Consider the following 55646-nt stretch of genomic DNA (forward strand, 5'->3'; position numbering starts at 1 on the left):
CTCCATCAACGGCCCCAGCTACCGGCTCAAGAACCGGCTCAGGAACATCGAAAAAACCACTGAGGTCGCCTGAGCTGGTGCACATATCTCCGTACTTCATGGAGCACTCAAAGGAGTACGCGGACACCGCCGCCCAATCGTCGAGGAATGGCCGGATGCATCCGAAGTAGACATAGATGCTGGATGCGGACCGGGGCCGTGACCTGGTGTCGCCGTTGAGGAGGACCAGCAGCCACTGCCGGACGGGATTGATGAAGCCGGGTGCGAGATGGCTTGTGACGCGGTCGATCCAGGATCTGATCGCTGGAGCGGAGTCGTCGTGGAGCAGGTCCAGATCGGTGAGTACTTCGATGAGGCGAGGCCGCGACACCCAGCGCTGCGGCCGGGCTCGGACCTCGCTAAGCGGGACGCGCTCACCTGCAGGGAGGCTGGTCAGCACCGTGACGAGCCCATCCAGCACGCATCTGGTGGTCGAGGGGTTCCAGCCACCGACTTGGCCGAGTTCCTGAGCGTGACGTGCCGCTGCCCGCAGCACCGGATCGTCTGCCGTCAGCGCCGAGTGCCGCCAGCGAGGCGGGACCGGCTGGCCGTCCTTGCGCCGACGCTCTGATGCTCGCGCCGAGCATGCGTTGCTGCAGTAGACCTGGTCGCGGCGCCGCTTCTCGGGCAACGGGGTGCCGCAGTGTGCGCAGTTCATCGAGGCGGTAGCGACCGCCCGCCCCCAGTGCGCGGGGCGACCGGCCGATCTTGGCCGACCGCCGTGTTCTGGTCATCGTCGTGGTGCCGCGGCTGGGCGACAGCCTCGGGTTCGGGGATCAGCAGTTCGTCGACGCCGCAGCCCAGCACGGTGCAGATGACGTCGAGCTCGTCGAGCTTGACCACGTTGGGGCTTCCCGACCACAGTCCCGACATCTTGCCAGCACTGATGACCAGGCCACGTTCGGCGAGCATCCGCTGGAACTCGCTGGCCTTCCAGATGCCGCGGTTCGCGGCCGCCAGGCGCAGGTTCCATTTCATCGGGTGAGTCCTTTCCATCGGTCGGCGACGCGGCGCTGTCCGGTGACCCAAGCGTCTTCGACATGGGTGGCATGGACGTGGATGTATCTGGCCGTGGTGCCGGTCCAGGCGTGGCCGAGCAGCTCTTGGATCGCGAACAGGTTCATCCCGGCCAGGTAGAGCTGGGAGGCGCAAAAGTGCCGCAGCACATGCGGCGTTAGCCGCCCCGACCAGGTCGGCAGATACCGGTCGACAGCATCAATCAAGGAGCGGCGAAACACGTCCGCCGTGGCGCGGGTGCATGTGCCCTCAGCGTTCTTCCGCTCGGAGGGGAACAAGGGCGTGCGGTGACTGGACAGGTCGAGCTCAAAGAGCCCGAGGACGTCTTCGATGAACCAGCGCAGGCTGCGATCGGCGCCGTTGATTAGGGGCACCAGCCGTGGCTTGGGCCCTTTGCGGCGAGACCCCTTCCCATGGCGGACGTTCAGCTTGCCGAACCGGCCCAGCTCCCAGCGCACGTCATCCAGGTCGAGCATCCGGGCCTCGTTGATCCGTAACCCGACGTCGGCGACCAGCCGGGCCACGGCGTAGTTGCGGGCCGCCGGGGCGAACTTGCGGCAGCTCAGCAGCTCTTCGCGCCACCCGGCGAACAGTTGCTCGATCTCCTCGACGGTCGGTGGGACCCGCAGCTGCGGATCCACGGACAACCGCGGCCGGTTGACCTCATCGAGAGGGCACTCGACGACGCGGCCAGTGAGGTTGTGCAGCTCAACCCTGTGCCGAAGCTCCAAAAACCGGAAGAACACCGTCAGAGCAGCCGCTCGCCCGGTGCGAGTGGAGGGCTTGGCGTCTCGCAACACCTTGCCGAAGTAGACGTCGCCGTCTTCGGGTTGCATCTCCCACAGCAGCCGGCCGAACCAGTCCCGGATCAGCTCCAGATGATTGGCGTCGTTGCGGATGGTGCTGTCGGTCAGCCCTGCCGACGCGCGAGCCAGCACGAACCCCGCCAGCACGTCGGTCTCGAAGGCGGCAAGATCTTCTTCGCTGCCAGCGGCTCGATACTCGCGTAGATCTCGTACGACTCCCAGCGCCAACCCGCGCCTCCCGACTTCACCAGCGCCGCCATCTCATCACTTCTGTGACAGAAGCTTCACGGAGAGTGAAGCTACTTCAGGGCGTGCTGATCGATCTGGCAAACGGGAGAAGACGCAGTTCGCAGGCAGTGAGCGTGCAGGGTGAGGAGGATTCGGCGCCCTCAACTCAAGAACTGTTGCTTACCCATAGAGGTCGCCCTCATCGCCAGCCACGACGATGGACAAAGTCGCAAGGTCGGTCCGATCGTCGGACTGAGTTCGAAGCCCTCCGAGTAGAAGACACCGATCCGGTCCTCGAACTCCTTGAGTAGGTTCAATTCCGGAATGGGTGAGTACGCCTCACTCCTGTGACCTCCTTGCCAGGCGGAAACGCCGGAATTGTTGCATGGGCTGCCGAGTTTGAGTTTGTGCGTTACCTTCCGGATCGTCGTGGTTCTGGCGAAGGTGCAGCCGCGTCTGACAGCTTGCCGACGTCGTAGGGTGATTAATGCGCGGGCACAGCACCCTCGGCTCTGCCGGTTGGGCTGACGGCGGCTCGTTCGAGAACGCGGTAGACCGTGGCGCGGCCGACCGAGAACACTTCCATCAGCTCGGCGATGGTGTAGTCGCCGGTGGCATGCATGCGGACCAGTTCGGCCTGCTGCCGGGCGGTCAGCTTGGGCGCTCGGCCTTTGAGTCGACCGCGTGAGCGGGCAATCGCCATGCCCTCGCGGGTGATGAACATGTCATTCAGGATGGGGACGGGCAGGCGTTGAAAGACCCCGACAGGGCGAAGCTGTCGGGGTCTTGGTGTGGAGACTGACGGCCTGATGTGCATCATGCCCGTCAGGGTTCGGTTTTTTCATCGGCCTTGGGGGGCGCGTCTAGAAGACGTTCTTAAACCTGGAATGGCCTTGAGGGGTGAGCTGGATCAGACCGGGTCTTGGGGCGCGTTGCGTCAGTTCCCGTACTGCTTGGTGTCCGGGTGCTCGATGAGCAGGACATGAGCGGTCTTGTCGGCAACGGGACGGTGCCTCATTCCCCTGGGAACGACAAACAGTTCGCCCGCCTTCAGCACCACCGGGTCTTGCCCCTCCAATTGGATCTCAAAGCTGCCGTCCCAGCACAAGAACAACTCGTCCTCATCGTGGTAATGCCAGGGGAACTCGCCCTCCAATCGAGCCAGGCGAACGACGGTGGTGTCGTTCACCATCGCCAGATTGTGCTGTTGGAAGGGCCCTGGGAGCGCGGCGATGGCCTCAGGCACCGAGACCGCAGCAAGATGACGCGAATCTTCGTGTTGTGTGGTCATGCCACGATCCTTGTCCTCATAGTGGCCTGGCGACAGAGCCAATACATGACAATTGGTCCCCTTCATGGACCAATTACTTGGGCATCATGCTCATGTGATCCGAAGCGGGGATATTGGACGATCCTCTTCGGGGCGGCACGGCGTCACTCTGTGGCGATGACTTCATTGACGGCAGCTCGGGTGGCCGATTCGTCGACGATGGTCTTGTCAGCGATGAAGGTCGCCAGTAGAGCCTGGATGGCCAGGTTGTTGATCGCGCAGGGGTAGCCGCGGCCGGCGGTGTGGATCAGCGCGGCCGCGTCGTCGGTGAACAGGGGGTCGGTCCGGCCGGCCAGGGCGAGGTGGTGACGTAGGTAGTCGATGGTCTCTTGGCGACTCCAGCTGGTCGTGGCCCAGCAGATGGGCCTCGTCCAGGATGAGGACGGGGGTGCGGCCGCGTTCAGCGAGCTCGACGAAGCACCTCTACACCACGACCTGCAACTGACCTCGGCCTTCGCCGCCGACGTCGCGACAGCCGGAAATCCTCGCCCGGGTTTCCGGCCGTCGTCACTCCGGCCTCCGGGCGCTTGCGGTCGCGCGGGCAAGCCCCGCGAAACACATCTGCCGGTCCGCAGCTCGCCCACAGGGGACCTTCCGGAGGTGTCCTGCCGCTGGTCCGTCGGATGAAGGCCCAGAGCTCACAGTCCAGGGCTGTCCGCCGCTCATCGAGCCACGGTCTGCCTGCCGTCGGACGAGTGGCTATGAAGACGGGACGTCCCCCCGTCCTGCCGGACAGGGGGACAATGGACCGCCGCGCCTCACACCGGGCGCTTGCCAACCGATTCGCCGTCGACCAGCACCATGGTCCCTTGCGGCGGTGATGGTTGTTGCGGCTTGCGGATCACGGTATCCGCATGCGCTGGAGTGATGCCCAGCGCCAGCACGGCGGCCAGGCCGGCGGCCGAAGCGGCGGCACGGCGAGTCCAGGTACGGGTCTTCATACGACTCTCCCAGTCGGCCGATGATCATGACAGCACTGTCACCAGCATCAGTGCTACATCCCCGCCCGTCCACCCCAGAATGGCCGAGTGGCCACATGCGGACAGGCCCTCGCACCCGCAGACGTTCACGACGGCTCCGGGCTCGCGTCGGTCTCGGGCCAAGAGATCAAGACCGGTATCCGATGTGGCGCAACGGTGCTCCGGCGTGGTGATGCGCGCCCACCACCAGCGGATCCTTGAGACCCCGGAATGCGCAGGGGCTTCTGCTGTCGCGCATGTTGATCATTCTGCCGGGGTGGGCGTCACCCAGTCGATCGCGATCGTGCGGCGGACGCCGGCGTCCAGCTGGGCCTGGCTCTTGTGCTGGCCGTTGATGTAGGCGGTGCGCCGATGCCCGGCCAGGACGGTGAGCTGGACTCCGTCGCCTGGGCAGATGAGGGTGTGCAGAGCGTCCAGTTCCCAGCCGTGGAGGCCTTCGGCCTGAGCTGCGTTGCGATCGGGTCAACACCCTGCGGACCTACATGGTGCCGGTTCCCCGCGACGACGCCGGTCCCCGTGTCGACCCGTCGATCCTGACCATCCTGACCGCGCTCTGCCGCGACCGGGAACGACTCCGGTTCGACGACCACGACCATGCCGGTGCGACCACTGTGCGCACCGGCGAGCCGTACCGGCTGGTCAACTGGGGTCGCCGCTGGTACCTGCTGGCCTGGGACGTCGAGCGGGGCGACTGGCGTACCTTCCGCGTCGACCGGATACGACCCCGCACCCCGACCGGCCCTCGCTTCACACCGCGCGACCTGCCCGGCGACGACGTCGCCGGGCAGGTGTCACGGCGGGTGTCCGCCGCCGCCTGGCGCTACCGGGCGCAGGTCACCGTGCACGCGCCGGCCGACGTCGTCGCCGATCGGATCAGCCCGGCGGTCGGAACAGTCGAACGCGTCGACGAACGCACCTGTGTCCTGCACACCGGCGCGGACACGGTCGAGACCCTCGGCGTCTACCTGGGCCTGCTCGGCGAGGACTGCGACGTCACCGGGCCGCCGGAACTCCGCACGCACCTGCGCCGTCTCGCCGACCGGTACACACTCGCGACCAGCTGATCTTCAGCAGGTGATCCGACGTGGTCTGCGCCCGCTGCCCGCATCACCACAACACCGTCGGCCTCATGCCGGTGGCGAGACACGATCCCGTCGCCACGCAGGCACGCGCCTAACGGAGGTGCTCGCTGGAGGACTCCACCGTCTGCTTGAAGATGCTCAAGCCATGGTCCATTGCGGCGCCCATCGGGATGACGAGGTCGTCCGGTTGCACGTCGTGAATCCATACGAACCGGCTGCGGCCGTCTCCGTGGGAGACGACTTGCATCGACGCGTTGTCGTGTGTCGGCTGCATGGTGTCACCGATGACAGAGTAAACAAGCCGACGCGTCTCCTCGTCGAGCGCGATGAGCCGCTCACGCGCCACGGTTCCGTCGGCGAACGCGACGACCCTGACGTCCGCCTCGGCCAGCCGGCTGTCGGTTACCAAGCCCGGCGCCATCTGAACGGGCCCGTTGGCGAAGTCGCCGATGATCGCCCACACGTCGGCGGGGTCAGCATCGATAGTGATCTCTTTCTGCACGGTGGCCATGTCTTGTCTCTCCTGTAGTGGTGGGAAACCGACGTTGCGCGTCCGGGAGCGTGTGTATGCGGCGACGACGCAGAACTGGGTTGCCCTCGCCCACCAAGCCGATGCCGACGCCCAACAGCGAGCCTCTCTGATCTAACCGGCATAGCCGTTACGCCGGTTATGTAACCTACCATCGCCGATAGTTGGTTAGGCTGTGCCGCATGGCGAATGAGCGTGCTGCCGAGCCTGTGCCGGACAACCTCGCGGCCGGGACGGCGCCGATGCCGCTGCGGGTGATCGAGGAGTTCATCAACACTCGCCGCCGGGACGGCGACGAGATCGAAACTCCACAACAGCTCGCAGAGTGGTTGCACGCCCGCGACCTGATACCTGGCGACGCGGTCGTGAACACCGAGCAGCGCGACCGTGCGGAACGGATACGCGAGGGACTGCGCGCGCTGATCGCCGAGAACAACGCCGAGCCGGTCTCGAGCCCGCGCCCGGACGGCCTCAACCCCGCTGCCCGCGCCGAACTCGCCGAACTCGCTCGCGACTTCCCGCTGATGCTCGACGTGACTACTTTTCCGCCCCGGCTGGTGGCCCGCTCCCGGGTGCCGGCGGATGCCGCGCTGGCCAGACTGCTGGCCGTCGTCGCCGAGGCCGTGGCGGCCGGCACGTGGACCCGGCTCAAGGCCTGCCGGGAGCCGAGCTGCCGGTGGGCCTACTACGACCACTCCCGCAATCGGCGCCGGACCTGGTGCTCAATGGACATTTGCGGGAACCGTGCCAAAGCCCGCGCCTCTCACCATCGCAAGTCCACCGCGCGCCCTTGATCGCGGACCGGCCTCACGCGAGGATCAGCGTAGGCGCGGTGGCATTCCGGCGGCTGTCACACGCACGCCGGCGCGAGCGGCGCCGTGCTGGCCCACACGATGTCTGATGCCATCGTCGATGTCCGCGGCCGCCGGACTCTCCGCCGACGGCCAGCGGCACGCCTACGCCCGCGACGGGCCCTCCTGGTCAAGTCGCCCGGGATGGCCTGACCGGCCGCCGATGAGTTCGGGGGGCGGGAGTGGTCTTACTCGAAACGACTGGAAGGAGCGGCTCCGGTGGACTTGCACAGTGTCGTGTGCGTGCGTGACCTGGCGACATCGCAGAAGTGGTTCGAGGTGTTCTTCGGGCGGCCGGCGGACGAGATCATCGGCGAGGAGCTTCTGTGGCAGGTTGGTGAGAACGCGTGGGTCGTCATCGACGACCGGCAGGTGCGGGCCGCGCGGGTGGGCGGCACCATGATCACGTTCGGCGTGACCGACCTCGACGACATCCTGGCCCGGCTGGCCGCGCACGGCATCGAGCACGAGCCCGTGGAGACCTACGGCAACGGGGTGCGCCACGTGGAAGTCCTCGACCCGGACGGCAACAGCCTGTCGCTCGCGGAGGCACCCGCCCAGTAGCCGGTCTGCCTGTGCCGCGGTCGCCCGTACCGCGGCGCTCGATCCAGGCCTGCGGCTGTCGGCCGGGAAATCGCCGCTTCCGGGTGTCGAGAATGTGGCGCCGGCTCCGTCCCAGGGACACCAGCGGCCACGACGGGCCGCGCGACGAAGGAGAGCCACCATGATCGTACGCATGGACCAGGTGGGCTTCGCCGTCGAAGACATCGACGCCGTCGTCGCCGGCCTGCGAGCCCGCGGCGCGGAACTCGTGGCCGGCCTGCGACCAACCAGAGCCATGAGTCTCCTTCCCGCCATCAGTCACCACCGTTGAGCGCGCAAGCCGATGGGCCCGCTGGGCGGACCAGGAAAACGACATGAGAGGGATGACCGTGGAACCGAACGAGATCATCGAGGTTCTGAACCGACCGATCAGCCAGGAACTGCTGGCCCGCGACCTGACCCGCCTGGCCTACGTCGCCAAGGACGGCACACCCCGCAATGTCCCGATCGGGTTCACCTGGAACGGGTCGGAGATCGTCATGTGCACCACGAAGAACGCCCCGAAGCTCCCGGCCCTGCGCGAGAACCCGATGGTTGCCCTCACGATCGACACCGAGGTGCACCCGCCCAAGATCTTGCTCATCCGCGGCCGAGCCGAACTGGACTTCGTCGATGGCATCCCGGACGAGTATCTCAAGGCGACCAGCACCTACGAGATGACGCCCGAGCAACGGGTCGAGTGGGAGGCGGAGGTGCGTTCGCTCTACTACGACGGCATGGTCCGGATCGTCGTGACCCCGACGTGGGCGAAACTGATCGACTTCGAGACCACTCTGCCGAGCGCGGTCGAGGAACTCGTCCGGCAGCGGGAGGAGCGTCAGCGCGCCTGAGCACCGCGCGGCCGCCCGCGCTGAGGTGAATCGCCCACGCCTCAGACCCCATCCAGCTGTGGCGCCTTCGTCCCCGGAGTGAACACGGCCACAATGGGCCGTACCGCATCAAGGAGAACATGATGGCCAAGTACCTACTGCTCAAGCACTACCGTGGCGCGCCGGCAGCGGTCAACGACGTGCCGATGGACCAGTGGACGCCGGAGGAGGTTTCGGCCCACATCCAGTACATGGATGACTTCGCCGCTCGGCTCGAGGCCACCGGCGAGTTCGTCGACGCTCAGGCGCTCTCCCCGGAGGGCACGTTCGTCCGCTACGACGGCGAGGGGCGGCCGCCGGTCACCGACGGCCCGTTCGCGGAGACCAAGGACCTGATCGCCGGCTGGATGGTGATCGACGTCGAGACCTACGAGCGGGCGCTGGAGCTGGCCGGCGAGCTGTCCGCGGCTCCGGGTGCGGGCGGGAAGCCGAGCCACGAGTGGCTCGAGGTACGCCCGTTCCTGGCCGCGCCGCCCACGGTGACCGAGTGAACGAGTCGCTGCTGCGGGAGCTGGTGCCCGCGGTGATCGGTGCCCTCGTCCGTCGCGGAGCCGACTTCGCGGCGGCCGAGGACGCCGTGCAGGACGCCCTGGTCGAGGCCGTGCGCGTGTGGCCGGACGACGCGCCGCGGGACCCCAAGGGCTGGCTGGTCACCGTGGCCTGGCGTAAGTTCCTCGACGCCGCCCGCGCCGACACCTCCCGACGGCACCGCGAGGTACGCGTCGAGGGCGAGCCCGTGCCCGGCCCGGCCGAGGCGGCGGACGACACGCTCCAGCTGTACTTCCTGTGCGCGCACCCGTCCTTGACACCGGCTTCGGCCGTCGCGCTCACGCTGCGCGCGGTCGGCGGCCTGACCACGCGTCAGATCGCGCAGGCCTACCTGGTGCCGGAGGCGACCATGGCCCAGCGCATCAGCCGGGCCAAGCGAACCGTCTCATCCGTCCGGTTCAACCAGCCCGGTGACGTCGCCACGGTGCTGCGCGTGCTCTACCTCGTCTTCAACGAGGGCTACTCCGGCGACGTCGACCTCGCCGCCGAGGCGATCCGGCTCACTCGCCAGCTGGCGGCCAGGACCAAGCATGAGGAGGTGGCGGGCCTGCTCGCGCTCATGCTGCTCCACCACGCACGGCGCCCGGCACGGACCGCCCCCGACGGCAGGCTCGTGCCTCTCGCCGAGCAGGACCGCAGCCTGTGGGACACCCGCCTGATCGCCGAGGGCGTCGACGTGCTCCAGGCAGCCCTCGCCCGCGACCGGCTGGGGGAGTTCCAGGCCCAGGCCGCCATCGCCGCGCTCCACGCCGACGCCCGCACGGCCGAGGAGACCGACTGGGTGCAGATCGTCGAGTGGTACGACGAACTGGTGCGCCTCACCGACAACCCGGTGGCCCGCCTCAACCGGGCCGTCGCGGTCGGCGAGGCCGACGGCCCGCGGGCCGGCCTGGCCGCCCTGGCGCAGCTCGACCCCTCCCTGCCCCGCCACACCGCCGCCGCGGCGTACCTGCACGAGCGTGACGGTGACCTGGTGACCGCAGCACGGCTCTACGCCGAAGCCGCCCGATCAGCGCCCAACCTCCCCGAACGCGACCACCTCACGCGACAGGCCGCACGGCTCAACACGCAGCTGCGCAGTTGAGCGGCGGGCGGCGCCGTCGAGGTCTTCGGCACGCAGCGGCCGGGGATGCCGCGGCGCCACTACCCGATCGCGTGCGCCGCGGGGCTGTCGGACGGTCGCTCGGTCACCACGCACCCGGCTCGCGCCGAGCAGTTGCGACGCGAGCTCGTCCGGGTCGCGTGGAGCCGACCGGCTTTACCTGGATCACGGCGACGTCGCCAGCTGCGCCAGCAGGCCCGGCCAGCGCTCGCCGCTCCGAAGAGAGAGCACCGCTCTTGACATCAACGCCGCCTCACGAGAGCATTGCTCTCGCAACAGAGCGTTGCCCTCTTAAAGGAGCATCGATGGCCCCCAGACTCACCTCCGCAGCCTTCGCCGCCGGCGGGATCCTCTTCCTCGTCTATCCCGCGATCCGCCCCTCCGGCGACGACGCCGCGGCCATGGCCGCCACCGCGTGGGTCGCCGGGCACGCCGCCGCCATGCTCGGGTTCGTGCTGCTCGGCCTGGCCGTGCTCGGCCTGCACCAGGTGCTCGGCGACCGCCTCTCCCTGCGCGCCGCGGCGGTGACCTGGGTGGGCGCGGGCCTGACCCTGCCGTACTACGGCGCCGAGGACTTCGGCCTGAACGTGATCGCCCGGCGCTCGCTCCGTGACCAGGCGCCGGCGCTGATGGAGCTGGCCCAGGAGTTCAGGTACGGGCCCGTCGCGGTCACCATGTTCGCCGCCGGGCTGGTGCTGCTCGCCGCCGGCACGGTCATGGCCGCGATCTCCGTCTGGCGGTCCGGCACGCTGCCCAAGTGGAGCGGGATGGCGCTGGCGTTGGGGTTCGTGCTGTTCATCCCGCAGTTCTTCGGCCCGTACCCGCTGCGCATCGCGCACGGCGCCCTGATCATGTTTGGCGGGCTCTGGCTGGCCGCGGCCCTGGTGAGGGCCGGAACGCGGGGCCAATCGGCGAAGGTCTGAAGAACCGACGCCCCAAGCGCGATTGGATCACCCCGCGGGTGGGAATCCCATCACGGTACCAAGCGTTAGACACCGTGGGAGACAGACCCCCCACGCAAGGGGGCCCTGTAGGAGGCATTTAGACATGGGCGAGCGCGCGCTTCGTGGCACCCGGCTCGGGGCAACCAGCTACGAGAACGACCGTAACACGGATCTGGCCCCGCGCCAGGAGGTGTCCTACACCTGTCCTAAGGGCCATCGCTTCGAGGTTCCGCTTGCAGCCGAGGCTGAGATCCCAGCGACCTGGGAGTGCCGCATGTGCGGCGCGACCGCGGTACGCGTGGACGGCGAGCAGCCGGAGTCCAAGAAGGTCAAGGCCCCGCGGACACACTGGGACATGCTCCTGGAGCGGCGGTCCATCGAAGATCTGGAGGAGGTGCTCAACGAGCGGCTCGCGGTGCTGCGGGCGCAGCGTCGTAAGAGCGCCTGACCTTCTCTCACGGTGAAACCCCCGGGCTTGCCGCCCGGGGGTTCTTCATGCCCGCATGCTCACGACACCAGGGCCTGGGGAGCCGACTCCTTCAGCGCTATCTAGCGTGATGCGCCTACGCCCGGGAGGAATCGCTTCCCGGACCTTGGGTGTGGTGCGCGCGGACCTCAGTCCGGGCGTTTTGGTTTCGACGCACTCCTTCGTGATCGACAGGGGTGTCCACCACAGGAGGCGGCGAAGGAGGACGGGAGCCAGAATTGCCCGCCCCGCAGGTACTGGCGGGCATGGCCGGAGAACTCCTTGCTCCTTCCACGCGTCGATCGCCCCTCGGGACCGCTCCACTTCGCCAGCGGGGCACCGTCCTTGTCCCCGCACGTCGAGCCGGTGCGCGAGGTCCAGGTAGATGTCCGGGTCGGGGCGGGCCTCGCCTCCGCGTGCGGCATGCGTCCTCCCGCGAGTCGTCCGGTCCCGGACGCATGCCCCGCGTTCAAGGAGTCAGTCGCGATCCTCGCGGATGACCTCGCCGTGCACCACCCGTCCGCCGCGCGGCGCTGCGGCGTCCTGGACGGGCGGGAAGAGATGCGAGTACGGGGAGCTCGCGGCCAGCTTCTTGACCCGGCGGTCGAAGAACCAGACGCCCAGGCGGCGCATCAGGGGCCGGGTGAACGGCAGCACGCACAGGAACCCGAACACGTCGGTGAAGAACCCCGGCGTCAGCAGCAGCGCGCCGCCCACCAGGACCAGGCCGGCGTCGGCCAGCTCACGGTCGGGCATCCGGCCGGAGCGCAGCGCCTCCTGCAGCGCTTGCCAGGCCCTGCGCCCCTCACGGCGCACCAGCCACGCGCCGAGCAGGCTGTCGGCGATGAGCAGGGCCACGGTCGCGGGGCCGCCGATGACCGAGCCGACCTGGATGAGCAGCCAGATCTCCAGGACGGGGACGACCAGGAAGGCCAGGAAGAGCAGGAGCCGCATCGTTTCCTCGATTCCGCACACGCGCGCTACAGCAGGAACAACGCCCGGCGGGCGGAAAGCGTTCCGCCCCGCCTGAGACCTCGCTCAGCTACGGCCACCGCCGCGCAGCCGCTTGGGCAGGCCGGTGACGCCCCACATGCCGATGCGCCACAACGCCTCCGACATGACCTTGCCGCTCATCTTGCTCTTACCGACCGTGCGCTCCACGAACGTGATCGGCACCTCCACCACCCGCAGCCCGTGCTTGGAGGTGCGCAGCGTCAGGTCGACCTGGAAGCAGTAGCCCTGCGACTCGACGCCCGACAGGCCCACCTTCTCCAGGGTGGCGGCGCGGTAGGCGCGGAACCCGGCGGTCGCGTCGCGTACGGGCAGGCCGAGCATGACCCGGGTGTAGAGGTTGGCGCTCTTGGACAGCAGCTCACGCCGGTGGGGCCAGTTGACCACCTTGCCGCCGGGCACGTAACGCGAGCCGATCGCCAGGTCGGCGCCGTCGGCCAGCGCCTCCAGCAGCTTGGGCAGCTCCTCGGGCTGGTGCGAGCCGTCGGCGTCCATCTCGACCAGGACGTCGTAGCCCTCCCTCAGCCCCCAGCGGAACCCCGCGATGTAGGCGGCGCCGAGGCCCTGCTTGGCCTCCCTGTGCAGGACGTGCACATGATCGTCGGCGGCGGCCAGCCCGTCGGCGACCTCGCCGGTGCCGTCGGGGCTGTTGTCGTCGGCCACGAGCACGTGGGCGTCCGGCACCGCGGCCCGGACCCGCTCGACGATCATGGGCAGATTGTCGCGCTCGTTGTAGGTGGGCACGACGACGAGCACCCGGCCGAGAGTCTCCATCATCAGTCGTTCCTCATCCGATCGCCTCGCCGCCTGCCACGCCACGCGGCGACTCCTGCCGCCGCCGCTCCCATCACCATCAATGCCCACTCAGGAGCCGCGCCCACTCTCGTGGCGATCGTTTCCTGGGTGCGTACGGGCACCTTGACCACGTTCATGTCCGCGACCAGTTCGCGGGTCCGCCAGGAGACCTTACCGTCAGGTCTGATGTAGGCGGAGATCCCCGTGGTGGCGGCGGCCACCACGGCCCTGTTGTGCTCGACGGCGCGCAGCTTGTACATGGCCAGCTGCTGCGGCGGCAGGTTGGACAGGGCGTAGGTGGCGTTGTTGGCCTGCATCACCAGAGGGGTGCCGCCGGCGCGTACGGTGCCGCGCACCGTCTCGTCGTAGGCGACCTCGTAGCAGTTGACCGCGCCGATCGTGACCGGCCCCATCTTCAGGTCGCCCGGCTTGTCCCCCGCGACCGACTGCCTGCCGACCAGGTTCGCCCGCTGCCACAGGGCCAGCACGATGTCCTTGAACGGCGTGTACTCCCCGAACGGGACCAGGTGCTGCTTGTCGTAGTAGGCGCCGGGCCCGTTCTTCGGTTCCCACACGAGGCTGCGGGTGGCGCGGTTCTCCTCGCCGATCGCGACCACGGCGCCGATCAGCGTGGGCACGCCGACGTCCTGGACGGAGTCCTGGATGATCTGGCGGGCGTACGGATCGCGGTAGGGGTCGATGTCGGTGGAGTTCTCGGGGAGGGCGACCAGGTCGGGCTTGGGGAGCTTTCCCTCGCGTACGGCCTGGGCCAGGCGTTTCGTCTCGTTGGCATGATTTCTCAGGACAACGGCGGGTTCGTCACCCAGGAAACCCATGCCCCTTCCCGGGACGTTGCCCTGGACGATGCCGATGTTGACGGTGCGTCCCTCATCGCCGGGTCTGGGGATCGCCAGGGTCAGCACCGGCACGGCCAGCGCCAGCGCCACGGGCACGGCCCTGCGCCACTCTGCCCTGGACCTTGGGCCGGCTTCGGGCCTGGCCTCGGCTTCGGGTCTGACCAGGGCGGCGTGGGCCAGCAGGGCGCCGCACAGGGCGACGGCGAACGACACCAGCGGCGCGCCGCCCAGCGCGGCGTACTCGGTGAACAGCGACTCGCTCTGGGTGAAGGCCACCCGCGCCCAGGGGAACCCGCCGATGGGCACCAGGCCGCGCGCCCACTCCATGGCCACCCACAGCCCGCCGAACCACAACGGCCAGGCCCGCAGCCTGAACACCAGCGCGGCCAGCGCGGCCATGGCGGCGTAGAACACGCTCTCCGTGCCGACTAGCATGACCCAGACGTCGTCGCCGATGGCCCGTACCCAGGCGAGGGTGGGCAACAGGAACACCACGGCCGTCAGATAACCGAGCCAGGCGACCCTCCTGGGCCTGGCGCCGTAGAGGGACGCGACGATCAGGGCGATGCCGAGTGGGGCGCACAGCCACCAGTCGAGCGGGGGGAAGGCGGTGTAGAGCGCCAACCCACCGGCCACGCCGGCTGCCACGCGTGCGAGCAGCACCCACCGCCCCTCACTGCGCCCGCCCCGCGCGGACGCGGTGGTCGGCGCGGACGCGGCCGTTGACGCGGATGTCGGCACAGAGGCGGACGTTGGCGCGGACGTGGCCTCGGGCGCAAGCGCCGATGCGGCGCCGGACGGTGGCTCGGGCTCCGAAATCACGACGCCCACAGCCCCCTCAGCCCCGTCCACGGCGCGCCCGCCCTGCTCGCCCACGGGCGCGGCATCGGACGCGGCGGATGCGGATGCGGCGGATGCGGATGTGGCCTCGGGCGCGAGGACGGCATCCGTCGCGGGCACAGCGTCAGCCGCGGCTGCTGCGGAGGATGCGGGTGCGGGTGCTGGTGCGGCGTCAGTGAGCGGCGCGACATCGGACGTGACAACCGCGGGCGTGACGTCGGACGTGACAGACGCGGGCGTGGCGTCAGCAGGGAGCGCCGCCTCAGGCGTGGACGGTCCCTTGCCACCGGTCGAAGGCGGGCCGTCGGGGAGCGCTCCGTCCGGAGGCGCCTGCGGCGCAGCGGCGGCGGGCGGAGGTGGCGCGTCGGCATGCGGCGAGTCGCGCCCGGGAATGGGCGGTAGGTTCGTTCTTTCCTGAACCACTCCGGGGTCTCCTCCGCCGAATCGCATGCCTGCTTGCGAAAACGCTACCGCCCCGCGGGCGCGCTCAGGCCAGCACGGCACGAGAAGATCGAAAGAATCGGCGTTTCATGGAAACGCGGCAGGGTGATCCCGCGGCCGACGGGACCACCCGGCGCACATGTCGGTCCTGCGCACGAGAGCGGGAAGAGGGCCCGGAAACCCTTCGGACCGGACCCGTCTCGTCGGCGGCGAGCTCGGAATTCCGTTGTCTACTGGGCTCCCGGACCCGTCCCGGGTCCAACCCCCCGCCCGGTTGGGGTGCCCCGACTCGACGGACCGACGGCCCTGCACCTGGCTGTGTGGACGAAGCCACGCTCCGTCACGGACGCAGGATCCGGCGATGTCAGAGACGGCCAACCGGCCAAGTCCCGTGCTGGACTGCGCAGCAAACTACCGACTCCACCTCAGATGTCAACCGTGTCCCGATCAGCAGAAACATCAAGTTTTCGCAGGTAGGACATGGCACGGAAGCCGATCAAAGCTCATTTGCGTGCTGGTGAGCGGCTTGGCAGGCCGCTCAGGGCCTGCGACAGGGGCTGCCCGTGCACCACTCCGAGCCGTTGCGTGGCACGGGTGAGAGCAACATACAGGTCGCTCGGCCCTCGTGGCGACTGGGCGGCGATGCGGTCGGGTTCGGCCACGATCACCGAGTCGAACTCCAGCCCCTTCGCGTCGGCCACCGCCAGCACGGCCACCGGCGCGTCGAGAGCCGCCGCCGCCCCGGTCCGCCCCGAGCCCGAGGAGTTGCCCGAGCCGGGCGTCACCACCACGGCGCCTTCCACCGTGGCGGCCACCTCGGCGCCCAGCGACTCCAGCAGCGCGTCCGGCACCACCACGGCGACCTTGCCGCCCTCCCCCACCTCCGCCTTGGCCAGCTCCGGCAGCGCCGGCAGCGGCGCCGACCACGGCTCCACGCCCGCTTCACGCACAGAGGTCGGAGCCTGCAGCAAGGGGTCGATGGTGGCCAGGACGCGGGCGGCCACCGCCATCAGCTCCACCGGCGTGCGGTAGTTGACGGTGAGCCGCTCCTGGCGCCACCGCCCGGCCACGTACGGGTCGAGGACCTGCTCCCACGACCGCGCCCCGGCGGCCGACCCGGTCTGCGCGATGTCCCCGACGATGGTCATCGACCGCGTCGGGCACCGCCGCATGACCGCCCGCCACGCCATCGGCGACAGCTCCTGCGCCTCGTCCACGATCACGTGCCCGTAGGCCCATGTCCGGTCGGCCGCGGCGCGTTCGGCGGTGGTGAGGTAGGGGCCCGCGTCACGCTGGCGCTCGGCCAGGCGCTCGGCCTCCATGATGTCGGACAACCCGGTCAGCTCCAGGACCTCGCGGGCGTAAGCGAGTTCGGCCTCGCGCTCGTGCTCCTCGGCCTGCCTGGCGGCGGCCAGCTCCTCCTCGGCCTGCATCGCGGTGGCGCGCAGCACCTGCTCGTCGATGTCGCCGAGCAGATCGGCGGCCTCGTCCAGCAGCGGCACGTCCGACTCGGTCCACTCCCCGCCGTCGCGCCGCAGCAGCGCGCGCTCCTCCGGGCTCAGCGCCGAGGCCGCGTACCCGAGCCGTTCCGGGGAGCCGTACAGGCCGAGCAGGAGCCGCTGCGGCGTCAGGTACGGCCACAGCCGGTTGAGCGCGGACTTGACCGCCGGCTCGGTACGCAGCTCCTCGCGCAGGTCGGCCAGCTCCTCCTCGTCGATGAGCCCCTTGCCGATCTTGCGGGCCTGCTGCCTGGCCAGGGCGTTCAGCAGCGAGCGCACGAACACGGCCCGCGCCTGGTTGTGCGGGCGGCGGGAACGCGTGGCCTTGTTCCTGGCGGCGTCGAGCATGGACCGGTCGATGGTGAGCGTGATGCGCCCGATGGTGAGCTCGACCGGTTTGCGCGGCACCCGCTGCCGGTCGCGCACGGCCTTCGCGATCACCTCGGCCATGCGTATGTCGCCCTTGATCGCGGCCACCTCGGGCCGTTCCCTGGCGGTGGCGGTCACGCCCGGATAGAGCTCCCCGACGGTGGACAGCAGCACGTCGGTCTCGCCCAGCGAGGGCAGGACCTGCTCGATGTAGCGCAGGAAGGTCAGGTTGGGCCCGAGGATGAGCACGCCGCGGCGCTCGAGGCGTTCGCGGTGGGTGTAGAGCAGGTACGCGGCGCGGTGCAGGGCCACGACGGTCTTGCCGGTGCCGGGGCCGCCCTGCACGACCAGCACGCCGTTCAGGTCGCTGCGGATGACGCGGTCCTGCTCGGCCTGGATGGTGGCGACGATGTCGCGCATGCGGCCCGTGCGCCGCTCGTCGAGCGCGGCCAGCAGCGCGGCCTCGCCGTTGAGCGTGGCGCGGTCGTCGTCGGTCAGCGAGTCGAGGTCGAGCAGGTCGTCGTCGACGCCGACCACGGTGCGACCCTTGGTCTGCAGGTGGCGGCGCCTGGTCACGCCCATCGGGGCGGCCGGTGTGGCGCGGTAGAACGGCTGCGCGACCGGCGCCCGCCAGTCGATGAGCAGCCGCAGCTGCTCGTCGTCGGTCATGCCGATCTTGCCGATGTACAGCCGGCCCTCGTCAACGTGATCAAGACGACCGAAAACCAGGCCGCGCTCGACCGCCCACAGCCGCGCGAGCCTGGAGGCGTACATGTCGGCGAACGTGTCGCGTTCTGACCTGTTCTGCATCGTGCCGACGGCCCCCGCGGCCAGCACCTCTTTGAGCTGCCGCTGGGTACGCTCGCGCAGCTCGTCGAGGCGGTCGTAGAGTCGGGTGACGTAAGCCTGCTCCCTGGCGAGCTCTGTTTGACGAGTTGCCGCCTGACCATTATTGTGGTTAATGGGACACTCCGGGCCATTCTGCTTGTTGTTACGACAAACGACGACATTAGCATGCCTGTTGAGGCACTCCCATCGCTTTCCTCTTCATCCCCTCCTGTTACGTCTTGGTGTCACCCCTTGACCGTTACAAGCCGACTCCTTATGTTCCGAGTTAGGAAACTTTCCTAACTCGCGAGCAAGGAGATCCGACGGTGAGCGGTCCGGTCCCGGGGACACCTAGTCTGCTACGCGCCATCAATGATCGCGCCGCCCTGCAGGCCCTCCTCGAACGCGGCCCGCTGACCCGCCCCGAGATCGGCACCCTCACCGGACTGTCCAAGCCGACAGCATCTCAACTGCTCTCCCGGCTGCAGGAGGCGGGGCTGGTGGTGCTCGACGGCATCAGGGAGGGCCTGCCCGGGCGCACGGCCGAGGTCTACCGCATCAACCCGGCGGCGGCGTACGTGGCCGCGCTCGACGTCACGCCGGACCGGATCGAGGCCAAGGTGGCCGACATCACCGGCGCGATCGTCGGCGAGCACACGCTGCCGACCCCGCGCCGGCCCCACGGTGAGCTCGTGGACCGCCTCGACGCCGCCCTGCGGGGCGCGAACCCGCCGGACAAGCTGCGCAGGGTCGTGATCGGCGTGCAGGCCGCGATCGACCCGTCCACCGGCAGGCTCGGGTACGCCGCCGCCAAGGACGTGCCCGGCTGGCAGATCCCCGACCTGGTGCCCACCCTCAGCGCGGGCCTGGGCGTGCCGGTGGACGTGGAGAACAACGTCAACCTCGTCGCGCAGGCCGAGCAGGCGCACGGCGCCGCCCAGGACCATCAGGACTTCGTGCTGCTCTGGGCCGACGAGGGCATCGGCGCGGCCATCGTGCTGGGCGGGCGCATGCACAGGGGCGCCACGGGCGGCGCGGGCGAGGTGGGCTACATGCCGACCCCGGGCGCGCCCACGGCCTGCGAGGCGGGCCGCTACGCCAACCACGGCTACCAGGCGCTCACCGGCGGCCCGGCCGTGCTGAAGCTGCTGCGCTCGTACGGCGTGCGCGGCGCCGACTTCCGGCACGCCGTCGCCAACGCGGTCAAGGCGGCCGGGGGCAAGGGGCAGAAGGCCGACGACGCCAGGGCCGGGCTGCGCGACATCGCCGCCCGCCTGGCCGTGGGCCTGGCCGCCGTCACCTCCGTGGTCGATCCCGGGCTGATCGTGCTGACCGGCGGCATCGTGCTGTCGGGCGGCGAGCCCCTGCGCGAGCTGGTCGAGCACGAGCTGCACGCGCTCACCATCCCGCAACCCCGAGTCCGCCTGTCGAGCGTGGAAGGCAACCCGGTCCTGGCCGGCGCCCTGCACCTCGCCCTCGGCACCGTACGCGACGAGGTCTTCAGCTCAACTGTTCCGACATGATCCACGGCAGGAGGCACCCCCGTGCGCTTCGTCCCTCTGGCGGTCGCCGCGGCTCTCGCTCTAACCGCGTGCACTCCACAGCGTGCAGTGGAACCTCACCATGGCCGCCACGCCGCCGGTGACCGCACCGGGTGATCACCGTGTTCTTCTTCGCCCAGCGAGTGTTCATCGAGGGCGTGACTTTGACGGGAGTGAAGGGTTCGGAGCTGTTGGTGTTTGAGTGTGCATGAAGGTGCATGATGTGACTCTGGTCACGTCATCGCCGGAGTGTGGACTCGATGGCATGTGGCGCGCAGCGGTTGCTCCTCCTCTCGCGTGGCGCTGTCGCGCCGGTGAACGCTCTGCACGGATTCCGCCTCAGCCCGTGGGGCTGCGTTGCGCATTTGCCGAGACTTGTCGCGCGTATGTTCTATCCGACAGGGTCAACTCTTGGTATCGTTACGGCCACGCAACGTGAAACTCGGGAAGGGTGAGTGCCAGTCATGCCCGCGTGCCCGTTCGACCGCGATCCACAGGCACCGACCGCGTGGTGCCCTCGCCGGTCGGCCATGGACCGCGCTGGCATCGTGGCGGAGGTCGGTGAGCATGGCTGAGTTGCGTACGATCGCCCCTGCCTTCGTGGTGTCCGGTCCGTCCGGTGTCGCTGTCCGCGACCGGCTCAAGCACCTCACCGCCGCAGATGACGAGGTGTTGCGCCTGGTCGGTGCGCATCTGGGCGCGCTGGCCTCGGCCGACCTGAAAACCAGGTGCGCTGACGGGCTGGGTCACTCCGCCGACGCCTGGGCAGCGCGTAAGCGTGAGTTGACCCCGTTGTCGTCGGCGCGCTGGGCCGGGGCCATCACCAAAGCGTCCCACGATCAGTGGGCGCTGGCCCGCCGCTGCCAGGCCGACCACATCCGCGACCTCCAGTCCGCCATCGCCACGATCACCCGTCGGCTGTCGCTGCCTATCGGGAAGAAGGGAACCGGCAAGGAGCCGGGCGGCTACCGCTCAGAGCAGGAATGGTTCGCCAAATCCCGCCGCCTGCACCTCCTGCACGACCGGCTGAAGCGGCTGCAGGCTGACCAGCGGGCCGGGCGGGTCCGTGTGGTGCGGGGCGGCAAACGGCTCGCCCGTACCCGCCATCACCTGGACGCTGCGGGGCTCACCGAGGCCGGATGGCGGCAGCGGTGGGAGGCCGCACGCTGGTTCCTGGCCGCCGACGGCGAGTCCGGCAAACGCTACGGCAACGAGACCATCCGCATCACCCCCGACGGGCAGGTGTCGATCAAGCTACCGGTGCCGCTGGCGCATCTGGCGAACGCGCCGCACGGCCGCTACGTGCTCGCCGCCCGGGTGCGTTTCGCCCACCGGGGCAGCGAATGGGCCGATCGGATCGAGGCCAACCGGGCCGTGGCCTACCGCATCCACCTGGACACGGCGCGCGGGCGCTGGTACATCACCGCCTCCTGGCAGATCCCACCGGCCCCGACCGTACCCCTCTCGGCTGCGCTTGCCGCAGGAGTGATCGGTGTGGACACCAACGCCGACCACCTGGCCGCCTGGCATCTGGACGTGCACGGCAACCCGATCGGCAACCTCCGCCGCTTCTCCTACGACCTGTCCGGCAACGCCGAGCACCGTGACGCCCAGGTCCGCCACGCCCTGACCCGGCTGCTGCACTGGGCAAGGGCCTGCGGCGTGAAGGCCATCGCCATCGAAGACCTCGACTTTCAGACCGAGAAGACCCGGGAGAAGCACGGACGCCGCAAACGCTTCCGAAAGCTTATCTCCGGCATGCCCACCAGCAAGCTACGCGCCCGGCTCACCTCGATGGCCGACGCCACCGGGATCGCGATCATCGCCGCCGACCCGGCCTACACCTCCAAGTGGGGCGCCCAGCACTGGCAAAAGCCCCTCACCACCACGAAACGCACGACCACCCGCCACGACGCAGCCGCCGTGGCGATCGGCAGACGCGCCCAAGGGCACCCGATCCGGCGTCGGACGGCACCGCCCCCTGCCCACCGGAGCGATGAGCAGAGGCATCGGACCATCCAGGCCGGAACGAACGCCCGCGGGCGTGAGGGACCCCGCCCCCGCATCCCCGGACCACGGACACGATCCGTGCCGCCCGGACGCGACACGAACGCGGGCGACCAGAACGCTCAACACCGTTCGGAGCATTCGGCTGAGCATGTACAACTCATGCTCAGTCCTTAGGAACGGTCCACCCTTAGCCCGGCTGAAAGCCGATCGCCATGTTGCACAGCCCGATCGCCCGGTGCCCGGCGTCGAGGAGGGCGCGGGTGACGATGCCGACGGGTTCGTGAAGTCCACGATCCACGCCTGCGGCGCGAGCTCGCGTACCACCGAGGCGATCTCCAGCACGACCGGCACCGTGCGCAGCGCCTTGGCCAGCCCGCCCGCGCCCGTCATCCCCTGCCCCACGCAGCCGCAGCGCAGCGGCAGCGTCTCGTCCACCTCCCGGGCCGCCTGCCCGCCCACCCTGAGCTGGAAGAGCACTGCCCGGGCCCCCGCGACCCTCTCCTCGACCGAGGACGTGGCCAGCACCCGCGCCGGGTGGCCCGCGTGCGCCGCGACACGCCCGCCACCAGCTCCAGGCGCGCCGCGTCGGGATCTTTCAGGGCGATGCGGAGGAGGCGTTGTGGTACGCGGCCCGCGCCGAGGACGGCCGGGGCGCGCCGACCGCGCTGACCGGCCTGATCACCTCCCACTTCGGCACGGCGACGGTCGGGGAGCTCGTGCTGGAGGTGCACTTCGGCCGCCTGGCCGAGGAACGCCTGCACGAGCTCTCGCCGGGCGTGCTCGCCGTGGCCGCGGACGGGGACGCCGTGGCCAGGTCGCTGGTGGAGCGGCAGGCGGAGGAGGTGACGGTGCTGGCCGAGGTGTGCCTCCGCCGCCTCGGCCTGCTGGAGACTCCGGCGGAGGTGGTGCTGGGCGGTGGCATGCTGACGGCCCGGGATCCGCTGCTGATGTCGCTGCTGGACGCGGCGTTCGCGGTACGGGCCCCGCGGGCCAAGCTGGTGCTGGCCGACGTGCCCCCGGTCGTGGGTGCGGCGCTGCTCGGCCTGGAGCACCTCGGGGCCGCGGAGGCCGCCAGGACGCGCCTGCGCGCCCACTACTCGCCGACCGGGGGCTGAGCCCTTTTCTCCGGGGCCTCAACCGGTGGCGGTGGTCCGGAGCAGCAGCTGGACCAGGGCGGCGATCGAGAATCCGAAAGGCCCCGTCCGTGTCTTGACCTCGAATAGCCCGGACCTGTGTCTGACTACCGTGACGTCTGCCGATCGGCGCACTTCACTCCACGACCGTTGATTATGCGAGTGATTATGCGAGGTCGCCAGTCTCGCCGGGGCGCGAGGTGCTGGTGCGCAGCGCGCGTTTGCCGGCCACCGTGCGATGGTGCTGGAAGACGTCGGGGGGCTGCCAGTGCACGTTGGTGGCCCAGTTCAGGCGTTCGAACAGGCTGATGAGTGCGGCTGAGGGGTCGATCTGGCGAGGGCCGCGGCCGTGCCGGGCGCAGTTGGGCTGGCTGTGGTGGCCGTTGTGCCAGCTTTCCCCGAAGGACAGCAGGGCCAGCGGCCACAGGTCGGTGGAGCGGTCGTGGCGGCGGGTTGTGTGCGGCCGCTCACCGATCACGTGGCACAGGGAGTTGACGCTCCAGGTCACGTGCTGCAGCAGGGCGACGCGGACCAGGCCGGCCCAGATGAACGCGGTCAGCCCACCGTACAGACCGCCGCTGATCGCCCAGCCCGCCGCGAACGGCAGGAGCAGAGAGGCGGCGCACAAGGCGGGGAAGGCGCGCGAGATCCGCAGCATGACCGGATCGTTGCGCAGCAGGTCGGGGGCATACCGTGCGGCCGAGGTGGGCTCGCTGGAAAACAGCCAGCCCACGTGGGCGTGGGCCAGGCCGCGCAGCTGCCCGCCAAGACCGGTGCCGTAGCGGTAGGGGGAGTGCGGGTCGCCCGGCTGGTCGGTGAAGGCGTGGTGGCGGCGGTGGACGGCCACCCAGTCGATCAGGTTGCCCTGGAAGCTCATCGACCCGGCCACGGCCAGGACGACGCGTAGCCACGGGCGGGCGGTGAAGGAGCGGTGGGTCAGCAGCCGGTGGAAGCCGACCGTCACCCCCAGCCCGGTCACGATGTAGAAGACGGCGGCCAGCAGCAGGTCGGTGAGGGTGATCCCGCTTCCCCACGCCAGCCAGATTCCGGCGCCCAGCGCGATGAACGGCACGAGCACGATCGTGGCCGTCAGTGCCTCCTGCCCGGCATGGACACTGAGGCGCTGCTGGGCGTGCGGGAACGGAGATCGCCCGTCGTATGCCGGTGCCGGGGCCTGGGCGCGCACCCCGGTCACGCCACCATCGGCAGGCTGCGGTCCAGGCCGGTGATGTGCAGCAGCCGGGTCATGAACGGGCGGGGCGCGGTCAGGGCCAAGGTGATGCCCATCGGCCGGGCGCGGTGCTGGATGCCGACCAGGACGGCCAGGCCGCCGGCGTCGCAGAACGACACCTGCGACAGGTCGAGGATGAGCAGGCTCGTGCTGTAGTGCAGCGTGCTCATCAGCTGCTGGCGAAGCGCTGCGCTGGTGAAGATGTCGATCTCGCCGGACAGATGAACGGTGGTCGGACTTGATGGGCTGGCCACGCCGAGTGGCGCGGTGTCGATGACGGTCATGGAATGTCTCCTTTGTGGAGAAGCTGAAATGGATGAGATCCCTGCCGACCGGAAACCCGTTCGCCGACAGAACGGGCGGCCCTGGAACCGTTCGATCCGGTCGGCGGACGGCACGCGGGTCACGCCGGCGCTGATAGCCGTCTGGTGGAGGAGGGCGCCTCCTGGTCGGTGACCGACCCACCCTCGTCCTCCCAGCAGGCCAAGCTGTCGGCGGCCGTCCCGCGCAGAGGCGGAGCGGGGTCGGGCGGCAAGCGCGCGACGGTGAGAATGTCGTCGAGGCTCAAGCCTGCGGTGTCCTGAGCGGTGAGCTTGAGCATGGCCTCAGCAGGACCGGCCGCGGTGCCAGGCGGGATGACCAGTAGGACGACCGGCTCGCCGGCCGCGAAGATGAGAGTGATCAGGCGCGGGTCGGTGTGGCGGAACCATCCGATGCGGACCTGACGCCCGCGTGCCGGGATGCGGTGCGGGATGCTCTGCCACGCGTCGCGATGCAGGCCGATGCGGAGTGTGACTCGATCAAGCAGCCGGTCGACGGCGGCGATGAGGCCGGGCAGTTCGGCGGCCGCGTCGCGGGAGTAGGGCCACCAGGCCCCGTCCACCACGGCTCGCCGGTCCAGCACCGGGTGGAGGCTGAGCCGTAGCGCAGAATCGACCCGAGGGATCGCGGACGAGGTGGAGCTGAGCGGTGTGCGTTGAGAAAGAAGCGTCGGCGTCATGGTCGCCTGACCTGTCCGGGCCCCCGAATGGGGCCGGTGGTGGTTCGCCGGGGGCGACGCAGACCTGAATGCCAACGCTCGAAAAGTCCTCGGTGTCTTCACTCTATCTCGTACTTCCGGAATTCCCTAATTCCGGAAGTAGAATGTGTGGGTGACTTCCGGAAACACGCCCGCAGAGATCACAGAACCGGCCGGAGCAGCTTCCAGAAACACACGCCGGTCGCGCGCCGCCCCGCTCCCCGCCCTCCACGCCGCCGTCCTGGCCGACTACACCACCGCGCTCGAGCACGCCCCGCTGGCCGACTCCACCAAGATCAAGTACGTCTCCCGGTTGCGCGGTTACCTGGCCTGGCTGGCCGACCAAGCCGACACCGGCGCCCTGGACGCCGACCCGCTCAGCGACCCGGTCGCGGCCACCGGCGCGGTAGACGACTTCCGCCGCCATCTGAAAAACGGCCGCCGCGCCCCCAACACCATCGACACCTACCTGTCGGCCATCGACGACTTCTACACCCGCCGCGGCCTCGGCAAACCCCACGCCCGCCGCGAACGCGACACCCGCCGCACCGCACCCCGCGCCCTGGACGCCAGGCGCACCCGCCGCTACATCCGCCACGTCCAGCTCACCGCATCCCCGCGCGACAAGGCCATCGCCCTGCTGCCCTACTACGCGGGCCTGCGCATCTCCGAAGTCGTCGGCCTCGACCTTGCCGACGTACGCCTGTCGGCCCGCAAAGGCGAACTCCGCATCCGCGGAAAAGGCCGCGACGGCGGCAAGATCCGCCTACTGCCCGTCCACCCCGACCTGCGCCAGGCCCTGACCGACTGGCTGGAGGTGCGCTCGGCCTGGAAAGGCGCCGCCACCCACACCGCGGTGTTCCTCAACCACCGCGGCGGCCGACTGAGCGACCGCGCCGCCCGCGACATCATCACCGGTCTCGGTGACGCCATCGGCCTGGGCGACGACCCCACCGAGTCCTTCAGCCCGCACGTCCTGCGCCACACCTTCGCCACCCAGCTCCTCCGCGACGGGAAAGACCCCATCCTGGTCGCCGAACTCCTCGGCCACGGCTCATTGGACACCACCCGCCGCTACGCCCTGCCGACCGAAGCCGACAAGGAAGCCGCTTTGAACGCCCTCATCACCGACCACTGACCAGAGCAACAAACCAGGTCGGGAGCGGGTGACGCGATTGTCACTCCCGTAGCCCAGCCCGACTGGAGGGCGCCGCGTCCGCGCCGCAGGAGGCGAATGTGGCGGGCAGCCGCCTACAGCGTTCGCCGCTGGGCAGGGGCCCCTTACGGATTCTGGCGAAAGGAGACGGCCGTGCCGGAGAATGTCGCACTGATCATTCGATTCCACCTGATGGGCGGCGAAGACGTCTCCGTGATCAGCGGGGACTTCGACGGAGAGCCAGAGGCGGTGGCGGCGATCGCTCGTGCTGTGGACGAGCGGCGCAGCCTGGTGTTGATACGGGCGAGATATGATCGCGAGGCCGACGTGAACGGCATTGTCATCAACCTCGCCAACGTGGTGTCGGCGCGTGTGTCGAAGACAGACAGCGCCGAGGCGGGACAGTACCTGTAGCGGCGGGCTGCCCCGACGCGCCCTGACATTGGCCAGCCGGACGGTGTCCTCGGCGAACCTCTCACCGGTGCCCGAGCGTCGTCCGGCTGCGGTCCGCTGGCCAGCCCTTCTTCCAGGCGGGGCGGGCACCGCCCCGTTCAGGCGTACTTGGTCTGCCACCCTCGAAGGTCTCGCCTCCGCGCGAGCTCGCGGGGGGTCGGTGGCCGACCGCGAGCGCTAGACACCGATGGAATCGAGATGGCCCGAGCGCTGTACGAGATGAAGGGCCAAGACGGCAAGCGAACGTACACCGTCCAGCAGATCACGGACCGACTCGGCGTCGGCCGCGCCACCATTTACCGGAACCTCGACGCCGACGACACGCAAGGGCCCGGCAGCGCCGAACCGGCAAGCCTCGCTCGACCTGGGAGTTCAGAGCTGAGCACGATTGTGGTACCCGGCCTTGGGGAACATCTGTAGAGCGGTTATCGGCAGGATTGATCTTGAACGGTGGAGCACGCCGGTGAGGACGTAACCGCCGAGCTCCTTCGCTGTTCTGGCGACCGGTCAGTGGCCGGAAGCGCCAACGGGTGAACATGCACTGGTCGTCGCCTGCACCGAGGCTGAAGGGCAGGACGACGCGGTCGAGGGGAAGCTCTGATCGGGGCGTGGACAGCGTGGGACGGCATGCTGCGCATGGCGTCATGGGCCGCTCCGGCGGCTTTCCGGGTGACGTTGCGCGGAGGCGGTGATCGGCGTCGGTGCAGGAAGAGGGAGAGGTGAAACCGGCCATGGGCGAGGAGATCGTGGACCGATCGGAGGGTTTCGGCGAGCGCCTGCTCGGCCTGCTGCTGGACAGGGCGCGGTTGATGCCGCCGCAGCTGATCGCCCCGCTGGTCGCGGAGGAAGTGGCCAGGATCGGTGGCCGTGACGTCTCCATGCTGCTCCAGGACTATGCGCAGGAGCTGCTGGTGCCGCTTCCGGGCAGGAAGCTGCACGTGGGCCAGCCCGAGCCGATCGTCGGCTCCCCCGCCGGCCAGGCCTTCCTCCGCGCCGATGTCGTCGAGGTGCCGCAGGCCCGCGGCGTACGGATGTACCTGCCCCTGCTGGACGGAAGCGATCAGGTGGGGGTGATGGCCCTGACCCTGGATGCCGTCACCGACGACGACCGGCGCCTGCTACGCCGGCTCGCCGGCCTGGTCGCCGACATGCTGGTCACCAAGAACTCCTACACCGACCAGTTCTTCCTGACCCGGCGTCGGGAGCCGATGAGCGTGTCGGCGGAGATCCAATGGAGCCTGCTGCCGCCGCTGTCGATGTCCGTTCCGCAGATCGAGGTGGCCGGCATCCTGGAGCCCGCCTACCGCGTCGCAGGCGACAGCTTCGACTACGCCCTGAACGACAACATCCTGCACGTGGCCGTGATCGACGCGATGGGCCACGGCCTGGACGCCGCCTCGATGGCGACCATCGCCATCGGCGCCTACCGGCATGCCCGGCGCGTGTTCATCAGCCTGGCCGAGACGTACGCGTTCATGGACGATGCCATCTCCCGGCAGTTCGGGCCCGAGCACTTCGTCACGACGCAGCTGATGCAGGTGAACATCACCACCGGCGAGCTGGAGCTGGTCAACGCCGGTCACCCCGCGCCGCTGCTGATCCGCGATGGCCGGGTCGCGCAGCAACTGGAGAGCGCGACGACGCTGCCCGTCGGCTTCGGCGGTGAGGAGCCCCGGATCGCAGAGCACCTGTTGCAGCGGGGCGACAGGGTGCTGTGCTATACCGACGGCATCATCGAGGAGCACGTCGCCGGCGGGGAGCCCTTCGGTCAGGAACGCCTCATCCGCTGCGTCAACCGACTGGGAGAAGAGCCGCCGGAGGGGGTGCGGGCGGATCTGCGTCGGCTCTCCCACACGCTGAAGAGGGCACGGGGCGGGCACACCAGCGACGACGCCACCCTGTTCCTGATCGAGTGGCATGGGGGCGCCGCCGACCACCTCGCGGTTGTTGACTGAGCGCCTCGACGTCAACCGAGTCCGCACCGGCCGGCGCCGCCCACGCGGACGACAGCCCGCTTGCCATGAGAGCCGCGCTCGACGCCGTGCGCATCCACGGCGGTTACGGCTACTCCACCGAGTTCGACGTCGAACGCTACTTCCGTGACGCGCCGCTGATGATCGTGGGCGAAGGCACCAACGAGATCCAGCGCAACGTCATCGCCGCCCAGCTGGTCAAGCGCGGCGGCCTGGAGTGAACCGGTCAGGCGTCCGGGCCGGAGGGGGGCTCGGCGGCCACCTCGGGGGCGCGGTGCTCGTACGGGGTGCTCAGCACGACCGTCGTGCGGGTCGAGACGTTGGCCGAGGCGCGGATCTGCTGCAGCAGGTCCTCCAGCGCCGTCGGTGAGGCCACGCGGACCTTGAGGATGTAGCTCTCGTCGCCCGCCACGCTGTGGCACGCCTCGATGGCCGTCAGGTGGGCCAGCCGTTCGGGGGCGTCGTCGGGCGCGGCCGGGTCGATCGGTTTGATCGACACGAACGCGGTCAGCGGCAGCCCCACCGCGTCGTGGTCGATGATCGCGGCGTAGCCGCGCACGACCCCGCGCTTTTCCAGGCGGCGTACGCGCTGGTGCACCGCTGAGACCGAGAGCCCGGTCTCCCTGGCCAGGTCGGTGAAGCTCATGCGGCCGTCGCGGGCCAGCAGCGTGACGATCCGGCGGTCGATCTCCTCCATCGCCAAAAGGTTAGCCGGTCATGGTCACGACATGGTCCCGACGGGCGAGGCGCCCATGCGCATCGCATGCTCCATCAGCGTGACGAGCACCTCTCTGCCCGAATCGCACCTGCGGGCGTCGCAGTGGACGATGGGGATCTCCGGCTCCAGGCCGATCGCCGAACGCACCTCGCCCACGGTGAACTGCCGCGTGCCGTCGAAGCGGTTGAGCGCCACGATGAACGGCTGCTCACGCTTCTCGAAATAGTCGACGGCCGGGAAGCAGTCGTCGAGGCGGCGGGTGTCGGCCAGCACGACGGCGCCCAGCGCGCCCATGGCCAGCTCGTCCCACACGAACCAGAACCGTTCCTGCCCGGGTGTGCCGAACAGGTAGAGCATGTAGTCGTTCGCGATGGTGATGCGGCCGAAGTCCATGGCCACGGTGGTGGTGAGCTTCCGTTCGATCCCCGACAGGTCGTCGACGTGGGTCCCTAACTGGGTGAGTGCCTCTTCCGTGCGCAGCGGGCGGGTCTCGGAGACGGCGCCGACCATGGTGGTCTTGCCCGCACCGAAACCGCCGGCGATCAAGATCTTGATCGCCGTCGGCAGCCGCCAATGGTCAGAGTGACCGAATTCCATCCAGCACCGCCTGTACATCTCCCGCGCATGCACAACCCACCCCTGAGGTGCCGTGGTCAGTGGTACCTGTCAAGGAGTTGTCGAGAAGGTCGCTCCACATGCCTGGCATCGAAACACCCTAGCAACGCCACATTTTCCACTCAAGCCGCAATCATTTACAAGAAACTAAATGTCACGGTTTGTCGCTTAGCACACCCTTATTCGCCTGACTCACCGGCAATCTGTCAAGTGAGTCTGTCATGGAATCCGACACGCCCTTTAGCGTGCCGGGCCGTAGCCCGAAATGCCGATGAAACCGGCGTTGAATCCGATCTGTCTTCGCAGGTAGACGGCCGTGCGGGGGCTGCGTGCCCGTACCGGCTCGATGAGGACGGCCGTCTCACGCGCCAGCTCGGCCATCGCCTCGCTCACTTCGGCGCGGCTGACGCCGAGCGCCAGCACGTTCAGGTCGCCCCAGCTCATGTCCCTGCGGTACGAGGCCACGTCGCCGAGCAGGTGCAGGTAGCGCTGGACGCGGCGGCTGACCGCCCGCAGCTCCTCCAGATTGGCCTTGGCCCAGTCGTCGGCCGTGTAGATCCAGTGCGACACGTCCACGAAGCATGAGCCGCGGCTGTCGGCGTTGTCGAGGTAGCCGCCCAGCGTGGGGACGGCGCGCGTGTCGCGCCACACCCACGCCCTGGCCATGCCCGCCAGCATCCTGGCGAGCTGGTCGCGCCAGAGCCACCGCAGGTCGTCGAACTCCTTGACGGTGGCCAGCTCGTCGCGCAGGTCGGCCAGGAACCGGGTGACCGCCGACCGGGGCACGGCGCCGTCGGCGACGGACAGGCATTCGCTGGTCAGGCGGCTCACCTGCGCACGGGTGGTCGCGGTGTGGTCCACGAGCCGGTCGACGGCCAGGACCCACAGGGCGGCCCGGTTGGCGACCTTGAGGCGCGCGGCGCTGGCCCAGGGGGCGCTGAAGGCCATGGAGAGGGTCAGTGTGCTGTAGTCGTCGGCGCTGAAGGCCGCCGCGGGGAACAGCCCGCTGTACATCTGGGCGCAGCGCCGCAGGTCTCTGCCGCACTCAGCGGCCAGCGCGCACGTCCTGCCGAGCTCGAACGCCTCGTCCAGCTCATGGTCGGGCATCCTAGGGCCGCTCGATGAGCTCGCGGATCATGGGCGACCGTCCCCCAATACCCCGGATATATACACCTGTTAGCGAATTGTTTCATGATCACGCGCTTCCGATCAAGGTATCAGCAGCGTGGCCGATCAGCCCGCTCCGATGGCTATGAACGACACGTCGTCGCCTCTGGCCCGGCACAGCGCCTCGGCGAGGCCGAGCCCGCGGCGCAGGCCGTCGTGCAGGCCGGCCATGACGGGCACGGCGGTCTCGTCGTTCACGGGGACGACGCTGGCGACGATCGCGGCGGTGCCGAGGCGGAGCAGGGCGGTGGCCAGGCCCAGCAGCTCGTCGGCGCCGACCGCCGCCATCTGGCCGATCTGCACCGGCTCGCGTGGCGGATCCGGCACCGGCTCGCCTGACTGACCGCGGGCGCCGGCTCGCCGGGCCGCGGACGCTAACTCGCCGGGCCGTAGGAGGCGAGCTTGGCGGCCAGCGCCACCCTGGAGCAGACCCCGAGCTTGGTGTAGATCTTGCCGATGTGGTACTCGACGGTCTTGACGCTGATCAGCAGCTCCCTGGCGATCTGCCGGTTCGTCAGGCCGCCGGCCACCAGCGTGGCGGTGCTGAGCTCCTGGGGCGTGAGCCCGAGCCGTACCGTGGCCGGTGGTTCCAGCCCGCATGCCTCCAACTCGTGCACGCAGCGGTCCGCGAGCGGGCGCGCACCCAGCCGTTCGAAGATGGCGCGGGCGGCGCCCAGCCGTTCCGCCGCCGCCCTGCGCCGGCCCGTGCGGCGCAGCAGCCTGCCGAGGTCGAGCAGCACGCGTGCCTCTTCCCGCCTCACCCGTACGGCCTTGCCCGTTCCCGGCCGCGCCACCGGTCCGGCGCGGCGGCTTTGCGGGAGCACCGCTCGTCCGGCGCTGTCGTGCGTCCGAGGGGAACGTGTCGCCCGCGCCCGAAGGGGTGGGCTCGGCGCCGAGGAGGGCCAGGGCCAGGTCCGCCTGCCGCTCGCCCATCGCGTGGCGCAGGCGGCGGGCCGTGGCGCGGGCGGCGACGGCGTGCGCGAGTGCCCGCTCGTGCTCGCCGCGAGCCGCCAGCGGCGCCACGCACGTCACCTCCAGGCACGGCAGCAGCCACCGCTGTCCGAGCGCCGCCGCCTCGGCGAGCGCCTGCTCCGCCCGGGCGGCGGCGGCGTCCCAGCGCGCCGTCTCGTGCTCGGCGACGGCGAGCAGCCCAGAGGCGAGCAGCCGGTGGTGCGGCAGTCCCGCCGTCGCGGTCCCGCTCACGACCTTCCTGAGCACCGTGCACGCCTCATCGGGGACGCCTTGCGCCAGGAGCCGGACGGCCGCCGCGAGGCCGTCGGGCGGAGCGCCGGGGCCGGATTGCGCGCCGGCACCGGGGCCGTACGACGTGCCGGCGCCGGGTGCCCCTCCCAGCGCCAGCACGTCGTACGGCCTGGCGACCGTGCCCTCTATGGGCTGCTCGATCGCCAGGCGGGCCCAGCTCGCCGCCGCGTCTCGGTCCCCCGTGACCAGGTGCAACCACGCGAGCTGCTCGGCCACGTCGGCGGCGAACCCGGGCTCCCTGTGCCGCCACGCCTCGGCCAGCAGCTCGGCCGCCTCTTCGAAGCGTCCCGAGGCCAGCGCGAGTCGCCCCAGCACGTACTGGCGCGCCGGGCGGGGATCGGCGTTGCGCGTGGTGGCGAGCTCGGCGGCGCGGAGCACATCGCCCCCGATGAGGACGTGTTCCAGCGCTGCCGTAAGCAGCTCGTCCCGGCGCGCGGCCGACTCCGTGAGCCGGCGGCCAGGTCGAGGTGGGCGGCGGCCTCGTGCCACTGCCCGTGTTGCGCGGCTTTGGCGGCGAAACTGGCCAGTTCCTCGGCCAGGGCTTCGTCGGGTCCGGCGGCCGCCGCCGCCCGGTGGCGCAGGGCCGTACCGATGTCGTCGACCACGCGGGCGGCCGCCAGGTGCAGCCGCGCTCTGACGCCCGCGCCGAGCCCGTCGTAGGCGGCCGCCCGCGCCAGCGGCTCGGGGAAGCCGACCAGACGGCCGGGCAGCTCCCGCAGCAGCCCGGCGTTCACCGCCTCTTCCAGCGCCTCCAGCGGCTCGTCCAGCCCGCCTGCGACAGCGGCCGCCACGTGCAGCGGGCAGCTCCCGTCCAGCACGGCGCACGCGGCGACGAGCCGGCCCGCGGCGGGGGTACAGGCATGGAGGCGGCGGGCGAAGGGCAGCGCGTACGTGCCCGGCGCGGGCAGCCGGACCTCGCGGTCGGCCAGTACCCGGACGGGTACGGTGGCCAGCAGGGCACGGGCGTGCAGCGGGTTGCCCAGAGTGTGGTCGCGCAACCGCGCAGCCGCCGGCTCGGTGAGGCCCCGCGCCCCGGGAGCCCCCGGCAGCACGTCGGATGCGGCGGTGTCGACGGTGTCGCGTGCTCCCGGCCTCGGGCCGGGAGCGGCGCCTGGGCCGCCCGGTGCCCGGTCACAGGCGTGTTCGGGCAGGTGGGCCGACAGCTCGGCCAGGTCGGCGGCGTTCAGCCCGGACAGCGTGATGCGCAGCGTCTCGTCGCCGGTCAGCAGCCGCCGCACCCCCTCGGGCAGCCACGGACCGGCCAGATCGCGGCAGGCGACCAGCGCGAGCACGCGTCCGGCCCGCACCGCCGCAACACGTAACCGAGGGCCCGCAGCGAGGCGGCGTCCGCCCACTGCGCGTCGTCGACCAGCACCACCAGCGGCCCCCGCGCCTGGAGTGCCTCGACGACGTCGCAGACCACCTGCCCGGCGGCGCACGGATCCTCCCCCGCCACCGCCGGCTCCCTCCCGGCCGCCGCAGGCTCCAGCCCCACCCGCAGGCCCAGTACGGCCGCCTCGTCCGTGAGCTGGCGCAGGACGCCGAGCCTGAGCCGCCGTTCGCTCTCCTCGCCGCTGGCGGCCAGCACCCGCACACCCGTGTCTCCCCGCAGCGCGCGGTGGATGAGCGCCGTCTTGCCGATGCCCTCCGGCCCCTCGACCACGACCCTCCTGGCGGGCCCTTCGCACGCCGCACGCAGCTCGGCGCGCAGCAGGGCGAGCTCCGCCGTCCTGCCGACGAACATGAGCACTCCCTCCGCCGCCCTCGCCATCCCAGAGCGAGGGCGGCGCAGTCTGATACACCGCTGCGCGAACGACTGATACCCGCCGGTCGGGCCCCGGCTCCATCAGCCCCGGCATCCCCATGAGCACCCGTCCCCGGCCCGCCGGATGGCCACCGTCAGCTGCTCGCCGTGACCGGCACGCCGCCGAACCTCTCCATGCCCAGCAGCGGCAGTCGGCATCTTCCTCAACGGCGGCTGGGAACTGACCGTCAACCAACTGGGCTCACCCGTGGTCTCGATCTACTCCCCGGGCGCGGCCGAGGTCGCCCACTTGGTGCGCGGCGACCCGCAGCCATCCCCAGGGGCGTGCTGGACAGGAAAGTCCGGGAAATGACCGGTGCGAGTCCTGGTGACGGCGACCGCGCTCTGTGAGGCTGACTGCAATCGCTCTGCGAACTCACAGGGAGACTCGATGCAGACAGCACAGCCCCGACAATTACGGCCCATGGCCCGAGTCCTGGCGACGGCAACCGCGCTGGCAGCAGCTCTGGCGATCATCTCACCGGCATCGGCCACCACGGGTGCCACCCCGGCGGCTGCTCAGCTCGCGCGGCCGGCCGGTGTCAGTGTCTGCCTGGGACTATGGGCCTCGTCCAACGCCATCCTGCTCAGACACCTGGGGAATTGCAGCCCACGCGGCACCTACCACATCCACGTCTGGGGCGGCGGCCGTGACATCAATTATCCCGCTTACACCTATAACGGCAGCCTCAGGGAATTCTCCTATGTATGGCCGGTGCGCCCAGGGACCAACATCTGCGCGGAACTCTGGTACCACAAACCCGGCGGCGGATATGAGAGCTGGGGCCTTCCCTGCGAAGAGATGTGACTGCCCGCCAGGGCAAGACCTCCAGCCGGAAGCGCGCCGTCATCGCCACCGGGTCAGCATCGATGTACCCGGCAGTCGAGCACGTCGTAGTGGCAGGTGACCGCGACGAGCTGCCGCCCCTAGTCCTGGCGGACGCGCCCCCAGGCGGCGGTGGCGTCGTCATGCCGCTTGTCCCGTAGCGGTCCCCGGGACCGCTCGAGTTCCCGTACCGCCCGGATCACCGCCTCCGGTCCCTGCCCCTCCAGCACTGCCACGACGTCACGCCAGCTCCACCCGTACCACTCGACGAGCCGCGACACCCCGTCGGTGAGCACTCCCACGCCGCGCACGTCCGCCACAGCGCCGCACACCCCTTGCCGGGCCGCCTCGGGGCGGCTGCCCGCCACCCAGAACCCGCCGGGCGCGTTGCGCATCCGCCGCACCAGCTCCACCGTGTACGGCCGGCCGCCCGGCAGCCCCTCCAGCCGGTCGTCACTCGCCACCCGGACCCCGCCGTCCGCCAGTGCGAAGACGACCGGCGAGTCCCCCAGCACGAGGTACTCCACACGTCCTCGGACGCTGCGCACCATGGCCACCGTCGTGGACGGCGAGTCGGGATTGCCGAGGTCGCAGGTGCCGGAGTGCGCCGCCACGGTCGCCTCGATGGCCGCCTCCAGAATGCCGGCCAGCGGCGTCCTCGACTGCGACAGCCCAGCCGCCAGCGCGCCCCCGAGCCTCGCCACCAACCACGGCACATCGTGCACGCACCCGCTGTCCACCTCGGCCGCCGCCGTGGCCCCGTCGAGCACGACGATCCACGACGGCCCGGCGATCACCAGGTCCTCGTTGGGGCGGCCGGATCCGGGCCGGCTGGCATGGGTGACCTCCGCGAACATGACAGCGACTGTGCCACACCGGCACCAGCCGCCGCGGCACCCCGTCCCCGTGCGTCCGGTCCCCGAGACCTGGCCGCGTGCCCGCCACATGGGCGCCGGCTCCGCATCAACGGCACTTGTAGTTGTCCAGGGCTTCGAAGGCGGGATCGACATGCTCGCCGTACAGAGGATTGAGGATGTCGCGGACCTTCGCACCCGGCTTCAACCTGCTCGCCGCCGTCCGGACGGCCTTACGGACCACACGGAGCTCCTCGGCGATGTCCGGCGGAGCACTGGGCTGCATCGCCTTGCCGGTTGAGGCGATGTAGGCGGCCCTCTCCCGTAGGTCTTTGATGTCCAGCGGCCTGCCCCTGACCGCATCCACCACGCCACCACGGAAGACAACCACGATGACCCGGAACGGCGTCAGCTCACGACAGAACACCGAGGCCGCCGCCGCGGTGGTGGGCGGGGTGGTCGAAGGAGGAGCCGGGGCCGATGTCAGTGGCGCGCCGCCCGTGGTCGAACAGCCCGCCGTCATCAGCCCGGCAGCCACCGCGAAGAGCCACTTCCGTGCAGCCATCATGGAGAGAGCATAGGAACGGCGGCCCGGGAGGGGTCCCTGGCATGCCTGGCCGCCTGAGTCGCCACTGGCTGGCCCACCGCCGAACCGGTCAAGGGTGGGCCGCCTGTGGCCGCTTACACGATGACGAGGTCGCGGGGTGTGTTGTTGAGGCGTTCGGCGCCCCCGTCCGTGCACACCACGATGTCCTCGATCCGGGCCCCGTGCCGGCCGGGCAGGTAGATCCCCGGCTCCACCGAGAACGCGAAGCCCGCCTCCATCGGCGCCCCGTTGCCGGAGACGATGTACGGCTCCTCGTGCGTCTCGATCCCGATCCCGTGCCCGGTCCGGTGGATGAAGTAGTCGCCGTACCCCGCCTCCGCGATGATGTCGCGGGCGGCCGTGTCGATCGACTCGCACGAAACCCCCGGCCGCACCGCCGCGCACGCCGCGTCCTGCGCCCGGCGCAGCACCTCGTAGTACGCGGTGAACTCCGCGGGCGGCTCCCCCACGCTGTACGTGCGCGTCGAGTCGGAGCAGTAGCCGTTCGGCAACTGGCCGCCGATGTCGACCACGACCGGCTCGCCCGCCTGGATCACCCGGTCCGACACGTCGTGATGCGGGCTGGCGCCGTTAGGACCCGAGGCGACGATGACGAAGTCGACCGTGGCGTGGCCCGCGGCCAGGATCGCCTCCGCGATGTCCCGGCCCACCTCGCGCTCCGTGCGCCCGGCCCGCAGCAGCTCCGGCACGCGCCGGTGCACCGCGTCGATCGCCGCACCGGCCTCGCGCAGCGCCGCCACCTCGGCGGGCGACTTGCGCATGCGCAGCTCCCGCAGCACGGTCCCGGCCAGCACCTGCTCGGCCTCCGGCAGCACCTCGCGGAAGCGCAGCGACGACATGGCCCACATGCGGTCGGCCAGCCCCACCTTGCCGGCCTTCCCGAGCCGGCCGGCCACGACGGCGTACGGGTCATCGGTCTCGTCCCACGCCACGAACTCCAGCCCCAGCCGCGAGGCGGGCGACGCCTCCGCGGCCGGCAGCTCCAGGCGGGGCACCATCATGTACGGGTCGCCGGCGGCGGGCACCACGAGGCACGTCAGCCGCTCCAGCGGCTTTGCTTCATAACCGCTCACATAACGCAGATCCGGCCCCGGCGTCAGCAGCAGGGCGTCGACGCCGGCCTTGGCGGTGGCCTCCTGAACGGCGGCGAGACGGGACACGGGATACAAGTCTGAGGACGTCACAGCCCATAATCTACTCGGACCCCGGCCTCTAAAATCCGCGAAAAGCTCTCACAACACAGCAGCCCATCGCTACACTCCGTGCAGAGTTGATCACGTAATGTGGGGTCAATTGTCCAGTTCGACTGCACTTGAGAGTGAGACCATGGTCGACGTCATAGGCGCGGCCGAGCTGCTCAGCCACGACAACCACGACAGCCGCGACAGCGACGCCGACAAGCTCGCCGTCCGGCTGGCGCACGCCCAGCGGCTCGGCAACATGGGCTGGGCGGAGTGGCACATGCACACCGGCGAGACGATCTGGTCCGACCAGGTGTACCTGATCTTCGGCCGCGACCCGGCCGACGGCCCGATCGCCCTGCCCGAGCTGGCCAAACACGTCGAACACGACGACGTGGGCACGCTCAGCCGGCTCCTGTGGTCGGCCGTGGATGGCGTGGAGCCGGTCCAGGCGGAGTTCCGCATCCGGCGCGGAGGCGAGCTGCGCGACCTGCGCGTCGTGCTCGAGCCGCTCATGGCCCCCGGCGGCCCCGTGGGCCTGCACGGCGTCATCCAGGACATCACCGGCCGCCGCCGCGCCGAGCGCATGATGTCGGAGTCGCGCCGCCAGCTCCTGGAGGCCCGCGAGCAGGCCGCCGTGGAACGCCACGTCATGCTCGCCCTGCGCGACGCCATCCTGCCCGACTCCGCCGGACGCCTCGACCTGCCGCACGGCAACGTCGCGGTCCGCTACGTGCCCGCCGAGAAGACCGCGAACCTGGGCGGCGACTGGTTCGAGGCCGCCCCCGCTCCCGACGGGCGGCTGCTGCTGGCCATCGGCGACGTCTCCGGCCACGGCCTGCCCGCCATCGCCCACATGGCCCAGCTCCGCCACGCCCTGGTCGGCCTGGCCATGACCGGCCAGCCCGCGCACCGGCTCCTGGCCTGGCTGAACGACCTCGTGCTGCACCAGCTCAAGGAGACCACCGCCACCGCGATCATCGGCCACCTGGACCCGGAGACGCGCGTGCTCGCCTGGGGCCAGGCCGGCAACCTGGCGCCCATCCTCGTGCGCGACGGGGTCGCCAGCCAGCTCGCCCAGCCCCGCGGCGTGCTGCTCGGCGCCGCGGCAGAACGCCCGTACGAGCTGGCGACCACCCGGCTGCTGCCCGGGGACCTGCTGCTGATGTTCACCGACGGGCTGGTCGAGCGGCGCACCCGCGACATCGACGTCGGCCTCGGCCTGGTCCTGGCAGCCGCCCGCGACGTGCCCGCCCGCGACCTGGATGCCGGGCTCGACCGCCTCGTCGCCGACATCGGCGGCCCGAACCCCGAGGACGACGCCTGCCTCCTGGCGGTGGCCATACCCGGATAAAGCGAGAAAGGGCTTGTCAGAGGTGCGACGATAGACGCGTGCTGATGCTTCTCGACACCCCGTCGCTCTACTTCCGCGCCTTCTACGGCGTGCCGGAGTCGATCAAGGCCCCGGACGGCTCCCCCGTCAACGCCGTACGCGGCCTCATCGACATGATCGCCACGCTCGTCCGCCAGCACTCCCCCGCCGCGCTCGCGGCCACCATGGACGCCGACTGGCGGCCGGCCTTCCGCGTCCAGGCGATCCCGACGTACAAGGCGCACCGCGTGGCCCAGGGCGACGCGGAGGAGGTGCCCGAGGCGCTCGTCCCGCAGATCGCGGTCATCCAGGACGTGCTCGACGCCGTCGGCATCGCCCGCCTGGAGTCGCCCGGCTACGAGGCCGACGACGTGATCGGCACCCTCACCCACCAGGCCACCGGCGCCGTCGACATCGTGACCGGCGACCGCGACCTGTTCCAGCTCGTCGACGACGCCCGCCCCGTACGCGTCCTCTACACCGCCCGCGGCATCCGCAACCTGCAGATCGTGGACGAGGCGTTCGTCACCGCCAAATACGGCATCCCCGGGCGCGCCTACGCCGACTTCGCCACCCTGCGCGGCGACCCCAGCGACGGCCTGCCCGGCGTCGCCGGCGTCGGCGAGAAGACCGCCGCCGCCCTCATCACCCGCTTCGGCACGCTCGACGCCCTGCTCGAAGCCCTCGACGCGGGCGCCGTCGACGGCTTCCCCGCGGGCAGCCGCACCCGGCTCAGCGCCGCCCGCGACTACCTGCGCGCCGCCCCCGCCGTCGTCGAGGTGGCCTCCGACGCGCCGCTGCCGCCCGCCGACCTCACCCTGCCCGCCAAGCCGCGCGACCCGCAGGCGCTGGTGCAGCTCGCCGACCGCTACGGCCTGGACAGCCCGCTCAACCGCCTCCTCGACGCGCTCAGCGCCTGACCCGGTCCCGCACCTCCTGAAGGACGGGAGGCGGCGGGGCCGCCGATCAGGGCTGGCCGTGGAGGAAGGAGCGGAGGGCCTCCTGCGCGGCCTCGCGCAGGCGGGCGTGCACGAGCACGTTCTCCTCGCGGTCGGTGCGCACCTCCACCACGCGCGGCCCCTCCCCGCGCAGCGCCTTGGGCAGGTCGCTGATGTCCCCCACCAGCGTGTACGGCGTGCGCGTCGCGGCCGCCACATACCCCAGGTCCACCCCGTGCGGCGTGCCGAACACCCGCTCGAACGGGTCGCGCACCGCCGCCTGCGGCAGCAGCGAGAAGATGCCGCCGCCGTCATTGTTGACGACCACGAAGCACAGGTCAGGGCGGGGCTCGCGCGGCCCCAGGATCAGCCCGTTCTGGTCGTGCAGGAACGACAGGTCGCCGATCAGCGCGTACGAGGGCCCGTTGTGCGCCAGCGCCGCACCCATCGCCGCGGACACCACCCCGTCGATGCCGGAGGCGCCCCTGCCGGCCATCAGCCTGATGCCGCGCCGCGGCCGCATCGCCTGATCCAGGTCGCGGATCGGCATCGAGGAGCCGCAGAACAGCAGCGCACCGTTCGGCAGGAAGTCGACCAGGTCCCTCGCCAGGCGCGGCTCGCTCGTGCCGGACGCGTCCAGCACCGCGTCCGTCGCCGACCTGACCGCCAGGTCGGCCTGCCGCCAGGCGTGCAGCCAGGAGTCGTCGCCGGCGGCCACCGGGATCTCCACGGCCTGCGCCACCTGCGTGGCCGACCGGGTCGGATCGGGCCAGCGGCCCAGGTCGGGCGCCACCACGATGTGCTCCCCCGCCCGCTTCAGCCACGACAGCAGCGGCCTGGACAGCCCCGGCCGCCCGAGCGTCACGACCACGTCGGGCCGGTGCGCGTCGGCGAACTCCGGGGCGCCCAGCAGGTAGTGGTAGGTCGAGATGGCGTGGTCGCCGTAACGGCCGCCGCCGTTCGGCTCTGACAGCACCGGCCAGCCCGCCATGCCCGCCGCCGCCACGTACCGGCGCACGTTCACCGCGCCGTCGCCGACCACCAGCACGCCGCGCCTGGTCGGCGGGATGTGCAGGGCGACGGGCGGGGGCGCGACCCTGGCCCGCACCCAGGGGCCGTTCGCGCCGCCGTCGAGCGGCTCGCACCACGAGGTGTCGCCGTCGGGGATCAGCGGCTCCCTGAACGCCAGGTTCAGGTGCACGGGCCCCGGGTCGGCCGGGCCCATGGCGCGCTGGTAGGCGCGGCAGGCCAGCGAACGCCAGTAGGCCACCTGCCCGGGACGGTCCTCGGGCACGCCCACCTCGGCGAACCACCGGGCCGCGGTGCCGAACAGCTTGATCTGGTCGATCGTCTGGTTGGCGCCGGTGCCGCGCAGCTCGGGCGGCCGGTCGGCGGTCAGCACCAGCAGCGGCACGCCGGACTCGCCGGACTCGATCACGGCCGGGTGGAAGTTCGCCACCGCCGTGCCGGACGAGCAGATCAGCGCCACGGGCCGCTCGGAGCGCTTGGCCAGCCCCAGCGCCAGGAACGACGCCGAGCGCTCGTCGATGCGCACGTGCAGGCGCACCCGCGACTCGGCGTGCAGGGCCAGCGCCAGGGGGGCGGAGCGCGAGCCGGGCGCCAGCACCACGTCGGTCAGGCCGCAGCGCACCAGCTCGTCGACCAGCACCGTGGCCAGCGCGGTAGCGGGGTTCAAAGTGACGCCTCCTGCATCCGGCGAAGCCACTGGGGAGATTCAATCTCAAATGCCGACAAATGCTGAAAATTTACTGAGGGGCACCGAACCGTCAGACAGCCGTCCACGGGCGCCAGCGAATCGTCCACGACGTCGCCCGTCAGCAACGCCATCGTGCCGAGCCCGCACGCGTACGGCAACGACGGCAGCGCCGCCGCCAGCGCCAGCCCCGCCGCCAGCCCCACGGACGTCTCCACGGCGCTGGAGACCACGGCGGGCAGCCCGCACGCCTCCACCACCCGCAGCGCGTTGCGCACGCCGCCGAGCGGCTGCACCTTGACCACCGCGATGTCGGCCGCCTCCGCCGCCCGCACCCGCAGCGGGTCCTCGGCCCTGCGGATCGACTCGTCGGCCGCGATCGGCACGTCGCACGCCCGCCGCACCGCCGCCAGCTCCTCCAGCGTGGCGCACGGCTGCTCGGCGTATTCCAGGTCGAACCGGTCGAGCCGCTTCAGCCGCCGCACCGCCTCGCCGACGTCCCACGCGCCGTTGGCGTCGATCCGCAGCCGGCCGCCCGGCCCGAGCGCGTCGCGCACGGCCTCCACCCTGGCCACGTCGTCCTCGAACGTCTGACCGCGCTCGGCCACCTTCACCTTGGCCGTGCCGCACCCCGACCGCCGGACGATCTCGTGCGCCTGCTCGGGCCCCACGGCGGGCACGGTCGCGTTGACGGGGACGCTGTCGCGCACCGGCTCGGGCCACCCCTCGAACGCCGCCTCGCGGGCGCAGGCCAGCCAACGGGCGCACTCGCGCGGGCCGTACTCCGGGAACGGGGAGAACTCCCCCCACCCCGCGGGACCGTGCAGCAGCACGCCTTCCCTGACGGTCTGCCCACGGAATCGAGTGCGCATGGGGATGCGGAAGACCACGGGAGAACGCGTCACGACCCTCCCTGCGCCTCGATCCGACCTGTCGCCACTAACCTTACGAGCATGTGGAGGAACCCGTCGCATCCGGACCGTCCGCTGCATGCCATTGTGCAGCCTCCCGGCCCCGCCCTGTTCAGGGCCGTCCGCGACGCGTTGTCGGGCGCGGGCCCGGCCGTGCTCCCCCTGACTCCCGGCCAGTCCGAGTCCGCCGTCGCCGCGCTGCGGCCCACCCACGTCAACGGCGTGCCCCAGAGCGACGGCACGGGCGTCCCCGCCGACGTGGCGGTCGTGATCGCCACCAGCGGCAGCACCGGCGCGCCCAAGGGCGTGCTGCTCTCGGCCACCGCGCTGCGCGCCTCCGCCGCGGCCTCCCTGCGCCGCCTGGAGGCCGCCAAGGGCGAGCGCTGGTTGTGCTGCCTGCCCGTCGCCCACGTCTCCGGCCTCCAGGTCCTGGTACGCGCCCTGCTGTCGGACAGCGAGCCGATCGTCCACGCCGGGTTCGACCCGCACGAGGTCCTCCGCTCGGGGGCCGACCACGTCTCCCTCGTCCCCACCCAGCTCCACCGGCTGGTCGAGCTGGGGGCGGACCTGTCGGTGTTCCGCACGATCCTGCTCGGCGGCGCGGCTCCCCGCCCCGGCCTGCTGGAGCAGGCTCGCGACCTCGGCGCCCGGGTCGTGACGACGTACGGGATGAGCGAGACGTGCGGCGGCTGCGTGTACGACGGCCAGCCCCTTTACAATGTAGATCTCAAGATCGGCGAGGACGGCCTGATCAGGATCGCCGGGCCCGTGCTGTTCTCCGGCTACCGCTTCGGCGAGCCGGATGATGACACAGGCCCGTTCGACGGCGGCTGGTTCCGCACCTCCGACCTGGGCGAGCTGACCGGCGGCCGGCTCCGCGTGCTGGGCAGGGCCGATGACGTGATCAACACCGGCGGCGAGAAGGTCGTGGCCGCCGCGGTGGTCGCGGTGCTCGCCACCCACCACGAGGTGGCCGACGTGGCCGTGGTCGGCACACCCGACCCGGAGTGGGGCGAGCTGGTCACCGCCGTCGTCGTTCCCGCCAACCCCGACACGCCCCCTGCGCTTTCCCAATTGCGGGCATACTGCCGCGATAGGCTTCCCCCTCACGCCGCCCCACGCGATCTCCGCCTGGTGCCCCAGCTCCCGCTGCTACCGAACGGCAAGACCGATTTGGTACGGCTTCGGGCAGGAACCTGATGAGTTGCGGGTGCGTCAAATTGGCGAGAAGGAGGGAGCCTTCATGGACCAGACCCGCAAGATGTGGGCATCCGCGGCCGTCGTCGGCGTGATCGTCGCCGGTGGCGCCTCAATCGCGGCGGCCGCCTCGGCGGGCAAGCTCGACCAGGTCGCCAAGGAGACCAGAGCCGTGGTGGAGAAGGCGTCACCGTCCCCGACGACCAGCGATGACGACGTCGTGGTCTCGCACGATGTCAACCCCGACCCGAGCACCGTCATCGACTACTGGACGGACCAGCGCATGCAGGACGCCCAGCCGATGCCCATGCCCGAGGTCACGGCGGGAGAGATCGAGGTCAGGGACTAAGACTCAGGGCGAGGGGCGGCTCAGTCCTCTGGGCGATCCGCCCCTTTTTCATCCCCCCGGGAACAAATGACGGCGATTGGCGTTATTGATACTGGTGCGCCGTGCGGACAGAAGCCGCCCCACCACAACCTGCCTGATCGCTTCGACTCCGTACGGAGGAGGTGTCCTCATGCCCAGAACTGCCGTAGCGACCCCACCTGCGACTCTCGACCAACTCATTGAACGAGGGCGAGCCCAGGGTCACCTTTCTCTGGCGGAGCTGCGTGACGCGTTCGCGGAGGCCGGTATCAGCCCCTCTGAAGGCCGCACGATCCTGCGCGAGCTTTCAGAGAGCGGCGTGAGCCTGGCCGCCGAGAACGAGCCGTCTCTCAGCAAGACCGCCCCGAAGAAAACCTCCAGGAAGCCTGCGCGTGCAAAGACTACCGGCCGCAAGGCGACCGGGGCAAAAAACGCGACAGAAGCCGCCGCCAGGGCGGTGACCCGGCCCGAGCCCAAGCCGGAGCACGAGGAGGACGTCCCTGAGGACCTCGCGCTGAGCGCCGAGGAAGCCGAGCTGGAGAGCGAGCAGATCGACCTGGACGACACGCAGTCGGCCATGGGCGACTCCGTGCACACCTACCTGAAGTCCATCGGCCGCCGCACCCTGCTCACGGCCGCGCAAGAGGTGGAGCTGGCCCGGCGGATCGAGGCGGGCCTGTACGCCGAGTACAAGCTGGAGACGGACCCCGACCTGTCCCCCGCCTTCCGGGAGAACCTGCTTCTGGTGGTCGAGGACGGCAAGCAGGCCAAGGACCACATGCTGGAGGCCAACCTCCGGCTCGTGGTGTCGGTCGCCAAGAAGTACACCGACCGCGGCATGTCGCTCCTGGACGTGGTCCAGGAGGGCAACCTGGGGCTGATCAGGGCCGTGGAGAAGTTCGACTACACCAAGGGGTTCAAGTTCTCCACGTACGCCATGTGGTGGATCAGGCAGGCCATCCAGCGCGGCTTCGCCGACTCGGCCCGGACGATCCGGCTGCCCGTGCACGTTCTGGAGATGCTGTCCAAGCTGTCGCGCGTCGAGCGTGACATGCACCAGCGCCTGGGGCGCGAACCCACGCCCGAGGAGCTGGCCGTCGAGCTCGACAAGACGCCGGACCAGATCGAGGAGTTGCTGCGGACGAGCCGCCAGCCGATCTCGCTCAACGCGACGATCGGCGAGGACGGGGAGACCACGATCGGCGACCTCATCGAGGACGTGGACTCGCCGGAGGCCTCGGAGATCGTCGACCGCCAGCTGCTGGGCGACCAGCTGCGCGGCGTGCTCGACAACCTCTCGCCCCGGGAGTCGAAGATCATGGCCCTGCGCTTCGGCCTGGTGGACGGCAAGCCGCACACGCTGGACGAGATCGGCAAGCACCTGGGGCTGACGCGGGAGCGGATCCGCCAGTTGGAGAAGGAGTCACTCTCCAAGCTCCGCCACCCGAGCAACACCCGCCCGCTGCTCGACTGGGCCAGCTGACACACCCGGCAAGCCCCGGCACGACGAGGGAGGATGTGCCGGGGCTTCGCTGTGCCACGATCCTGCGCCGCGCCCGCCGGTCGCCCCAGTCGCGCCGGGCCCGCACGACAAGCGCGAAGAACCCCGCCGCCGCCAGGCCGCGGGGTTCGCGTGAAACTCAGGGTCAGAGGGTCGCGGGCACCGGACGGGGCACGCGGGGGATCCCCCACATCCGGTTGTCCTCGCGCAGCGTGCGCAGCCGGTCGACCTCGGCGGTCCACATGGACCCCGCAGGCGTCGCCTTGGCCTTGCGGCGCGCGATCCGGTTGTCGTACGCCTTCACCCCGAACGTGGCCCGCTGCCCCGCCTCGGCGGCCCGCAGCGCGTCCGTCAGCGCACGGTCGAACTCCCGGCCGGCCGCCAGCAGCTCGATCTCGTCGGCCGCGGCCGCCCGCAGCTCACGCAGCGTCTCCTCGGCCAGGCGGGCCTTGTCGAGCAACTCGGGGAAGCTCTTGGAGATCTCCTGGTCCGCGTGGTAGCGAACCTCGGCCTCACGGCTCACCCGCGGACGGAAAAACGCCATCGACCCTGCCCCTTCACACAACCGGTACTCGTTCAACCGCCAAGGGTACGCGGTCGCGCGACACAGCGGGAAATCGGCCCGGCGCAGCGGGCTTTACGAAGTAAGATGATCTCCATGCCCGCCAAGAGACCGCCCGTCCCGCTCTCCCGCGAGCGCATCATCGAGGCCGCACTCCACATCGCCGACAGCCAGGGCCTGCGCAGGCTCACCATGCGCCGGCTGGGCGACGCGCTGCAGGTGGAGGCCATGGCCATCTACCACCACCTGCCCAGGGGCAAGGAGGCGCTGATGGACGCCCTGGCAGAGCACGTGACCACGGTCCACGTCGAGCAGGGGCCGACCTGGCAGGAGACGGCCAAGGCCTGGTGCAGGGCGGAGCGCGAGCTCCTGCGGGAGCACCCTGGCGTACTCGCGCTGGCCCTGACAAAGCCCCCCAAAGGCGCCACAGCCCTCGCCATCAGCGAGCAGACAGAGCAACTCGCCGACGGCGGCCTGCCCGACGCGGCGGAGGCCGTACGCGCCCTGCGGGCCTTCGTCTTCGGGAGCGTGGCGGTCGAGGTTCAGCAGTCAGGCTGGGCCGATCCCGAGGTTGACGAGTGGGTCAGGCGTGACGAAAGAGCCGATGTGGATTTCGAGCGCGGACTCGACGCTCTGCTCAAGGGATTGCAAACGTAGTGCGCGTGTCGCGCTTGGCCCGTTATTCTGCATAAGGCACGCTGTGTCGAAGGTCACATGACCGGGCAAATCTCCCGTAACGGGTCGCAACGGGCTATGCCCGAGAATGTGACATACGTCGCACACTTGCCAGAACAACTTGCCCGAGCCGGCTCCCGACCCCCCAAACGGGAGCATCCCACGAGATATCGGAGGCACGCCGATGTGCCCGCACCACCCGGCCTGTCCGGACGCCGAGGCGCCTGACCGCGAGAAGGCACGCACTCTCGCCTGCCACCCCGAGCAGGGGTGGAGCCTGCTTTGCAACGGCGTTGTCCTGTTCGAGGACACCGGGGAGCTTCTTCCCAGCGGCGCCGCCATCGAACCGCACCGGCCCGTCGTCGGCGCCGCGTGAACTACGCGTAGTGGACGATCCACTCCGCCACGACCTCGCCCACCCGGGCGGGGTCCTTTTTCAGGTCATGCCCCTCCCCCGGCAGCACCACCAGGCGTGCGGCGTCCTCGGCGTCCGGCACCCCGAACGGATCCCGGTCCCCGTTGACCACCAGCACGTCCACCCCGGCGCCGCGTAGCTCGTCGGCCCTGGAGCGTTCCGGCTTCCCCGGTGGGTGCAGCGGGAAAGCCAGCGCCACCACCGCGGCCGCGCCGACCGCCCTGGCCGTACGGCAGGCCACCCGCGCCCCGTTGCTCCGCCCGCCCTGCACGACAGGCAGCCCGGGCCAGCGCGTACGCAACTCCTTGAGGACGATCTCCCACGCCTCGTCCTGCCTGGCCGCCGAGCCCGGCGCGCGCGCCCCCGCCACCCTGAACGCCTGCGTCACCCTGGCGACCGCGGCCCCGGCCTTGAGCGCGGCATCACGTACGGCCAGCAGGTCGGGAGCGTCCACTCCCCCGGACGACCCGTGGGTCAGCACCAGCAGCAGCCGCGGGTCCGTGGCCTCGTCCATTTGGACGAGCGCCGGCCCTCGCGGGGTCATGACCTCCATGCCAGCACCGTACCTGGGGAGGATCGCACGTTAGCTCTCAGGTCGGATGACGGCGTGCCGTCCGCGGTGAATGATTGCTCGCATGCCAGACATGCGCCCTATCCGGGATGATCTGCGGGCCACGCTGGACGCGCGCCGCGACCTCGGTCCCGAGTACGAAGCAGCGCTCGTCGAGTCGTTCGTGGAGCGCCTCGACGCCACGATCTCCGCCCGCGTGCGGGCCGAGCTGGACCACCACGGCGGCACGCCGCACAAGAAGAGCACTCCGGGCGGCGCGATGATTCCGATCGCGCTCGGCTCGATGGGAATCGGCATCCCGCTGACGGCCATCGCGGCGGGCTACGCGGGGCTGGTGGGGCTGACGATCGCCTGGATCGCGATCGTGATCATCAACGTGGCCGCGGCCGGGGCCATCATGCGCCGCAACTGACCCCCTGCGGGCACTCGGCGAAGACGACGGGGCGTCCGCCGGGCAGCCCGGCCGCGTACCTTGGGCCAGGACGTGTCTCCGCGCCTCCGGAGCGGCAGCGGGGTCCCGGGCCGGGTAGGTCAGGCGTCGCGGTGGTAGCGGAGGCGGACCTCGGCGGCCAGGGTCTCGTCCTCGTGTTCAAGCCCGTACGACCACACCCGCCCCGCGTCGTCGCCGCGCCCCCGCAGCGGCAGGGTCCGGGCCAGGAGCTCGATGGCCAGGGCGCTGGTCTGCGGATCCGCGCCGTGCTCGACGCTCTCCGCGAACTCCGCGCACGCCAGGTCCAGATGCGCGATGCCGAGCTGGACCCGCAGCCTCGGCACCTCCTCGGCCGGCGCGACCTCGAGGGCGTCCATGAGCAGGTCGGCCGCCGCCCCGGGCTCCCCCTGCTCCAGCAGCAGGTCGGCCAGCTGCTGGGCGGCGTGCGCGCCGACGTGCGGGTCGCCGGCCTCCATGGCGGCGTGCAGCTCCTTCTCGGCCTCGGCCGGGTCGTCCGAGCTCACGGCCAGCCGGGCCAGCGCGAGGTGGGCCAGCGGCACATACGCGGGCGTACCGACCCCCAGGACGGCCTGCCAGGCGGCCCTGGCCTGGTCGTCCCGGCCCTCCCGTTCGAACCCCTGAGCCAGGTGGCAGGCGGCCTGCGCGGCGTATTCGGGGTGTCCGGTGGCCAGCGCGGTCCTGGCGGCGGCCCTGGCGGCCGCCACGTCGCCGCGCTCCTCCAGCACCACGGCGAGCCCGACGGCCGCCTGCGCCCTGTCGGGCTCGTCGGGATCGGCGACCAGCTCGGCGAGTATGGCGGCGGCGCCGTCGAGATCGCCGCTCTCGGCCAGGCGGCGGGCGGTGTCGAGGGGCGGGGTCTCCAGCTCTGAGGACGTCAAGAGAGCTCCTTCTGGCGACGGTCGCACCGAGCCTAACGACTTCTGACGATCATGTCTGCTCAGTTGACGCGGAAGGACTGCCCGGCGGGCCTCCTGGTCCTCGTACGCGAAGCGACGAGGACCCCCGCCGCCTGGCTCCTAGTCCTCGTACGCCTCCAGCGGCGGGCACGAGCACACCAGGTTCCGGTCCCCGTACGCCTGGTCGATCCGCCGCACCGGCACCCAGTACTTCCCGTCCCGCAGCGACGGCACCGGATAGGCGGCCTCGGTCCGCGAGTAGGGGTGCGGCCACTCGTCCGCGGTGACCGACTCGGCCGTGTGCGGCGCGTTGCGCAGCGGGTTGTCCGTCCTGTCGTACTCCCCGGACGCCACCTTGGAGATCTCACCCCGGATGGCGATCATGGCGTCCACGAACCGGTCCAGCTCGCCGAGGTCCTCGCTCTCGGTCGGCTCGATCATCAGCGTCCCGGCGACAGGGAAGGACATGGTGGGCGCGTGGAAGCCGTAGTCGATGAGCCGCTTGGCCACGTCGTCCACGGTGACCCCGGTCTCCTTGGTGATCTGCCGCAGGTCGACGATGCACTCGTGGGCCACCAGCCCGCCGCGCCCCGTGTAGAGCACGGGGTAGTGCGGGGCGAGCCGCCTGGCCAGGTAGTTCGCCGACAGGATGGCCTGCTCGGTGGCCGCCGTGAGCCCCTCAGAGCCCATCATCCTGATGTACGCCCAGGAGATCGGCAGGATCCCCGCCGACCCGTACGGCGCCGCCGAGACGGGGCCCACCGGCGAGCCGTCGCGCAGCGGGTGGCCGGGCAGGTAGGGCGCCAGGTGGCCGCGTACCGCGACGGGCCCGACGCCGGGACCGCCGCCCCCGTGCGGGATGCAGAACGTCTTGTGCAGGTTGAGGTGGGACACGTCCGCCCCGAACTCGCCCGGCTTGGCCAGCCCGACGAGCGCGTTCAGGTTGGCGCCGTCCACGTAGACCTGGCCGCCGGCGTCGTGCACCTTGGCGCAGACCTCAGTGATCGTCTCCTCGTACACGCCGTGCGTCGAGGGGTACGTCACCATGATCGCGGCCAGCTGGTCGCGGTGCTTCTCGATCTTGGCGTCGAGATCGGCCAGGTCGACGTTGCCGTCGGAGTCGCAGGCCACGACCACGACCCGCATGCCCGCCATGATCGCGCTGGCCGCGTTGGTGCCGTGGGCGGAGGACGGGATGAGGCAGACGTCGCGCCCGTCGTGGCCATTGGCTCGGTGGTAGGCGCGGATGGCCAGCAGCCCGGCGAACTCGCCCTGCGAGCCGGCGTTCGGCTGGATGGAGACGGCGTCGTAGCCGGTCACCTCGGCCAGCCAGCCCTCCAGCGTGCCGATCAGCTCCCGGTAGCCGTCAGCCTGGTCGTCGGGCGCGTACGGGTGGATCGCGGCGAACTCGGGCCAGGTGACCGGCTCCATCTCGGTGGTCGCGTTCAGCTTCATCGTGCAGGAGCCGAGCGGGATCATCGAGCGGTCGAGCGCGATGTCCTTGTCCTGCAGCTTGCGCAGGTAGCGCAGCATCGCGGTCTCGGAGCGGTGGCTGTGGAAGACCGGGTGGGTCAGGTACGCCGACTCGCGCACCAGCGAGGCGGGCAGCGCGTCGGCGTCCCCGTCCACATCGGCGCTGTCCGCATCGGTGCGCTCGATCCCGAACGCGGCCCACACCTTGGTCAGCTCGGCGGCCCCGGTCTTCTCGTCGCAGGCGATGGACACGTGGTCGTCGCCGGCCTGCCAGAGGTTGACGCCCTGCTCGGCGGCGGCGGCGACCACGGCGGCGGCCCGGCCTGGCACGCGCACGAGCACGGTGTCGAAGAACTCGCGGTGCACGACCTCCAGCCCCGCCTCGCGCAGCCCGCCGGCCAGGGCCACGGCGTACCGGTGCACCCGCCGGGCGATCCCGCGCAGCCCCTCGGGGCCGTGGTAGACGGCGTACATGCCGGCGATGACGGCGAGCAGGACCTGCGCGGTGCAGATGTTGCTGGTGGCCTTCTCGCGGCGGATGTGCTGCTCACGGGTCTGCAGGGCGAGCCGGTACGCGGGGTCGCCGTCGGCGTCCACCGACACGCCCACCAGGCGGCCGGGAAGCTGGCGCTGCAGGCCCTCGCGTACGGACATGTACGCGGCGTGCGGCCCGCCGAACCCGAACGGCACCCCGAACCGCTGCGACGACCCGATCGCGATGTCGGCGCCCAGCTCGCCGGGCGCGGCCACGATCGTCAGGGCCAGCAGGTCGGCGGCGGCCACGACGAGCGCGCCCGCCTCGTGCGCGGCGGCGGCCACTGCGCGGAAGTCACGCAGCCGGCCCGACGCGCCCGGGTACTGCACCAGCACGCCGAAGCACTCGGGCAGCTCGCCGTCGAGGGTGTGCTCCACCAGCTCGATGCCGAGGGGCTCGGCCCTGGTGGCGAGCACGGACTTGGTCTGCGGCAGCGCGTCGGCGTCCACCACGAAGACGTTGCTCTTGGACTTGCCGGCGCGGCGGGCCAGCGTCATCGCCTCGGCGGCGGCCGTGCCCTCGTCGAGGAGGGAGGCGCCCGCGACGGGCAGGCCCGTCAGGTCGGAGACGACGGTCTGGAAGTTCAGCAGCGCCTCGAGGCGGCCCTGCGAGATCTCCGGCTGGTACGGGGTGTAGGCGGTGTACCAGCCCGGGTTCTCCAGCAGGCTGCGGCGGATGACGGCGGGCGTGACCGTGTCATAGTAGCCCAGGCCGATCATCGAGGTGAGCACGCGGTTGCGCCCGGCCAGGGCGCGCAGCTCGGCGATGGCCTCGGCCTCGCCGATGGCGGCGGGCAGCTTGAGCCGGTCCTTGGCCCTGATGGCCTCGGGAACGGCCACGGCCACCAGGTCCGCCACGGACTCGAAGCCCACGGCCTCGAGCATGCGCTGCTGCTCGGACTCCGACGGGCCGATGTGTCTGGACGAGAACGGCGGAGCTGACAGGTCGGTCATGGAAAGTGCCTCCCGAGGCTTTGGAGACCGGCGCCAGGGCGCGGGCGAGTGCCGGATCTCCCCCTCTGTCAGCGCGGCGGGACCGCGACCTGAGAGCTTCACCCCGCGAACGGGGCTTGCACCGTCGGTGAGACGCGCCTGGCGGGTGCGCCTGCTTTCCAGAGTTGCCTCGCCCGAGCGGTACGGGGTGCCTGAGAGATTCCGGGGAGGGTTGCTCCTTCGGCGCCCCGGAGCCCTCAGGCTCCAGAGACTCTCCCGCACGGGGTCGTCAGCCTTGCTGTCCTAGATTACAACCCTATCCGTTACGGACGAATTTCCACGACAGGGCACGTTTAGTCGGCCCGCGCGTAGGGGCCCCGTTCGGGGCCCACGCAGGCGGCGGGGTTCGCGCTCAGCCTATGCGTCGCGCGCGGCGGCGCCGGGCGAGTTCGTCAGCGGGGTGGTCGGCCGGGACGGTGTCCTCGACCGCCGCTCTTTCCCCCGGCAGCTCCGCGAGGGATCCCTCGACCTCCCGCCAGACCCGGCCGAGCGCGATGCCGAACACGCCCTGACCGCCCTGGAGCAGGTCGATCACCTCGTCGGCCGAGGTGCACTCGTAGACGCTGACGCCGTCGCTCATGAGCGTGATCTGCGCGAGGTCGGCCACCCCGCGGTCACGCAGATGCTGCACGGCCGTGCGGATCTGCTGCAGCGACACCCCGGTGTCGAGGAGCCGCTTGACGACCTTGAGCACCAGGATGTCGCGGAAGCTGTAGAGCCGCTGGGAGCCCGAGCCCTGCGCGGCTCTTATCGTGGGCTCCACGAGGCCCGTGCGCGCCCAGTAGTCGAGCTGCCTGTAGGTGATGCCGGCCGCCGCGCAGGCCGTCGGCCCGCGGTATCCAATGTCGGCCGGCAGCGTCGCCGGCTGCTCGTCGAAGAGCAGGCCCTGCTCCCCGGCACGCTGCCGCGCGCTCTCGCGCCGTACCGGATCTTCCTGGCCGGCCGTCTTTCCCTCGCCGCTGCTGACCGCCACGCGGACCTCCGGCTTTCTCTCATCCCGTGGCCTGATCTGGGGGTTCGTAAAGGGCGGCCACGGGTTTCACTTGCACCGTAGGACCGCGACCATGCTCAGTCAACGATCCGGCTCGGCGCGTCGTGAAGCGTAAATGCACCGAAATACCTACCCCGCCCTGCCGAAGTCTTCGGGAGTGATCGTGTCAAGGAACTCCCTGAACTTCTCCACCTCGTCCTCCTGGTCGTCCGGGATGATCACCCCGGCCTCCTGGACGACCTCCTCGCTGGCGAAGATGCGCGCTCCCGTGCGCAGGGCGAGCGCGATCGAGTCGGACGGGCGCGCGCTCACCTCCACGCCGTTGGAGAACACCAGGTCGGCGAAGAAGATGCCGTCGCGCAGGGCAACGATGTTGACCGCTCGCAGGCCTACGCCCAGAGCACTCAGCACGTCTCGGAAGAGGTCGTGGGTGAGCGGCCGCGGCGGGGGCTCCTCCGCTTGGGCCAGGGCGATGGCGGTCGCCTCGGTCATGCCAATCCATATAGGAAGGAACCGCTCCCCGTGTGCCTCCTTGAGCAAGACGATCGGCTGATTTGTGGGCATTTCTACTCGAACGCCCACGACCTCCATCTGCAACACGGGCTGCTCCGTATTCCTGACCGGTCACCCGGCACAGTTATCTGGCTCGTCGCTTCTGCTGACTGGCTACTGCAATTCAACGTAACACCCGGCGGGCATGGACCGCGCCTCCGCCTCCCAGCTCGACAGGGTCTCAGCGCCCCAGGACGGACCGGATCCCCGACCGCACAAGGGATGCGTGCAAATCGAGCAACAGTGCGGAAAGCTCCCTCGCGACCTCATCGGCCTCCCCGATGGCGCCGGGAGCCCGCCGTTTGAGTATGGGTGCGACGGTCTGCTCGACCAGGCCGCACTCGCGCTCGGCCGCCGCCTTGACCGCGCGCAGGTGGCGGGCGCGCAGACCGAAGCGGGCCAGGGCGCCGACGCTCCGGGCCACGTTGAGCGCCTCCTCGTCGTAGCGCCTGGCCACCGGGGCGAGCAGCCCGTAGTCCTCCAGCTCGGTGAGCGTCTCCTCGTCGATCCCCGCCGCCTCGAGCAGCTCGGCCCGGCTGAGCCGGACCTCCTGCTTGTCCTGCACGGCGCGCGGGCGGCCGAAGCTCTCCGCCATCCTGTCCTTGATCACCCGCAGCGGCAGATAGTGGTCGCGCTGCTCGGTCAGGATGAAGCGCAGCTGCTCCACGTGCAGGTGGGTGAACTTGCGGTAGCCGGACGGGCTGCGCTCGGGCTCGATCAGCCCTTCACCCTCCAAGAACCGGATCTTGGAGATCGTCACATCGGGGAACTCGCCGCGCAGCAGCGCGAGCACCTCCCCGATGCTCATGTGCGAGCGGGCCGCCTGTGCGCTCATGCGGCCTCCCTCGGCGGCCCCATGCGCTCGCATGAGGCTGTGCTTGTCGGTCGCCCGCTTCGTTCGCTCATGCGCCGGTGCTGGTCCGCATCAGGAAGACGAGGCGGAACTTGCCGATCTGCACCTCGTCTCCGGAGTGCAGGGGGACCTCCTCGATGCGCTCCCTGTTGACGTAGGTGCCGTTGAGGCTGCCCACGTCGCGCACGGAGAACTGGCCGCCGCGGTGCCGGTAGAACTCGACGTGGCGGCGGGAGACCGTGATGTCGTCGAGGAAGATGTCGCTCTCCGGATGGCGCCCGGTCGTGGTGAGATCCTTGTCCAGCCGGAAGCGGCTCCCCTGGTTGGGGCCCCTGGTCACCGTCAGCAACGCCGTGCCGGGCGGCAACTGCTCGACGAGCGCCCGCTCGGCCAGGAGCATGTCGCCTGTCTCAGCCTCGTACGCCTCGATTCCCGCGATGGAGATCGTAGATGTGGTGTCCCCGGAGACCTCGTGTCTGGTCAGCGGTGACCCACAACGGGAACAGAAACGGGCATCCTCGGGGTTGGCGTGCCCGCACTGCGTGCAGTAGACGCTCGGCATCGATCGGCTCGGCCTCCTACCGCGAAGACGCGGCGACGGTGCTCATGGGCGCGCCTCGCTTCGCTTTTTCAAGTTTGCGAATGCCGCAACATACGCTGATCAGCGGCAAAGGTCAAGGCGGGGCACTGGACTGTGGTTTGGACGCAGACAAAGTTACCGTCGCCCCCGCCCCGTGGTCCATGCCGCCGCGCGTTTCTACATTACGATCTTGCGGCACTGTCCGCGCACCCTGTAAGTGGCGTTCCGGGTTCCCTGTAACGCAACTGTCATCCGAGTGGCCTCCGTCACCGTCTGCGACTGCTGGTCAACCGGCGGCCTGCTCGACGATGCGGGCCCACCGTTCGAGCAAGGCCTGGGCGCTGTCCATGTCGTTCGCCTCGGCCCACAGGTCGGTGACGGGCTCGGCGGCGGCGGGCAGCACCAGCACCCAGCTCCCGTCGTCGTGGGCCACGCGCACGCCGTCGGTGGTGTCGATGCGCCGGCCCTCGTGCTCCGCCTCGGCCGCCTCGATGACCGAGCGCATGACGGCGCCC

Annotated in this window: 61 protein-coding genes, 2 pseudogenes and 2 riboswitches (1 of these 65 running past the window's edge); of the genes and pseudogenes, 26 read left to right on the forward strand and 37 right to left on the reverse strand. The window is 70.5% G+C overall.

Annotated features, from left to right (window positions below; translation table 11 throughout):
* From ABN273_RS40050 to ABN273_RS40080, 7 genes are all read right to left on the reverse strand, one after another.
* Positions 1–670: hypothetical protein (locus tag ABN273_RS40050; protein ID WP_349454532.1), on the reverse strand; the 670-nt coding region annotated here is incomplete at its 3' end.
* A 23-nt stretch (positions 671–693) separates the two neighbouring features.
* Positions 694–1017 carry a helix-turn-helix domain-containing protein gene (locus ABN273_RS40055; protein ID WP_349454533.1) on the reverse strand — a complete coding sequence of 108 codons (324 nt, stop codon included), beginning with the start codon at positions 1015–1017 and terminating at the stop codon, positions 694–696.
* Positions 1014–2090, reverse strand: a complete 1077-nt coding sequence (locus ABN273_RS40060; protein WP_349454534.1) for a tyrosine-type recombinase/integrase — start codon at positions 2088–2090, stop codon at positions 1014–1016. Before ABN273_RS40060 ends, ABN273_RS40055 begins: the two co-directional genes overlap by 4 nt.
* Positions 2091–2574: 484 nt before the next feature.
* Entirely contained in the window at positions 2575–2814 is a 240-nt protein-coding gene (locus tag ABN273_RS40065) for a helix-turn-helix domain-containing protein (RefSeq protein ID WP_349454536.1), read from the reverse strand.
* A gap of 213 nt (positions 2815–3027) precedes the next feature.
* On the reverse strand, positions 3028–3381 hold the full coding sequence (locus ABN273_RS40070) for a cupin domain-containing protein (protein ID WP_349454537.1): 354 nt from the start codon (positions 3379–3381) through the stop codon (positions 3028–3030).
* Between the two features lie 143 nt (positions 3382–3524).
* Positions 3525–4004 (reverse strand): hypothetical protein, encoded by a 480-nt coding sequence (locus ABN273_RS40075; RefSeq protein ID WP_349454539.1) that lies wholly within the window; start codon positions 4002–4004, stop codon positions 3525–3527.
* A gap of 174 nt (positions 4005–4178) precedes the next feature.
* Positions 4179–4361 carry a hypothetical protein gene (locus ABN273_RS40080; RefSeq protein WP_349454540.1) on the reverse strand — a complete coding sequence of 61 codons (183 nt, stop codon included), beginning with the start codon at positions 4359–4361 and terminating at the stop codon, positions 4179–4181.
* A 521-nt stretch (positions 4362–4882) separates the two neighbouring features.
* Here ABN273_RS40080 and ABN273_RS40085 point away from each other — a divergent pair.
* On the forward strand, positions 4883–5464 hold the full coding sequence (locus tag ABN273_RS40085) for a helix-turn-helix transcriptional regulator (protein WP_349454541.1): 582 nt from the start codon (positions 4883–4885) through the stop codon (positions 5462–5464).
* A 109-nt stretch (positions 5465–5573) separates the two neighbouring features.
* Here the strand turns inward: ABN273_RS40085 and ABN273_RS40090 are convergent, their stop codons facing one another.
* Positions 5574–5993: an SRPBCC family protein gene (locus ABN273_RS40090; RefSeq protein WP_349454542.1), complete on the reverse strand. Its 420-nt coding sequence runs from the start codon at positions 5991–5993 to the stop codon at positions 5574–5576.
* 200 nt (positions 5994–6193) lie between these two features.
* On the opposite strand from ABN273_RS40090, the gene ABN273_RS40095 reads away from it, so the two are divergent.
* The 8 genes from ABN273_RS40095 (at position 6194) to ABN273_RS40130 (ending at position 11377) form a co-directional block, all read left to right on the forward strand.
* The gene (locus tag ABN273_RS40095) at positions 6194–6805 is read left to right on the forward strand and encodes a CGNR zinc finger domain-containing protein (protein WP_349454543.1); all 612 of its coding nucleotides are present in this window, start codon (positions 6194–6196) and stop codon (positions 6803–6805) included.
* A gap of 276 nt (positions 6806–7081) precedes the next feature.
* On the forward strand, positions 7082–7426 hold the full coding sequence (locus ABN273_RS40100) for a VOC family protein (RefSeq protein WP_349454544.1): 345 nt from the start codon (positions 7082–7084) through the stop codon (positions 7424–7426).
* A gap of 160 nt (positions 7427–7586) precedes the next feature.
* The gene (locus ABN273_RS40105; RefSeq protein ID WP_349454545.1) at positions 7587–7736 is read left to right on the forward strand and encodes a hypothetical protein; all 150 of its coding nucleotides are present in this window, start codon (positions 7587–7589) and stop codon (positions 7734–7736) included.
* Positions 7737–7788: 52 nt separating this feature from the next.
* Positions 7789–8295, forward strand: coding sequence for a pyridoxamine 5'-phosphate oxidase family protein (locus tag ABN273_RS40110; RefSeq protein WP_349454546.1), 507 nt, complete (start codon positions 7789–7791; stop codon positions 8293–8295).
* A 122-nt stretch (positions 8296–8417) separates the two neighbouring features.
* Positions 8418–8825, forward strand: a complete 408-nt coding sequence (locus ABN273_RS40115) for a YciI family protein (protein WP_349454680.1) — start codon at positions 8418–8420, stop codon at positions 8823–8825.
* Positions 8822–9967, forward strand: a complete 1146-nt coding sequence (locus tag ABN273_RS40120; protein WP_349454547.1) for an RNA polymerase sigma factor — start codon at positions 8822–8824, stop codon at positions 9965–9967. Before ABN273_RS40115 ends, ABN273_RS40120 begins: the two co-directional genes overlap by 4 nt.
* 323 nt (positions 9968–10290) lie before the next feature.
* Entirely contained in the window at positions 10291–10908 is a 618-nt protein-coding gene (locus ABN273_RS40125; RefSeq protein ID WP_349454548.1) for a hypothetical protein, read from the forward strand.
* Positions 10909–11032: 124 nt separating this feature from the next.
* Positions 11033–11377 carry an RNA polymerase-binding protein RbpA gene (locus tag ABN273_RS40130; RefSeq protein WP_349454549.1) on the forward strand — a complete coding sequence of 115 codons (345 nt, stop codon included), beginning with the start codon at positions 11033–11035 and terminating at the stop codon, positions 11375–11377.
* 495 nt (positions 11378–11872) lie between these two features.
* Here the strand turns inward: ABN273_RS40130 and ABN273_RS40135 are convergent, their stop codons facing one another.
* The 4 genes from ABN273_RS40135 to ABN273_RS40150 all read right to left on the reverse strand — a co-directional run bounded on the left by ABN273_RS40135 (position 11873) and on the right by ABN273_RS40150 (position 18170).
* Positions 11873–12349: an FxsA family protein gene (locus tag ABN273_RS40135; RefSeq protein ID WP_349454551.1), complete on the reverse strand. Its 477-nt coding sequence runs from the start codon at positions 12347–12349 to the stop codon at positions 11873–11875.
* A gap of 84 nt (positions 12350–12433) precedes the next feature.
* Positions 12434–13183, reverse strand: coding sequence for a polyprenol monophosphomannose synthase (locus ABN273_RS40140; RefSeq protein ID WP_349454552.1), 750 nt, complete (start codon positions 13181–13183; stop codon positions 12434–12436).
* Complete coding sequence (gene lnt, locus ABN273_RS40145) at positions 13183–14721, reverse strand: apolipoprotein N-acyltransferase (protein WP_349454553.1); 1539 nt, start codon at positions 14719–14721, stop codon at positions 13183–13185. The genes ABN273_RS40140 and lnt overlap by 1 nt, the downstream gene beginning before the upstream one ends.
* A gap of 1121 nt (positions 14722–15842) precedes the next feature.
* Positions 15843–18170 carry a HelD family protein gene (locus ABN273_RS40150; RefSeq protein ID WP_502911200.1) on the reverse strand — a complete coding sequence of 776 codons (2328 nt, stop codon included), beginning with the start codon at positions 18168–18170 and terminating at the stop codon, positions 15843–15845.
* A 191-nt stretch (positions 18171–18361) separates the two neighbouring features.
* On the opposite strand from ABN273_RS40150, the gene ABN273_RS40155 reads away from it, so the two are divergent.
* Together ABN273_RS40155 and ABN273_RS40160 are read left to right on the forward strand one after the other, a co-directional pair.
* Entirely contained in the window at positions 18362–19558 is a 1197-nt protein-coding gene (locus ABN273_RS40155; protein ID WP_349454556.1) for an ROK family transcriptional regulator, read from the forward strand.
* A 585-nt stretch (positions 19559–20143) separates the two neighbouring features.
* The gene (locus tag ABN273_RS40160; RefSeq protein ID WP_349454557.1) at positions 20144–21760 is read left to right on the forward strand and encodes an IS200/IS605 family accessory protein TnpB-related protein; all 1617 of its coding nucleotides are present in this window, start codon (positions 20144–20146) and stop codon (positions 21758–21760) included.
* Positions 21761–21913: 153 nt separating this feature from the next.
* Here the strand turns inward: ABN273_RS40160 and ABN273_RS40165 are convergent.
* Positions 21914–22111 (reverse strand): annotated as a pseudogene (locus ABN273_RS40165) (family 4 glycosyl hydrolase); the annotation flags it as partial.
* 92 nt (positions 22112–22203) lie between these two features.
* Here ABN273_RS40165 and ABN273_RS40170 point away from each other — a divergent pair.
* Complete coding sequence (locus ABN273_RS40170) at positions 22204–22701, forward strand: hypothetical protein (RefSeq protein ID WP_349454558.1); 498 nt, start codon at positions 22204–22206, stop codon at positions 22699–22701.
* Between the two features lie 184 nt (positions 22702–22885).
* Here ABN273_RS40170 and ABN273_RS40175 read toward each other — a convergent pair whose 3' ends face one another.
* From ABN273_RS40175 to ABN273_RS40185, 3 genes are all read right to left on the reverse strand, one after another.
* Entirely contained in the window at positions 22886–23914 is a 1029-nt protein-coding gene (locus ABN273_RS40175) for an acyl-CoA desaturase (RefSeq protein WP_349454559.1), read from the reverse strand.
* Positions 23911–24234 (reverse strand): STAS domain-containing protein, encoded by a 324-nt coding sequence (locus ABN273_RS40180; RefSeq protein WP_349454560.1) that lies wholly within the window; start codon positions 24232–24234, stop codon positions 23911–23913. Before ABN273_RS40180 ends, ABN273_RS40175 begins: the two co-directional genes overlap by 4 nt.
* A gap of 119 nt (positions 24235–24353) precedes the next feature.
* A complete protein-coding gene (locus ABN273_RS40185; RefSeq protein WP_349454562.1) occupies positions 24354–24950 on the reverse strand; it encodes a DUF5994 family protein in 597 nt (198 codons plus the stop codon).
* Between the two features lie 151 nt (positions 24951–25101).
* On the opposite strand from ABN273_RS40185, the gene ABN273_RS40190 reads away from it, so the two are divergent.
* From ABN273_RS40190 to ABN273_RS40210, 5 genes and pseudogenes are all read left to right on the forward strand, one after another.
* Complete coding sequence (locus ABN273_RS40190) at positions 25102–26106, forward strand: tyrosine-type recombinase/integrase (RefSeq protein WP_349454563.1); 1005 nt, start codon at positions 25102–25104, stop codon at positions 26104–26106.
* A 171-nt stretch (positions 26107–26277) separates the two neighbouring features.
* The gene (locus ABN273_RS40195; protein ID WP_349454564.1) at positions 26278–26538 is read left to right on the forward strand and encodes a hypothetical protein; all 261 of its coding nucleotides are present in this window, start codon (positions 26278–26280) and stop codon (positions 26536–26538) included.
* 147 nt (positions 26539–26685) lie between these two features.
* Entirely contained in the window at positions 26686–26997 is a 312-nt protein-coding gene (locus tag ABN273_RS40200; RefSeq protein ID WP_349454565.1) for a helix-turn-helix domain-containing protein, read from the forward strand.
* A 299-nt stretch (positions 26998–27296) separates the two neighbouring features.
* Positions 27297–28532: a PP2C family protein-serine/threonine phosphatase gene (locus ABN273_RS40205; protein WP_349454567.1), complete on the forward strand. Its 1236-nt coding sequence runs from the start codon at positions 27297–27299 to the stop codon at positions 28530–28532.
* Between the two features lie 53 nt (positions 28533–28585).
* Positions 28586–28771 (forward strand): annotated as a pseudogene (locus tag ABN273_RS40210) (acyl-CoA dehydrogenase family protein); the annotation flags it as partial.
* Between the two features lie 5 nt (positions 28772–28776).
* On the opposite strand, the gene ABN273_RS40215 reads toward ABN273_RS40210, so the two are convergent.
* The 7 genes from ABN273_RS40215 to ABN273_RS40245 form a co-directional block, all read right to left on the reverse strand.
* Complete coding sequence (locus ABN273_RS40215; RefSeq protein WP_349454569.1) at positions 28777–29247, reverse strand: Lrp/AsnC family transcriptional regulator; 471 nt, start codon at positions 29245–29247, stop codon at positions 28777–28779.
* A gap of 24 nt (positions 29248–29271) precedes the next feature.
* On the reverse strand, positions 29272–29865 hold the full coding sequence (locus tag ABN273_RS40220; protein ID WP_349454570.1) for a GTP-binding protein: 594 nt from the start codon (positions 29863–29865) through the stop codon (positions 29272–29274).
* Positions 29866–30123: 258 nt separating this feature from the next.
* Positions 30124–30990 (reverse strand): terpene synthase family protein, encoded by an 867-nt coding sequence (locus ABN273_RS40225; protein WP_349454571.1) that lies wholly within the window; start codon positions 30988–30990, stop codon positions 30124–30126.
* A 126-nt stretch (positions 30991–31116) separates the two neighbouring features.
* On the reverse strand, positions 31117–31377 hold the full coding sequence (locus ABN273_RS40230) for a CHAT domain-containing protein (protein WP_349454572.1): 261 nt from the start codon (positions 31375–31377) through the stop codon (positions 31117–31119).
* Between the two features lie 47 nt (positions 31378–31424).
* The gene (locus ABN273_RS40235; protein ID WP_349454573.1) at positions 31425–31874 is read right to left on the reverse strand and encodes a response regulator transcription factor; all 450 of its coding nucleotides are present in this window, start codon (positions 31872–31874) and stop codon (positions 31425–31427) included.
* A gap of 564 nt (positions 31875–32438) precedes the next feature.
* Positions 32439–33620 carry a hypothetical protein gene (locus ABN273_RS40240; RefSeq protein ID WP_349454574.1) on the reverse strand — a complete coding sequence of 394 codons (1182 nt, stop codon included), beginning with the start codon at positions 33618–33620 and terminating at the stop codon, positions 32439–32441.
* A complete protein-coding gene (locus tag ABN273_RS40245; RefSeq protein ID WP_349454575.1) occupies positions 33536–34057 on the reverse strand; it encodes an ATP-binding protein in 522 nt (173 codons plus the stop codon). Before ABN273_RS40245 ends, ABN273_RS40240 begins: the two co-directional genes overlap by 85 nt.
* Before the next feature lie 484 nt (positions 34058–34541).
* Here ABN273_RS40245 and ABN273_RS40250 point away from each other — a divergent pair, with 484 nt between their 5' ends.
* Positions 34542–34925: a hypothetical protein gene (locus ABN273_RS40250; RefSeq protein ID WP_349454576.1), complete on the forward strand. Its 384-nt coding sequence runs from the start codon at positions 34542–34544 to the stop codon at positions 34923–34925.
* Positions 34926–35044: 119 nt separating this feature from the next.
* Here the strand turns inward: ABN273_RS40250 and ABN273_RS40255 are convergent, their stop codons facing one another.
* The 3 genes from ABN273_RS40255 to ABN273_RS40265 form a co-directional block, all read right to left on the reverse strand.
* Entirely contained in the window at positions 35045–35800 is a 756-nt protein-coding gene (locus ABN273_RS40255; RefSeq protein WP_349454577.1) for a protein phosphatase 2C domain-containing protein, read from the reverse strand.
* Between the two features lie 106 nt (positions 35801–35906).
* Positions 35907–36365, reverse strand: coding sequence for a hypothetical protein (locus ABN273_RS40260; protein WP_349454578.1), 459 nt, complete (start codon positions 36363–36365; stop codon positions 35907–35909).
* 113 nt (positions 36366–36478) lie between these two features.
* Positions 36479–37588 carry a M24 family metallopeptidase gene (locus ABN273_RS40265; protein ID WP_349454579.1) on the reverse strand — a complete coding sequence of 370 codons (1110 nt, stop codon included), beginning with the start codon at positions 37586–37588 and terminating at the stop codon, positions 36479–36481.
* Between the two features lie 142 nt (positions 37589–37730).
* Between ABN273_RS40265 and ABN273_RS40270 the strand changes: the two genes are divergently transcribed.
* Complete coding sequence (locus ABN273_RS40270; protein ID WP_349454580.1) at positions 37731–38939, forward strand: PP2C family protein-serine/threonine phosphatase; 1209 nt, start codon at positions 37731–37733, stop codon at positions 38937–38939.
* Between the two features lie 44 nt (positions 38940–38983).
* Positions 38984–39877, forward strand: coding sequence for a 5'-3' exonuclease (locus ABN273_RS40275; protein ID WP_349454682.1), 894 nt, complete (start codon positions 38984–38986; stop codon positions 39875–39877).
* A 46-nt stretch (positions 39878–39923) separates the two neighbouring features.
* Here the strand turns inward: ABN273_RS40275 and menD are convergent, their stop codons facing one another.
* Together menD and ABN273_RS40285 are read right to left on the reverse strand one after the other, a co-directional pair.
* Entirely contained in the window at positions 39924–41591 is a 1668-nt protein-coding gene (gene menD / locus ABN273_RS40280) for a 2-succinyl-5-enolpyruvyl-6-hydroxy-3-cyclohexene-1-carboxylic-acid synthase (protein ID WP_349454582.1), read from the reverse strand.
* Entirely contained in the window at positions 41588–42481 is an 894-nt protein-coding gene (locus tag ABN273_RS40285; RefSeq protein ID WP_502911201.1) for an o-succinylbenzoate synthase, read from the reverse strand. Before ABN273_RS40285 ends, menD begins: the two co-directional genes overlap by 4 nt.
* Positions 42482–42562: 81 nt before the next feature.
* Here ABN273_RS40285 and ABN273_RS40290 point away from each other — a divergent pair, with 81 nt between their 5' ends.
* The 3 genes from ABN273_RS40290 to ABN273_RS40300 all read left to right on the forward strand — a co-directional run bounded on the left by ABN273_RS40290 (position 42563) and on the right by ABN273_RS40300 (position 45567).
* Positions 42563–43720, forward strand: a complete 1158-nt coding sequence (locus tag ABN273_RS40290; RefSeq protein WP_349454584.1) for an AMP-binding protein — start codon at positions 42563–42565, stop codon at positions 43718–43720.
* A gap of 43 nt (positions 43721–43763) precedes the next feature.
* The gene (locus ABN273_RS40295) at positions 43764–44066 is read left to right on the forward strand and encodes a hypothetical protein (protein WP_349454585.1); all 303 of its coding nucleotides are present in this window, start codon (positions 43764–43766) and stop codon (positions 44064–44066) included.
* A 169-nt stretch (positions 44067–44235) separates the two neighbouring features.
* The gene (locus ABN273_RS40300; RefSeq protein WP_349454586.1) at positions 44236–45567 is read left to right on the forward strand and encodes an RNA polymerase sigma factor; all 1332 of its coding nucleotides are present in this window, start codon (positions 44236–44238) and stop codon (positions 45565–45567) included.
* A gap of 163 nt (positions 45568–45730) precedes the next feature.
* Here the strand turns inward: ABN273_RS40300 and ABN273_RS40305 are convergent, their stop codons facing one another.
* Entirely contained in the window at positions 45731–46129 is a 399-nt protein-coding gene (locus ABN273_RS40305; protein ID WP_349454587.1) for a hypothetical protein, read from the reverse strand.
* Positions 46130–46243: 114 nt separating this feature from the next.
* Between ABN273_RS40305 and ABN273_RS40310 the strand changes: the two genes are divergently transcribed.
* Together ABN273_RS40310 and ABN273_RS40315 are read left to right on the forward strand one after the other, a co-directional pair.
* Positions 46244–46804: a TetR/AcrR family transcriptional regulator C-terminal domain-containing protein gene (locus ABN273_RS40310; protein ID WP_349454588.1), complete on the forward strand. Its 561-nt coding sequence runs from the start codon at positions 46244–46246 to the stop codon at positions 46802–46804.
* Positions 46805–47006: 202 nt separating this feature from the next.
* Positions 47007–47198: a DUF5999 family protein gene (locus ABN273_RS40315; RefSeq protein WP_349454589.1), complete on the forward strand. Its 192-nt coding sequence runs from the start codon at positions 47007–47009 to the stop codon at positions 47196–47198.
* Between the two features lies 1 nt (position 47199).
* Here ABN273_RS40315 and ABN273_RS40320 read toward each other — a convergent pair whose 3' ends face one another.
* Complete coding sequence (locus tag ABN273_RS40320; RefSeq protein WP_349454590.1) at positions 47200–47790, reverse strand: alpha/beta hydrolase family protein; 591 nt, start codon at positions 47788–47790, stop codon at positions 47200–47202.
* A gap of 91 nt (positions 47791–47881) precedes the next feature.
* Here ABN273_RS40320 and ABN273_RS40325 point away from each other — a divergent pair, with 91 nt between their 5' ends.
* Positions 47882–48220: a hypothetical protein gene (locus ABN273_RS40325; protein WP_349454591.1), complete on the forward strand. Its 339-nt coding sequence runs from the start codon at positions 47882–47884 to the stop codon at positions 48218–48220.
* 119 nt (positions 48221–48339) lie between these two features.
* Here the strand turns inward: ABN273_RS40325 and ABN273_RS40330 are convergent, their stop codons facing one another.
* From ABN273_RS40330 to ABN273_RS40360, 7 genes are all read right to left on the reverse strand, one after another.
* Complete coding sequence (locus tag ABN273_RS40330) at positions 48340–49137, reverse strand: tetratricopeptide repeat protein (protein ID WP_349454592.1); 798 nt, start codon at positions 49135–49137, stop codon at positions 48340–48342.
* A gap of 138 nt (positions 49138–49275) precedes the next feature.
* Positions 49276–52116: an aminomethyl-transferring glycine dehydrogenase gene (gcvP, locus tag ABN273_RS40335; protein WP_349454593.1), complete on the reverse strand. Its 2841-nt coding sequence runs from the start codon at positions 52114–52116 to the stop codon at positions 49276–49278.
* A gap of 55 nt (positions 52117–52171) precedes the next feature.
* A riboswitch (glycine riboswitch) is annotated at positions 52172–52284 on the reverse strand.
* Positions 52285–52384: riboswitch (glycine riboswitch) on the reverse strand.
* Between the two features lie 123 nt (positions 52385–52507).
* Complete coding sequence (locus tag ABN273_RS40340) at positions 52508–53128, reverse strand: MerR family transcriptional regulator (RefSeq protein ID WP_349454595.1); 621 nt, start codon at positions 53126–53128, stop codon at positions 52508–52510.
* Positions 53129–53275: 147 nt separating this feature from the next.
* On the reverse strand, positions 53276–53746 hold the full coding sequence (locus ABN273_RS40345; RefSeq protein WP_090771501.1) for a bifunctional nuclease family protein: 471 nt from the start codon (positions 53744–53746) through the stop codon (positions 53276–53278).
* A 133-nt stretch (positions 53747–53879) separates the two neighbouring features.
* Entirely contained in the window at positions 53880–54533 is a 654-nt protein-coding gene (gene ftsR, locus ABN273_RS40350) for a transcriptional regulator FtsR (RefSeq protein ID WP_349454597.1), read from the reverse strand.
* Between the two features lie 67 nt (positions 54534–54600).
* Positions 54601–55113 carry a double zinc ribbon and FHA domain-containing protein gene (locus tag ABN273_RS40355; protein WP_349454599.1) on the reverse strand — a complete coding sequence of 171 codons (513 nt, stop codon included), beginning with the start codon at positions 55111–55113 and terminating at the stop codon, positions 54601–54603.
* Positions 55114–55417: 304 nt separating this feature from the next.
* Positions 55418–55646, reverse strand: partial view of a sugar phosphate nucleotidyltransferase gene (locus ABN273_RS40360; RefSeq protein WP_349454600.1) — the 3' portion only. It continues 2276 nt past the right edge of the window; 229 of the gene's 2505 nt are visible here — the last part of the coding sequence; its start codon lies off the right edge, out of view; the stop codon is at positions 55418–55420.

This window comes from Nonomuraea sp. B19D2, assembly GCF_040137845.1.
Lineage (GTDB): Bacteria > Actinomycetota > Actinomycetes > Streptosporangiales > Streptosporangiaceae > Nonomuraea.

Bases quoted from the DNA above. Each gene is read 5' to 3' on its own strand.
- ABN273_RS40305 (WP_349454587.1), bottom strand. From the start codon at position 46,129: ATGGCGTTTTTCCGTCCGCGGGTGAGCCGTGAGGCCGAGGTTCGCTAC.
- ABN273_RS40300 (WP_349454586.1), top strand. From the start codon at position 44,236: ATGCCCAGAACTGCCGTAGCGACCCCACCTGCGACTCTCGACCAACTC.
- ABN273_RS40310 (WP_349454588.1), top strand. From the start codon at position 46,244: ATGCCCGCCAAGAGACCGCCCGTCCCGCTCTCCCGCGAGCGCATCATC.
- ABN273_RS40225 (WP_349454571.1), bottom strand. From the start codon at position 30,990: ATGCCCGACCATGAGCTGGACGAGGCGTTCGAGCTCGGCAGGACGTGC.
- ABN273_RS40115 (WP_349454680.1), top strand. From the start codon at position 8,418: ATGGCCAAGTACCTACTGCTCAAGCACTACCGTGGCGCGCCGGCAGCG.
- ABN273_RS40135 (WP_349454551.1), bottom strand. From the start codon at position 12,349: ATGCGGCTCCTGCTCTTCCTGGCCTTCCTGGTCGTCCCCGTCCTGGAG.
- ABN273_RS40095 (WP_349454543.1), top strand. From the start codon at position 6,194: ATGGCGAATGAGCGTGCTGCCGAGCCTGTGCCGGACAACCTCGCGGCC.
- ABN273_RS40285 (WP_502911201.1), bottom strand. From the start codon at position 42,481: ATGCGCACTCGATTCCGTGGGCAGACCGTCAGGGAAGGCGTGCTGCTG.
- ABN273_RS40270 (WP_349454580.1), top strand. From the start codon at position 37,731: ATGGTCGACGTCATAGGCGCGGCCGAGCTGCTCAGCCACGACAACCAC.
- ABN273_RS40105 (WP_349454545.1), top strand. From the start codon at position 7,587: ATGATCGTACGCATGGACCAGGTGGGCTTCGCCGTCGAAGACATCGAC.
- gcvP (WP_349454593.1), bottom strand. From the start codon at position 52,116: ATGACCGACCTGTCAGCTCCGCCGTTCTCGTCCAGACACATCGGCCCG.
- ABN273_RS40140 (WP_349454552.1), bottom strand. From the start codon at position 13,183: ATGATGGAGACTCTCGGCCGGGTGCTCGTCGTCGTGCCCACCTACAAC.
- ABN273_RS40295 (WP_349454585.1), top strand. From the start codon at position 43,764: ATGGACCAGACCCGCAAGATGTGGGCATCCGCGGCCGTCGTCGGCGTG.
- ABN273_RS40110 (WP_349454546.1), top strand. From the start codon at position 7,789: ATGACCGTGGAACCGAACGAGATCATCGAGGTTCTGAACCGACCGATC.
- ABN273_RS40090 (WP_349454542.1), bottom strand. From the start codon at position 5,993: ATGGCCACCGTGCAGAAAGAGATCACTATCGATGCTGACCCCGCCGAC.
- ABN273_RS40130 (WP_349454549.1), top strand. From the start codon at position 11,033: ATGGGCGAGCGCGCGCTTCGTGGCACCCGGCTCGGGGCAACCAGCTAC.
- ABN273_RS40220 (WP_349454570.1), bottom strand. From the start codon at position 29,865: ATGGAATTCGGTCACTCTGACCATTGGCGGCTGCCGACGGCGATCAAG.
- ABN273_RS40325 (WP_349454591.1), top strand. From the start codon at position 47,882: ATGCGCCCTATCCGGGATGATCTGCGGGCCACGCTGGACGCGCGCCGC.
- ABN273_RS40315 (WP_349454589.1), top strand. From the start codon at position 47,007: ATGTGCCCGCACCACCCGGCCTGTCCGGACGCCGAGGCGCCTGACCGC.
- ABN273_RS40055 (WP_349454533.1), bottom strand. From the start codon at position 1,017: ATGAAATGGAACCTGCGCCTGGCGGCCGCGAACCGCGGCATCTGGAAG.
- ABN273_RS40085 (WP_349454541.1), top strand. From the start codon at position 4,883: ATGGTGCCGGTTCCCCGCGACGACGCCGGTCCCCGTGTCGACCCGTCG.
- ABN273_RS40125 (WP_349454548.1), top strand. From the start codon at position 10,291: ATGGCCCCCAGACTCACCTCCGCAGCCTTCGCCGCCGGCGGGATCCTC.
- ABN273_RS40245 (WP_349454575.1), bottom strand. From the start codon at position 34,057: ATGTTCGTCGGCAGGACGGCGGAGCTCGCCCTGCTGCGCGCCGAGCTG.
- ABN273_RS40080 (WP_349454540.1), bottom strand. From the start codon at position 4,361: ATGAAGACCCGTACCTGGACTCGCCGTGCCGCCGCTTCGGCCGCCGGC.
- ABN273_RS40065 (WP_349454536.1), bottom strand. From the start codon at position 2,814: ATGTTCATCACCCGCGAGGGCATGGCGATTGCCCGCTCACGCGGTCGA.
- ABN273_RS40185 (WP_349454562.1), bottom strand. From the start codon at position 24,950: ATGACGCCGACGCTTCTTTCTCAACGCACACCGCTCAGCTCCACCTCG.
- ABN273_RS40180 (WP_349454560.1), bottom strand. From the start codon at position 24,234: ATGACCGTCATCGACACCGCGCCACTCGGCGTGGCCAGCCCATCAAGT.
- ABN273_RS40070 (WP_349454537.1), bottom strand. From the start codon at position 3,381: ATGACCACACAACACGAAGATTCGCGTCATCTTGCTGCGGTCTCGGTG.
- ABN273_RS40255 (WP_349454577.1), bottom strand. From the start codon at position 35,800: ATGTTCGCGGAGGTCACCCATGCCAGCCGGCCCGGATCCGGCCGCCCC.
- ABN273_RS40290 (WP_349454584.1), top strand. From the start codon at position 42,563: ATGTGGAGGAACCCGTCGCATCCGGACCGTCCGCTGCATGCCATTGTG.
- ABN273_RS40215 (WP_349454569.1), bottom strand. From the start codon at position 29,247: ATGGAGGAGATCGACCGCCGGATCGTCACGCTGCTGGCCCGCGACGGC.
- ABN273_RS40160 (WP_349454557.1), top strand. From the start codon at position 20,144: ATGGCTGAGTTGCGTACGATCGCCCCTGCCTTCGTGGTGTCCGGTCCG.
- ABN273_RS40260 (WP_349454578.1), bottom strand. From the start codon at position 36,365: ATGATGGCTGCACGGAAGTGGCTCTTCGCGGTGGCTGCCGGGCTGATG.
- ftsR (WP_349454597.1), bottom strand. From the start codon at position 54,533: ATGAGCGCACAGGCGGCCCGCTCGCACATGAGCATCGGGGAGGTGCTC.
- ABN273_RS40275 (WP_349454682.1), top strand. From the start codon at position 38,984: ATGCTTCTCGACACCCCGTCGCTCTACTTCCGCGCCTTCTACGGCGTG.
- ABN273_RS40250 (WP_349454576.1), top strand. From the start codon at position 34,542: ATGGCCCGAGTCCTGGCGACGGCAACCGCGCTGGCAGCAGCTCTGGCG.
- ABN273_RS40355 (WP_349454599.1), bottom strand. From the start codon at position 55,113: ATGCCGAGCGTCTACTGCACGCAGTGCGGGCACGCCAACCCCGAGGAT.
- ABN273_RS40320 (WP_349454590.1), bottom strand. From the start codon at position 47,790: ATGGAGGTCATGACCCCGCGAGGGCCGGCGCTCGTCCAAATGGACGAG.